This is a genomic window from Hoskinsella mucinilytica, assembly GCF_045223415.1.
GTDB classification, from domain to species: domain Bacteria; phylum Bacillota_I; class Bacilli_A; order Erysipelotrichales; family Erysipelotrichaceae; genus Hoskinsella; species Hoskinsella mucinilytica.
The window spans coordinates 1-57,671 of record NZ_JBEQZJ010000018.1 but is presented as its reverse complement, the minus strand read 5'-3'; the positions used below and the strand labels follow the sequence as shown (position 1 = coordinate 57,671).

At 34.7% G+C, this 57,671-nt stretch carries 58 protein-coding genes (1 of these 58 running past the window's edge); 13 read left to right on the top strand and 45 right to left on the bottom strand.

What is annotated here, in order from left to right:
* Both UGRO018_RS08180 and gdhA read right to left on the bottom strand, forming a co-directional pair.
* A protein-coding gene (locus tag UGRO018_RS08180; RefSeq protein WP_416325989.1) for a glutamine synthetase III family protein crosses the window boundary here: on the bottom strand, positions 1-1,318 show its 5' portion. 779 nt of this gene lie to the left of the window's left edge; only the first 1,318 of its 2,097 coding nucleotides appear in the window; the start codon lies at positions 1,316-1,318; its stop codon lies off the left edge, out of view.
* Positions 1,319-1,426: 108 nt separating this feature from the next.
* Complete coding sequence (gdhA, locus tag UGRO018_RS08175) at positions 1,427-2,761, bottom strand: NADP-specific glutamate dehydrogenase (RefSeq protein WP_416325988.1); 1,335 nt, start codon at positions 2,759-2,761, stop codon at positions 1,427-1,429.
* A gap of 303 nt (positions 2,762-3,064) precedes the next feature.
* On the opposite strand from gdhA, the gene UGRO018_RS08170 reads away from it, so the two are divergent.
* From UGRO018_RS08170 to UGRO018_RS08150, 5 genes are all read left to right on the top strand, one after another.
* Positions 3,065-4,162 carry a class II glutamine amidotransferase gene (locus tag UGRO018_RS08170; protein WP_416325987.1) on the top strand — a complete coding sequence of 366 codons (1,098 nt, stop codon included), beginning with the start codon at positions 3,065-3,067 and terminating at the stop codon, positions 4,160-4,162.
* Positions 4,159-5,664 carry a glutamate synthase-related protein gene (locus UGRO018_RS08165; protein WP_416325986.1) on the top strand — a complete coding sequence of 502 codons (1,506 nt, stop codon included), beginning with the start codon at positions 4,159-4,161 and terminating at the stop codon, positions 5,662-5,664. Before UGRO018_RS08170 ends, UGRO018_RS08165 begins: the two co-directional genes overlap by 4 nt.
* A gap of 97 nt (positions 5,665-5,761) precedes the next feature.
* A complete protein-coding gene (locus UGRO018_RS08160) occupies positions 5,762-6,484 on the top strand; it encodes a GltB/FmdC/FwdC-like GXGXG domain-containing protein (RefSeq protein ID WP_416325985.1) in 723 nt (240 codons plus the stop codon).
* A gap of 18 nt (positions 6,485-6,502) precedes the next feature.
* Positions 6,503-7,714, top strand: coding sequence for a glutamine synthetase family protein (locus UGRO018_RS08155; RefSeq protein WP_416325984.1), 1,212 nt, complete (start codon positions 6,503-6,505; stop codon positions 7,712-7,714).
* A 28-nt stretch (positions 7,715-7,742) separates the two neighbouring features.
* Positions 7,743-8,327: an ANTAR domain-containing response regulator gene (locus UGRO018_RS08150; protein WP_416325983.1), complete on the top strand. Its 585-nt coding sequence runs from the start codon at positions 7,743-7,745 to the stop codon at positions 8,325-8,327.
* Between the two features lie 54 nt (positions 8,328-8,381).
* On the opposite strand, the gene ispF is transcribed toward UGRO018_RS08150, so the two are convergent.
* Positions 8,382-8,864 (bottom strand): 2-C-methyl-D-erythritol 2,4-cyclodiphosphate synthase, encoded by a 483-nt coding sequence (gene ispF / locus UGRO018_RS08145; RefSeq protein WP_416325982.1) that lies wholly within the window; start codon positions 8,862-8,864, stop codon positions 8,382-8,384.
* Between the two features lie 187 nt (positions 8,865-9,051).
* On the opposite strand from ispF, the gene UGRO018_RS08140 reads away from it, so the two are divergent.
* Entirely contained in the window at positions 9,052-9,807 is a 756-nt protein-coding gene (locus UGRO018_RS08140; RefSeq protein ID WP_416325981.1) for a hypothetical protein, read from the top strand.
* Between the two features lie 30 nt (positions 9,808-9,837).
* Here the strand turns inward: UGRO018_RS08140 and UGRO018_RS08135 are convergent, their stop codons facing one another.
* From UGRO018_RS08135 to UGRO018_RS08095, 9 genes are read right to left on the bottom strand one after another with little or no spacing between them, the layout of a single operon-like run.
* A complete protein-coding gene (locus UGRO018_RS08135) occupies positions 9,838-10,560 on the bottom strand; it encodes an SDR family NAD(P)-dependent oxidoreductase (protein WP_416325980.1) in 723 nt (240 codons plus the stop codon).
* Positions 10,547-11,497, bottom strand: a complete 951-nt coding sequence (locus UGRO018_RS08130; RefSeq protein WP_416325979.1) for a nuclear transport factor 2 family protein — start codon at positions 11,495-11,497, stop codon at positions 10,547-10,549. Before UGRO018_RS08130 ends, UGRO018_RS08135 begins: the two co-directional genes overlap by 14 nt.
* A gap of 9 nt (positions 11,498-11,506) precedes the next feature.
* A complete protein-coding gene (locus UGRO018_RS08125; RefSeq protein ID WP_416325978.1) occupies positions 11,507-13,438 on the bottom strand; it encodes an oxidoreductase in 1,932 nt (643 codons plus the stop codon).
* Between the two features lie 12 nt (positions 13,439-13,450).
* Entirely contained in the window at positions 13,451-14,629 is a 1,179-nt protein-coding gene (locus tag UGRO018_RS08120; RefSeq protein ID WP_416325977.1) for an iron-containing alcohol dehydrogenase, read from the bottom strand.
* 46 nt (positions 14,630-14,675) lie between these two features.
* Entirely contained in the window at positions 14,676-14,987 is a 312-nt protein-coding gene (locus UGRO018_RS08115) for a PTS sugar transporter subunit IIB (RefSeq protein WP_416325976.1), read from the bottom strand.
* A 10-nt stretch (positions 14,988-14,997) separates the two neighbouring features.
* Positions 14,998-16,281, bottom strand: coding sequence for a PTS sugar transporter subunit IIC (locus UGRO018_RS08110; RefSeq protein WP_416325975.1), 1,284 nt, complete (start codon positions 16,279-16,281; stop codon positions 14,998-15,000).
* Positions 16,282-16,296: 15 nt separating this feature from the next.
* Complete coding sequence (locus tag UGRO018_RS08105; protein ID WP_416325974.1) at positions 16,297-16,620, bottom strand: PTS lactose/cellobiose transporter subunit IIA; 324 nt, start codon at positions 16,618-16,620, stop codon at positions 16,297-16,299.
* A gap of 12 nt (positions 16,621-16,632) precedes the next feature.
* A complete protein-coding gene (locus UGRO018_RS08100) occupies positions 16,633-17,595 on the bottom strand; it encodes a nuclear transport factor 2 family protein (RefSeq protein WP_416325973.1) in 963 nt (320 codons plus the stop codon).
* Positions 17,592-18,764, bottom strand: coding sequence for an iron-containing alcohol dehydrogenase (locus UGRO018_RS08095; protein ID WP_416325972.1), 1,173 nt, complete (start codon positions 18,762-18,764; stop codon positions 17,592-17,594). Before UGRO018_RS08095 ends, UGRO018_RS08100 begins: the two co-directional genes overlap by 4 nt.
* A 266-nt stretch (positions 18,765-19,030) precedes the next feature.
* On the opposite strand from UGRO018_RS08095, the gene UGRO018_RS08090 reads away from it, so the two are divergent.
* Together UGRO018_RS08090 and UGRO018_RS08085 are read left to right on the top strand one after the other, a co-directional pair.
* Positions 19,031-19,795: a DeoR/GlpR family DNA-binding transcription regulator gene (locus tag UGRO018_RS08090; RefSeq protein WP_416325971.1), complete on the top strand. Its 765-nt coding sequence runs from the start codon at positions 19,031-19,033 to the stop codon at positions 19,793-19,795.
* A 189-nt stretch (positions 19,796-19,984) separates the two neighbouring features.
* Positions 19,985-20,545: a manganese efflux pump MntP gene (locus tag UGRO018_RS08085; RefSeq protein WP_416325970.1), complete on the top strand. Its 561-nt coding sequence runs from the start codon at positions 19,985-19,987 to the stop codon at positions 20,543-20,545.
* Between the two features lie 49 nt (positions 20,546-20,594).
* On the opposite strand, the gene UGRO018_RS08080 is transcribed toward UGRO018_RS08085, so the two are convergent.
* The 4 genes from UGRO018_RS08080 to UGRO018_RS08065 all read right to left on the bottom strand — a co-directional run bounded on the left by UGRO018_RS08080 (position 20,595) and on the right by UGRO018_RS08065 (position 25,863).
* A complete protein-coding gene (locus UGRO018_RS08080) occupies positions 20,595-21,059 on the bottom strand; it encodes a pyridoxamine 5'-phosphate oxidase family protein (protein ID WP_416325969.1) in 465 nt (154 codons plus the stop codon).
* Positions 21,060-21,220: 161 nt separating this feature from the next.
* The gene (locus UGRO018_RS08075) at positions 21,221-23,713 is read right to left on the bottom strand and encodes an HD domain-containing phosphohydrolase (RefSeq protein WP_416325968.1); all 2,493 of its coding nucleotides are present in this window, start codon (positions 23,711-23,713) and stop codon (positions 21,221-21,223) included.
* Complete coding sequence (locus UGRO018_RS08070; protein WP_416325967.1) at positions 23,710-25,326, bottom strand: GH3 domain-containing protein; 1,617 nt, start codon at positions 25,324-25,326, stop codon at positions 23,710-23,712. Before UGRO018_RS08070 ends, UGRO018_RS08075 begins: the two co-directional genes overlap by 4 nt.
* 15 nt (positions 25,327-25,341) lie before the next feature.
* Positions 25,342-25,863 (bottom strand): hypothetical protein, encoded by a 522-nt coding sequence (locus tag UGRO018_RS08065; RefSeq protein WP_416325966.1) that lies wholly within the window; start codon positions 25,861-25,863, stop codon positions 25,342-25,344.
* Positions 25,864-26,292: 429 nt separating this feature from the next.
* On the opposite strand from UGRO018_RS08065, the gene UGRO018_RS08060 reads away from it, so the two are divergent.
* Entirely contained in the window at positions 26,293-27,555 is a 1,263-nt protein-coding gene (locus UGRO018_RS08060) for a replication-associated recombination protein A (RefSeq protein ID WP_416325965.1), read from the top strand.
* 118 nt (positions 27,556-27,673) lie between these two features.
* On the opposite strand, the gene UGRO018_RS08055 is transcribed toward UGRO018_RS08060, so the two are convergent.
* From UGRO018_RS08055 to UGRO018_RS08010, 10 genes are all read right to left on the bottom strand, one after another.
* Positions 27,674-27,832, bottom strand: coding sequence for a hypothetical protein (locus tag UGRO018_RS08055; protein ID WP_416325964.1), 159 nt, complete (start codon positions 27,830-27,832; stop codon positions 27,674-27,676).
* Positions 27,833-27,951: 119 nt separating this feature from the next.
* Entirely contained in the window at positions 27,952-28,104 is a 153-nt protein-coding gene (locus UGRO018_RS08050; RefSeq protein ID WP_416325963.1) for a hypothetical protein, read from the bottom strand.
* A 133-nt stretch (positions 28,105-28,237) separates the two neighbouring features.
* Positions 28,238-28,675, bottom strand: coding sequence for a GNAT family N-acetyltransferase (locus UGRO018_RS08045; RefSeq protein WP_416325962.1), 438 nt, complete (start codon positions 28,673-28,675; stop codon positions 28,238-28,240).
* A 137-nt stretch (positions 28,676-28,812) separates the two neighbouring features.
* Positions 28,813-30,387, bottom strand: coding sequence for a 2,3-bisphosphoglycerate-independent phosphoglycerate mutase (gene gpmI / locus UGRO018_RS08040; RefSeq protein WP_416325961.1), 1,575 nt, complete (start codon positions 30,385-30,387; stop codon positions 28,813-28,815).
* Between the two features lie 250 nt (positions 30,388-30,637).
* Positions 30,638-31,255: a manganese efflux pump gene (locus UGRO018_RS08035; RefSeq protein WP_416325960.1), complete on the bottom strand. Its 618-nt coding sequence runs from the start codon at positions 31,253-31,255 to the stop codon at positions 30,638-30,640.
* A 102-nt stretch (positions 31,256-31,357) separates the two neighbouring features.
* A complete protein-coding gene (locus tag UGRO018_RS08030; protein WP_416325959.1) occupies positions 31,358-32,176 on the bottom strand; it encodes an HAD-IIB family hydrolase in 819 nt (272 codons plus the stop codon).
* Positions 32,177-32,207: 31 nt separating this feature from the next.
* Positions 32,208-32,858: a hypothetical protein gene (locus tag UGRO018_RS08025; protein WP_416325958.1), complete on the bottom strand. Its 651-nt coding sequence runs from the start codon at positions 32,856-32,858 to the stop codon at positions 32,208-32,210.
* Between the two features lie 7 nt (positions 32,859-32,865).
* Positions 32,866-33,384: a hypothetical protein gene (locus UGRO018_RS08020; protein WP_416325957.1), complete on the bottom strand. Its 519-nt coding sequence runs from the start codon at positions 33,382-33,384 to the stop codon at positions 32,866-32,868.
* A gap of 6 nt (positions 33,385-33,390) precedes the next feature.
* Positions 33,391-33,759 carry a hypothetical protein gene (locus tag UGRO018_RS08015; protein WP_416325956.1) on the bottom strand — a complete coding sequence of 123 codons (369 nt, stop codon included), beginning with the start codon at positions 33,757-33,759 and terminating at the stop codon, positions 33,391-33,393.
* Positions 33,746-33,964 (bottom strand): hypothetical protein, encoded by a 219-nt coding sequence (locus UGRO018_RS08010; RefSeq protein WP_416325955.1) that lies wholly within the window; start codon positions 33,962-33,964, stop codon positions 33,746-33,748. The genes UGRO018_RS08015 and UGRO018_RS08010 overlap by 14 nt, the downstream gene beginning before the upstream one ends.
* A 165-nt stretch (positions 33,965-34,129) precedes the next feature.
* Between UGRO018_RS08010 and UGRO018_RS08005 the strand changes: the two genes are divergently transcribed.
* Positions 34,130-34,570, top strand: a complete 441-nt coding sequence (locus UGRO018_RS08005) for an AAA family ATPase (RefSeq protein WP_416325954.1) — start codon at positions 34,130-34,132, stop codon at positions 34,568-34,570.
* A gap of 309 nt (positions 34,571-34,879) precedes the next feature.
* Positions 34,880-36,475: a potassium/proton antiporter gene (locus UGRO018_RS08000; protein ID WP_416325953.1), complete on the top strand. Its 1,596-nt coding sequence runs from the start codon at positions 34,880-34,882 to the stop codon at positions 36,473-36,475.
* Positions 36,476-36,500: 25 nt separating this feature from the next.
* Here UGRO018_RS08000 and UGRO018_RS07995 read toward each other — a convergent pair whose 3' ends face one another.
* From UGRO018_RS07995 to UGRO018_RS07930, 14 genes are all read right to left on the bottom strand, one after another.
* Positions 36,501-37,553, bottom strand: a complete 1,053-nt coding sequence (locus UGRO018_RS07995) for a HAMP domain-containing sensor histidine kinase (RefSeq protein WP_416325952.1) — start codon at positions 37,551-37,553, stop codon at positions 36,501-36,503.
* Positions 37,550-38,221 (bottom strand): response regulator transcription factor, encoded by a 672-nt coding sequence (locus UGRO018_RS07990; RefSeq protein WP_416325951.1) that lies wholly within the window; start codon positions 38,219-38,221, stop codon positions 37,550-37,552. Before UGRO018_RS07990 ends, UGRO018_RS07995 begins: the two co-directional genes overlap by 4 nt.
* Positions 38,222-38,289: 68 nt before the next feature.
* Positions 38,290-39,576 (bottom strand): family 1 glycosylhydrolase, encoded by a 1,287-nt coding sequence (locus tag UGRO018_RS07985; RefSeq protein ID WP_416325950.1) that lies wholly within the window; start codon positions 39,574-39,576, stop codon positions 38,290-38,292.
* Entirely contained in the window at positions 39,573-40,901 is a 1,329-nt protein-coding gene (locus tag UGRO018_RS07980) for a PTS sugar transporter subunit IIC (RefSeq protein WP_416325949.1), read from the bottom strand. The genes UGRO018_RS07985 and UGRO018_RS07980 overlap by 4 nt, the downstream gene beginning before the upstream one ends.
* Complete coding sequence (locus UGRO018_RS07975; protein ID WP_416325948.1) at positions 40,894-42,285, bottom strand: glycoside hydrolase family 1 protein; 1,392 nt, start codon at positions 42,283-42,285, stop codon at positions 40,894-40,896. Before UGRO018_RS07975 ends, UGRO018_RS07980 begins: the two co-directional genes overlap by 8 nt.
* 121 nt (positions 42,286-42,406) lie before the next feature.
* A complete protein-coding gene (locus UGRO018_RS07970) occupies positions 42,407-43,213 on the bottom strand; it encodes a MurR/RpiR family transcriptional regulator (RefSeq protein ID WP_416325947.1) in 807 nt (268 codons plus the stop codon).
* A gap of 122 nt (positions 43,214-43,335) precedes the next feature.
* On the bottom strand, positions 43,336-44,415 hold the full coding sequence (locus UGRO018_RS07965; RefSeq protein WP_416325946.1) for an SIS domain-containing protein: 1,080 nt from the start codon (positions 44,413-44,415) through the stop codon (positions 43,336-43,338).
* Positions 44,412-45,080 (bottom strand): HAD family hydrolase, encoded by a 669-nt coding sequence (locus UGRO018_RS07960; protein WP_416325945.1) that lies wholly within the window; start codon positions 45,078-45,080, stop codon positions 44,412-44,414. Before UGRO018_RS07960 ends, UGRO018_RS07965 begins: the two co-directional genes overlap by 4 nt.
* 8 nt (positions 45,081-45,088) lie before the next feature.
* On the bottom strand, positions 45,089-46,084 hold the full coding sequence (locus UGRO018_RS07955) for an SIS domain-containing protein (RefSeq protein WP_416325944.1): 996 nt from the start codon (positions 46,082-46,084) through the stop codon (positions 45,089-45,091).
* A 21-nt stretch (positions 46,085-46,105) separates the two neighbouring features.
* Complete coding sequence (locus tag UGRO018_RS07950; protein ID WP_416325943.1) at positions 46,106-46,924, bottom strand: PTS system mannose/fructose/sorbose family transporter subunit IID; 819 nt, start codon at positions 46,922-46,924, stop codon at positions 46,106-46,108.
* Positions 46,905-47,684, bottom strand: a complete 780-nt coding sequence (locus tag UGRO018_RS07945; protein ID WP_416325942.1) for a PTS mannose/fructose/sorbose/N-acetylgalactosamine transporter subunit IIC — start codon at positions 47,682-47,684, stop codon at positions 46,905-46,907. The genes UGRO018_RS07950 and UGRO018_RS07945 overlap by 20 nt, the downstream gene beginning before the upstream one ends.
* 15 nt (positions 47,685-47,699) lie before the next feature.
* Positions 47,700-48,170: a PTS sugar transporter subunit IIB gene (locus tag UGRO018_RS07940; RefSeq protein WP_416325941.1), complete on the bottom strand. Its 471-nt coding sequence runs from the start codon at positions 48,168-48,170 to the stop codon at positions 47,700-47,702.
* A gap of 15 nt (positions 48,171-48,185) precedes the next feature.
* Positions 48,186-48,602: a PTS sugar transporter subunit IIA gene (locus tag UGRO018_RS07935; RefSeq protein ID WP_416325940.1), complete on the bottom strand. Its 417-nt coding sequence runs from the start codon at positions 48,600-48,602 to the stop codon at positions 48,186-48,188.
* A gap of 127 nt (positions 48,603-48,729) precedes the next feature.
* On the bottom strand, positions 48,730-51,447 hold the full coding sequence (locus UGRO018_RS07930) for a sigma 54-interacting transcriptional regulator (protein WP_416325939.1): 2,718 nt from the start codon (positions 51,445-51,447) through the stop codon (positions 48,730-48,732).
* Between the two features lie 111 nt (positions 51,448-51,558).
* Here UGRO018_RS07930 and UGRO018_RS07925 point away from each other — a divergent pair, with 111 nt between their 5' ends.
* Entirely contained in the window at positions 51,559-52,785 is a 1,227-nt protein-coding gene (locus UGRO018_RS07925; protein WP_416325938.1) for an RNA polymerase factor sigma-54, read from the top strand.
* 12 nt (positions 52,786-52,797) lie between these two features.
* Here UGRO018_RS07925 and UGRO018_RS07920 read toward each other — a convergent pair whose 3' ends face one another.
* From UGRO018_RS07920 to UGRO018_RS07900, 5 genes are all read right to left on the bottom strand, one after another.
* Complete coding sequence (locus UGRO018_RS07920; RefSeq protein WP_416325937.1) at positions 52,798-53,217, bottom strand: helix-turn-helix transcriptional regulator; 420 nt, start codon at positions 53,215-53,217, stop codon at positions 52,798-52,800.
* 206 nt (positions 53,218-53,423) lie between these two features.
* Entirely contained in the window at positions 53,424-53,834 is a 411-nt protein-coding gene (locus tag UGRO018_RS07915) for a DUF2000 domain-containing protein (RefSeq protein WP_416325936.1), read from the bottom strand.
* Positions 53,803-54,714: a DMT family transporter gene (locus tag UGRO018_RS07910; protein ID WP_416325935.1), complete on the bottom strand. Its 912-nt coding sequence runs from the start codon at positions 54,712-54,714 to the stop codon at positions 53,803-53,805. Before UGRO018_RS07910 ends, UGRO018_RS07915 begins: the two co-directional genes overlap by 32 nt.
* Positions 54,711-55,538 carry an AraC family transcriptional regulator gene (locus tag UGRO018_RS07905; RefSeq protein WP_416325934.1) on the bottom strand — a complete coding sequence of 276 codons (828 nt, stop codon included), beginning with the start codon at positions 55,536-55,538 and terminating at the stop codon, positions 54,711-54,713. Before UGRO018_RS07905 ends, UGRO018_RS07910 begins: the two co-directional genes overlap by 4 nt.
* 114 nt (positions 55,539-55,652) lie before the next feature.
* Entirely contained in the window at positions 55,653-56,339 is a 687-nt protein-coding gene (locus UGRO018_RS07900; protein ID WP_416325933.1) for an AT hook domain-containing protein, read from the bottom strand.
* 126 nt (positions 56,340-56,465) lie between these two features.
* Here UGRO018_RS07900 and UGRO018_RS07895 point away from each other — a divergent pair, with 126 nt between their 5' ends.
* Positions 56,466-57,506 carry an HNH endonuclease gene (locus tag UGRO018_RS07895; RefSeq protein WP_416325932.1) on the top strand — a complete coding sequence of 347 codons (1,041 nt, stop codon included), beginning with the start codon at positions 56,466-56,468 and terminating at the stop codon, positions 57,504-57,506.
* Positions 57,507-57,671: the final 165 nt, after the last annotated feature.

Here is a 57,671-nt window from a genome sequence, read left to right as displayed (position 1 = left end):
CAAATGGTGAGGTACGATTACGATCTGTCGTATCTTTTGTAAATCTAGGAAGTACACTCACTCCCAATTTCATCTTCGTTTTTCCTGCTGCTACATATGGTGAATCTGTTTCGATTGCTTCTAAGATTGCATTCAATTCATCACCCAAGAACATGGATACAACCGCAGGAGGAGCCTCATTTGCGCCCAATCTGTGATCATTTTCCGCTGTTGCGACAGAAATACGAAGGAGATCTTGATAATCATCGACTGCCTTGATCACCGCACATAGGAATAATAAGAATTGTGCATTTTCATATGGTGTTTCCCCCGGTGATAAAAGATTTACCCCTGTATCTGTGGCAAGAGACCAGTTATTATGCTTACCGGAACCATTTACACCTGCAAAGGGCTTTTCATGAAGTAAACAAACCAAACCATGTTTGCCGGCTACTTTTTGCATGATCTCCATAGTAAGTTGATTATGATCAGTCGCAATGTTTGTTGTAGTATAAATAGGCGCTAATTCATGTTGTGCCGGAGCAACTTCATTATGTTCGGTCTTGGCGAGAATTCCTAACTTCCATAATTCATCATTTAGCTCTTCCATGAAAGCCGCAACCTTTGGCTTAATGACACCGAAGTAATGGTCATCCATTTCTTGCCCTTTTGGAGGCTTTACACCGAAAAGTGTTCTTCCGGTATATTGTAGATCCGGGCGCTTATCAAACATTTCCTTGGTGATCAAGAAATATTCTTGTTCCGGTCCTACTGAAGTACGTACATATGTTACATCCTCATTTCCGAATAAACGTAAAATACGAAGTGCCTGTTTATTCAATGCTTCCATAGATCGAAGCAATGGGGTTTTCTTATCCAAGGCCTCACCACCATAAGAACAGAATGCCGTAGGAATGCATAACGTCTTACCTTTGATAAAGGCATAAGAGGTAGGATCCCATGCGGTATATCCTCTTGCTTCAAAAGTTGCACGAAGTCCTCCGGATGGAAACGATGATGCATCAGGTTCTCCTTTGATCATTTCTTTTCCTGAAAATTCCATGATCACTCCACCATCCGGTGATGGTGTAATAAAGCTATCATGCTTTTCTGCAGTAATTCCGGTAAGAGGTTGAAACCAATGCGTGTAATGAGTAGCTCCATTTGCCACTGCCCAATCCTTCATAGCATCAGCAACCGCATTTGCTACACTGATATCCAAACGTTCTCCTCTATCAATCGTTTTCTTCAATGATTGATATACTTCTGCAGATAACGTTGCTTTCATAACCCTATCATCAAACACCAGACTACCAAAATACGCTGAAACATTCTTCATAATGTTTTCCTCCTTTTCTACAATCCTTCTATTAAACTATTTATCATAAAAGAAAGGCGTCTTTATGCTTTATTTGCATGAAAGACGCCTTTGCCTTTACTTCTATCTTTATACAATTCCTTGTGCGCTCATTGCTTCTGCTACTCTTTCAAATCCGGCAATATTTGCGCCTAATACATAATTTCCCTTTGCTCCATATCTTTCGGCAGCATCTGACATATTATGACATATGGTTACCATGATATCTTTTAATTTAGCATCCACTTCTTCAAACGACCAGCTCATTCTCATGCTATTTTGAGACATTTCCAATGCAGAGGTTGCTACACCACCTGCATTTGCAGCTTTACCAGGAGCGAAAATAACACCATGTTTCTGTAAGTATTGTGTAGCTTCTAATGTCGTAGGCATATTTGCACCTTCACATACAGCCAAACACCCATTCGCTACCAACTGTTTTGCATCTTCTAATGTAAGTTCGTTTTGAGTTGCACACGGTAATGCCAGATCTACCTTCACAGACCATACACCACGACCTTCGTGATATTCTGAATTCGGACGATAATTCTTATATTCCGTTAATCTTGCTCTCTTAACTTCTTTGATTTCTTTAAGCGCTGTCACATCAATTCCTTCAACATCATAGATCCATCCGGTAGAATCGCTTACCGTCACGACCTTTGCGCCTAACTGCTGCGCTTTTTCTGTTGCATAAATTGCGACATTTCCTGAACCGGAAACCGCAACTGTTTTTCCCTTCAAAGAAATACCGTTTATCTTCAACAATTCCTCGGTTAAATATAATAAACCATAACCTGTAGCTTCACTTCTTGCCAAAGAGCCGCCATAACTTACCCCTTTACCAGTAAGAACTCCCTCATATACTCCACGAATTTTCTTATACTGGCCAAACAAATAACCGATTTCTCTTGCTCCGGTCCCGATATCTCCCGCCGGAACATCCGTATCTGCACCTATGTGTTTACAAAGTTCTGTCATAAAACTTTGACAAAATGCCATGATTTCTCGATCCGACTTGCCCTTAGGATCAAAATCAGATCCACCCTTTCCCCCACCAATCGGCAAACCTGTCAGTGAATTTTTAAAAATTTGTTCAAATCCCAAAAATTTGATGATACTTAGATTTACAGAACGATGCAATCTAAGACCTCCTTTATATGGTCCGATCGCACTATTAAACTGAACACGATAACCGGTATTTACCTGTACTTGTCCCTTATCATCTACCCAAGGTACTCTGAATATAATCTGTCTTTCCGGTTGAACCAATCGCTCAAGTAATGCATTCTTTCGATACTCTTCTTCATTTGCTTCAACCACTACTCTTAAAGACTCCAATACCTCTTTCACAGCCTGATGGAACTCCGGTTCAGCAGGATTCTTTTTTACAACTTGTTCAATCACTTCATCCACATATGCCATAAATGTTACTCCTCTCATAAACTACTTTATTTTCATAACATAAAAAAGGCGAAGAGTCTTCAAGGTATATTCCTCAAAGACGCCATCGCCTTTATGGTTAAAGACTATACACCCGTTTTTTTCATTTGTCAATCATATTTTTTTCATTCATTTTCTGAAAATAATTTTTTTATTGACAAAAATTGTAAATAGGTGTATATATTTTCATAGTGAGCAAAGGCGTTCATTTAATTGGCAGATAAGTTTCTGTTGATAATGAATGCCTTTGCTTTTTTATTTTATTTGAAGGAAGGATGTAGCTATATGAAGATAGAAGGTCAAATACGAATCCCTTCCGGATGTGCGATTGCTGCTGTTATATCTAAAGAAGGTAATAGAATGTCCGGGGAAATGATCATAAATGCTATGAAACCCATGCATGATCGGTCAAATGGGTTAGGAGGTGGGTTTACCGGATACGGTATTTATCCTCAGTATAAAGATTTTTATGCATTGCATATGTTTTATGATTCCAGAACTACGAGAAAGACTTGTGAATCTTTCCTAAAGGAACACTTTGAAATTATTCACTCTGAATTGATTCCTACACGTAAGATTCCTACCATTACTGATGAACCGATTCTTTGGCGATATTTTGTTGATCCTCTCACATCTGTTATGACAACCATGCAATTAGACGAAAAGGAATTCGTAGCCAAGACGGTTATGAAAATCAATACCGATATGATCGGTGCACATGTATTTTCCAGTGGTAAAAATATGGGAACATTTAAAGCTGTCGGCTTTCCCGAAGATGTGGGTGAGTTTTATAAATTAGAAGAATATAAAGGATATTCTTGGATTGCTCATGGACGTTATCCTACCAATACACCTGGATGGTGGGGAGGAGCGCACCCCTTTACTCTGCTTGATTATTCTATTGTCCATAATGGTGAAATTTCCTCTTATGATGCGAATAGACGTTTTATTGAAATGTTTGGATATCAATGTACTTTACAGACAGATACAGAAGTAATCACCTATATGATGGATTATCTTCTACGAGTACAAGGACTTACGTTAGAAGAAGTTGCCAATGTGATCGCAGCACCTTTTTGGAGCACCATTTCTGCCGAACTAAACTTAGAAACGCAAGAGAAATTAAAATACTTAAGAACCATTTTTTCCAGCCTCTTGATCACTGGTCCGTTTTCTATCGTTTTCGGATTTCAAGGGGGATTGATGGCTCTTAATGATCGTCTGAAACTACGCTCTATGGTCGTTGGTGAAAAAGACGATAAAGTTTTGATTGCCAGTGAAGAGGCGGCAATACGTATGATGGAACCTGATGCTGAAAACATCTGGGCACCAGTTGGTGGAGAACCGGTTATCGTTAAAGTGAAAGAAGGTGCATATGAATGAGCTTAGAATTTATATATCCTGAATTTGAAGTAATCAGAGATGGAAGCAAATGTATCAATTGTCGTATATGTGAACAGCAATGTGCTAATAAGGTGCACTATTTCGATGAAAAAAAAGGTATGATGAAATGTGATGACAGCAATTGCGTAAATTGCCAGCGCTGTGTTAGTTTCTGTCCTACAAGAGCTTTAAAAATAGTGAAAAGCAATTGTACTTTACGTGAAAATGCCAATTGGAATAATGATACGATAAAAGAGATATATAAACAAGCAAATAGTGGAGGTGTTCTTCTGTCTTCCATGGGTAATCCAAAACCATTACCTGTTTTTTGGGATAATATACTCATCAATGCTTCCCAAGTAACGAATCCTTCGATTGACCCCTTGCGAGAACCAATGGAAACACGGGTATATCTTGGTAAAAAGCCGGAAAAGATCAAACGTCTAACAGATGGTACGCTCTCTTGTGAATTACCACCGCAATTAGAACTTTCCATGCCATTCATGTTTTCCGCAATGAGTTATGGTTCAATCAGCTACAATGCACATCAATCACTTGCTCTTGCTGCTACAGAACTTGGTATTTTATATAATACCGGAGAAGGTGGCCTACATGAAGATTTCTATTGTTATGGCGAGCATACGATCGTTCAAGTAGCTTCCGGACGGTTTGGTGTACATGAAGAATATCTGAATACAGGAGCTGCCATCGAAATAAAAATGGGACAGGGTGCGAAACCGGGAATCGGCGGTCATTTACCCGGAACTAAAATTGTCGGTGATGTATCTCGTACTAGAATGATACCCGAAGGCTCCGATGCCATTTCTCCTGCTCCTCACCATGATATCTATTCAATTGAAGATTTACGACAACTTGTTTTTTCTCTAAAAGAAGCCACAGCGTATAAAAAACCCATTATCGTTAAAGTTGCAGCGGTGCATAACATTGCCGCAATTGCCAGTGGTATTGCCCGAAGTGGTGCAGACATCATTGCCATTGATGGGTTTCGTGGTGGTACCGGAGCAGCTCCAACCAGAATTCGTGACAATGTAGGTATTCCAATCGAACTGGCATTGGCCGCAGTTGATCAAAGGCTTAGAGATGAAGGCATTCGTAACCATGTATCTTTGATCGTAGGTGGTAGTATACGAAATGCCGCTGATGTAGTAAAAGCAATTGCACTAGGTGCCGATGCATGTTACATAGCCACAGCTGCTTTGCTTGCTCTAGGTTGCCATCTTTGCCGAACCTGTCAAAGTGGTAAATGTAATTGGGGAATCGCTACGCAAAACCCAGATCTAGTAAAAAGACTTGATCCTGAAATTGGAAGTAAACGATTGATAAATTTAATGAAAGCATGGCAACATGAAATCAAAGAGCTTATGGGTGGTATGGGAATCAATTCTATAGAAGCATTGCGTGGTAATCGGCTAATGCTACGAGGAATCGGTTTGAATGAAAAAGAATTGGAAATTCTCGGTATCTCTTATGCTGGTGAATAATTATCTCGTTTGGATAATCAAAGGATAGCGATAAATAGCATTGATTTCATTACACTTAAAAGAAATTCTATAAAAATATGAATGGAGGTATGATATAATGCAATTGATAGATGCTACAGATTTAGATTACAAAACAATAAATGAAATGATTCGTAAAACAAATGATACTTGTACGATAACAAAGTGTTGTGGACAACGCTTTATCGCAGCCGGTATGACAAATAAAAACATCACCATACAGGGGATTCCTGGAAATGCCCTCGGTGCATACTTAAATGACGCAATCATCACAGTAAAAGCAAATGCACAGGATGCAGTTGGTGATACAATGAATGATGGAAAGATACTCATTTATGGTAATATCGGTGATGCTGCCGGCTATGCTATGCGTGGTGGTAAAATCTATGTTCAAGGCGATGCAGGTTATCGTGCCGGAATTCATATGAAGGCATACAAGAGTAAGATTCCCGTCATGATCATTGGTGGTTCTGCCGGAAGTTTTTTAGGCGAGTATCAAGCAGGGGGAATCATGATTGTTTTAGGTTTAAATACCAAGTCCAAGCGAATTGTCGGTAATTTTCCCTGTACAGGAATGCATGGTGGAAAAATATACCTTCGAGGAAATTATGATAAAATGGACTTGCCAAAACAGGTTACAGCCAAAGTGGCAACTTTAGATGATATGAAAGAAATCAAAGAATATCTTTGTGAATATTGTTTCGATTTAGGACAAGATTTAGAAACAATATTACATGCCCCTTTCACTGTCATTACTCCTGACAGCAAAAATCCATATCAACAAATGTATGTAGCAAATTGAAAGAAAGTAGGTACGCTTATGAAATATTCAAAACAAGAAGTTTTACAGTATGTGAGCGAAGAAGATGTTAAGTTTATCCGACTTGCCTTTTGTGACGTATTTGGAAAACAAAAAAATATATCCATTATGCCGGAAGAACTTCCACGTGCTTTTGAGGATGGTATTGCCATTGATGCCTCTGCTATTGCCGGCTTCAGCGATGAAACACATTCTGATTTACTTCTTCATCCCGATACAGACACATTAATGCCACTTCCTTGGAGACCGGAACATGGACGAGTTGTTCGATTGTTTTGCAATATTTCGTATCCTGATGGAAGAACGTTTGAATGTGATACTCGTTCTATACTGAAAAAAGCTATTCAAGATGCAGAAAAAGTCGGCATTCATTTTTACTTTGGTGCAGAGCAAGAATTTTATCTATTTACACTAAATGAAAACGGAGAACCTACAAACATCCCATACGATCATGCCGGATATATGGACATTGCTCCAGATGATAAAGGAGAAAACATTCGACGTGAAATTTGTCTTACTTTGGAACAAATGGGCATTTATCCAGAACGTTCTCATCATGAACAAGGTCCGGGACAAAATGAAATTGATTTTCGCTACTCCGATCCACTTACAGCCGCAGATAATGCCATGACCTTTCAAACAGTTGTGAAAACAGTTGCCAGATGTAATGGACTGGTTGCTGATTTTAGCCCTAAACCACTTACTGATCAACCAGGCAATGGTTTTCATATTAACATTTCAGCTCAGGCAGATGATCATTCTGATTATTTACCTCTGATCATTGCCGGCATTCTTGAAAAAGTAAGTGACATGACGCTCTTTTTAAATCCATTAGATAACTCCTATCAAAGATTCGGTAACGATAAAGCACCACAATATATCTCTTGGTCTAGTGAAAATCGTTCACAACTGATTCGTATTCCCGCTGCAGTAGGTAAATATCGTCGTGCTGAACTTCGTTCTCCTGATCCAACAGCCAATGCTTATCTAGCATTTGCATTAATGATATATGCCGGACTTTATGGCATTGAGAATCATCTACAATTAGCAGAACCTACGGACATCAATTTTTATAAAGCAGAAGCAGATATACTTTCCAAATTCAAAAAGTTACCGGCTTCATTGAAAGATGCCTGTGAATCAGCCCTTAACAGTACATTCATCAAACAACATATTCCAAATGAAATATTAAAAATATACTGTAATAGATAATATCAATAAATGGAAGGAGGAATGCAACATGAGTCTAAAAGAGCGTTGCTATAGTATACTTATCGTATCAGCAACAGATAGTTTTACTTCTGCCATTGGCGGGTTGCTTCCTGAGTCCAGATATTCTCCCATACATACCGTAACCAGTATCAATGTGGCAAAAAGAATGATGGCTGAGCAATCTTATGATTTTGTTATTATCAATTCCCCATTGCCGGATGATATGGGAACACGTCTTGCCATTGACACATGCACCCTAAAACAAACCGCTGTATTGCTCTTAGTAAAAGCCGATCTACATGCCGCTATTCATGATAAAGTCGCTGAACATGGAGTATTTACATTACCGAAGCCAACCTCCAAATCGATTTTGACACAAGCACTTTATTGGATGGAAAGCATGCGTGAACGCCTAAGACAATTCGAGAAAAAATCAATCTCCATTGAGGAAAAAATGGCAGAAATCCGTATTGTCAATAAAGCAAAATGGTTATTGATCAGTGAACTGAAAATGAGCGAATCAGATGCTCATCGTTATATAGAAAAACAGGCAATGGATCAGTGTATAACAAAAAGAAGTATTGCAGAGGATATCATTAAAACCTATTCCTAAATCAAAAAAAGTCCAAGAGTATAGTTATTTTCTTACACTTGGGCTTTTTTTACTCTATTCTATTTTACACAACATCACGATACACTGCGCTTGGACCCCTTCTTCTCTACCTACAAACCCCATTTTCTCACCTCGTGTTGCCTTAATGCTGACTTGATCAACTTCACAATGTAAGGCATTTGCGATATTTTTTCTCATTGTTTCGATATGTGGAGCCATTTTTGGACGTTCAATCATGATCAAGGCATCTAGATTGTTAATCTGATATCCTTTTTCTATCATTTTTTCATATACTTGTCCTAGCATCCAAATACTGTTCATATCTTTATATTTTGGATCTGTATCCGGAAAATGTTTACCTAAATCGCCTAAAGCCAAAGCTCCCAATATACTTTCCGCAATCGCATGAGTAAGCACATCCGCATCCGAATGTCCTAGCAATCCTTTCAGATGTTCTATTTCAACACCACCCAGTATCAATTTTCTGCCTTCTACAAGTTGATGAATATCTGTAGATTGACCAATTCGATAATTCATTTTATCACCTCTATCGTAATAAGAGTAACGTAAACCTTTTACTTTTGCAAACAAAAATCAGAAATAAGATTGATATTTATTATGATTTTTATATTTTCAATTCATGACCTCTGATTTTTGTAAAAGAAATATCTTACTATGTAAAATTATGATATAGTAATGATTATGAAGGGATAAGGAGAAATATATGAAAAAGTTATTAACGTTTCTATGTTGTGTAGGATTATTGTTATCTATGTCAGCTTGTTCTTCAAGTAATAAGGTAGATGACAAAGCATTGGATGCATTAGAAAAAGGCATCAACAAAATCGTTGAAATGAAAACTGCAAGTTATACCATAACTATGGATGCTACTGCAGGTGAGAAAAGCTCAATTATGAAATTGTATGGTGGTTATCTTGCGGATACTGCAAAGCCTTCTTTTACTGCCACATTAGATTTAGAATCACAAGGTTCAAAATTAGATGGTTTCATGAAGGTCTTCTTGAAAGATGATGATGTATATCTCGAAATGCTGGGAAGCAAGCAAAAAATGCCTCTTGAAGATGATGAAACTACGGATATGCTCCCTATAGATTTAGATAAATTCCAAAATTATAAGGTAGATAAAAAAGAAATCAAACCGTTTTTGAAAAAAGCAAGTATAAGTAATGATACCTTAAATTTAGAACTTGATCCTGATGAAATGAATAAAGCTATTCAGAAACAGTCAACTGATGCGTTACCAAGAGATGATACTTATAAAAAATTCAACGTAGTCGCAACGATCAAAGATGACTTCTTAACAAAGATCGTATTAGACTTTGAAGGAACACAGAAAGATGCCACAACTTCTGAGGATCAAAAAGTAGTAGGAACAATTACGATAGAATTCACAGATATCAATACGAAAAAAGCATTAATCTTTCCAGATTTATCACAATTTACAGAGAGCGAATCATAAGAAAGCTGATAGCATAACTATCAGCTTTTTTTATCCCGCAGTAAAACCGCCATCTACAATAAGTTGCGCTCCGGTTATAAATTTTGCTCGCTCACTTGCAAGAAATAATACAGCATGTGCAACATCTTCTGGTTCTCCTATATAATCCAACGCCTGTCGCTTTAGAAATTGCTGTTCCTTTTCCTTTCTAGCATGTAGTGTCATATTTGTATTGATCCAGCCTGGACATACCACATTAGCTCGTATATGATCCTTACCATATTCCATCGCTACTCTTCTTGTCATTGCATATACAGCTCCTTTGCTAGCCGGATATACAGTACCTCCTCCGATGCCAACCAACCCACCTACACTTGTAATATTTACAATGGCTCCATATCTTTGCTTTTGCATATGAGGGATACAATATTTCATACCCAAGTAAGTTCCTAATGCATTGATACTCATTACTTGATTCCATTCCTCTACCGTTCCTTCTATTACATGATCTCTTGAGCTGATACCGGCACAGGAAATAAAAACATCAATTTTATGATATTTTCTAATAACTGCATCAATAACCCTTTTCCAATCCTGTTCTTGCTCTACATGCAGTATATGCGTTTGGAAGCGTGAATGCGGAAAAGATAAGATAGATTCATCTTGATCTGTTGCTATCACAATAGCCTGCTCGCTATCAAACAAGGATGCACAAGCTCTTCCTATTCCACTTGCTGCACCAGTAATTAAAACCACCTTATTATGAAACATCATAAGTAAAATATCCCTTTGGTAACTCATATCTGATGTTTGGTATAAAACTTACCTGTTCAAGATACCAACATCCTTGAATCTTTGTAACAACGATCTCATAGTCAAGAGTTCGCCAATCCATTTTCCAATTATGATCACCTATGACATTGCTAGCAATGCGATTAGGTTCTATACGAAACATTCGTATATATCCTTGATTAAAATCAACCTTTATAGATTCAATACGGTAGGTATGATGAAGACATGGCTCTTTTTGATTCAGTTTCTTCAAGACTGCAATCCAGTCATTAATTCCATGTATCACGTTTCCATGATAACCATCAGATATACAAAGATCAGAAACGGCAATGCGTTTTAATAAAGAATAGTCTTCAGTATCGATAACCCAACCATAACCAAAGGCAATATCTTGAATCTTTTGGACATCTGTTTGTTGTTCTATTATACTCCACGCATTGCTCACTGTAGGTATCAATTGGTGATGGCATTTCGGAATTTTATAGTCAATTAACTTCCATCCTTTTAACCAATAACTATTTCCTTCAACCCAACAAAGATCACAAACCATCTTTGAAATTCTCCAACCTTGTTTCGTTTTTTGATAATGTAAAACAAAACTCATACCGTATTGTAGATAATGAAACGCTTCTTGATGATGACAATAAAATAAAATCATATGGCAATTCTGAATCGCTTCCTCATTTTGTATGTGAAGAACGATATTTTCGATATTTTGTTTCACATGAATGGGATGTGGACATGAGAGTAGAAATAATTTTGCTAAATCATTTGGATTATGATGCCCATGTGCTATACTCATATAAATATCAGCAGCTTCTGTAAATAGATGATTCTTTTCTTTCCAATCATTCGTTCGTATTGCTTGATAGAGCTGTTGATTTAATTGATAAATGTCATATCGATCTTCTTGATTCATATGCTTTCCTCATAAAGTTATTGCTAGTTTAGCGGCATCAAATATCGCATATTTCGCATCCCGTACTTCAAAAGCATCTCCTAACACATAAGTTTCATAATTTGCTTGAACAAATTCTTGCAATGTAACATCAGGTTTTGAACCTAAAGCAATTACCACCGTATCATATCCATTTAAAACGATATCTTTTTCTCTTTGTTTTCCTATGATCCCATCCTTTGTAATTTGCATGACTTCAGTATCAGGATAGAATATACAACCATGATCATCTAATTCCTTCATTAAGATCATTCTAGGATATTTATTCATACCCTGAGCAAACTCAGAAAACTTCTCTACGATATCTACATGATTGTGATACTGTAATAGAAACTCAGCAGTTTCACAACCTACCAAACCACCTCCGATAACAAGTACTTTTTTGTCACATATTGCATATTTCCCTGATAATATATCATTTGCCTGTATCACATGTGCTTCATGGATACCTTCTATGTTTGGTAGTAGAGGTTTTGCTCCTGTAGATAAAATGATGATATCATGATGACACTCTCTTAATCTATCCTCATTCATTTCTGTTTTCATATGATAATGCACACCATATCGTTTTCCTAAAGCATGAAATGTAAAGATTGTTTGACCCAAATCTTGTTTCTTTTTAGGTACAGCGGCAAGGCAATATTGTCCGCCTAATTTATCCTTCTTTTCATAAACATGAACCTCATGACCTCGTTTTGCTAGTATCCATGCAGCTTCTAAACCTGCAACACCTCCACCGATAATACCAATACTTTTTTTCTCCATGGCTTCTGTTATTTTCCATCTTCCTTCTTTTCCGCTAAAGGGATTGATCATACAAGATATGCCTTTATCCTCTTGATCACAGCCCTTGGAATAATAGCAACGTTGCATGCAACCTGTACAGTGAAAGATTTCATCCAGTCTTCCTTCCATGATTTTATTAGGGAATTCGCTATCACAAATGGACTGTCTACCTAAGGATATAAAATCTGCTTTTCCTGATGCTATGATATCCTCAGCCAAAACAGGATCATTGATTCGTCCAACACAGATAACCGGTATAGACACGCTATTTTTTATTTGTGTAGCATGTCCAACATTAAAGCCTGGTGCTGTATGATAGGTTGTAACGATATTACCGCCTGCCGCAGATCCAGTTGATACATGAATTGCATCCGCACCAGCTGCTTCAGCCAGTTTAGCATAAATAATAGCATCTTGAATATCATTTCCGCCATCCATGAATTCATTTGCACTTAGACGAAAGATAATAGGATAATCACTACCACAACGTATTTTGATTCCTTTGATGATCTCACTTGCAAATCTTGCTCGATTTTCATAGGAACCACCAAATTCATCACATCGCTTATTTGTTGCTTTAGACATAAATTGAGCAATTAAATAACCATGTGCACCATGCACTTCAACGAAATCAAAACCTGCTTTTTTTGCTCTTTCTCCAGCATCAATAAATTTTTCTATCATTCGATAAACTTCTTCTGTTGTCATTTCTTTTACCGGTTCTTTATATTTTGTAGATGGTATAGAGGATACAGCGAAAGGAATCGCATTGGTTGTAGCACTACTAGTTTGGATACCTGCATGATGAATTTGAGCAGCACAAGTACCATTCTTCTCATGGATAGCCGTTGTTAGTTGTTTTAAATGATCAATGAAAGAATCATCATAGATTCCAACTTGATTAGGTGTCGCAAAACCGCTAGGATCCACACAAAGGAATTCTGCAATCACTAACGCAAAACCTCCTTTTGCTCTAGCAGATAGATAATCAATAGATTGTTGTGAGAATTTATGATCCGGTGTTGTTGTAGAACTATCCATAGCCGGCATAACGAATCTGTTTTTCAATAAGACATTTCCAATTTTCATTGGTGATAATACATGTTGCATAGACATATTCATCTCCTTTTAGGCATTAAGAGCCATACGACATACTTCAATGATTGCTTCTTTATGATTCATTCGCTGATTACTGGTACAACAGCTATTATCTGCACACTCTTGTGCAAAAGACTCCACTTCTGAAATACTTTTTATATAATCTTTCATACATGGAAAGTTCATTTGTTTCATCATATCTTTTACTTTATTCACTCCCATGAATGCAGCAGCTATCTGATCTTTTTTATCAATATCACACCCCAATGCTTCAGCAATATTCGCAAATCTTTCATAACATGTCTTTGCATTATACTCCATGCAATAAGGTAATGGAATACCTACAGAAACACCATGACAAACTCCATAATATTTACTTAACATAGAACCAATGGCATGTGATTCACCAGCTCCGATATTCAAGGCAATGCCCGCAAAAAGACTTGCCCACATCATTTGTTTTCTAGCATGTAAATCTTCTGGATGTTGATATGCTTGAACCAAATGTTTACCAATCAAAGAAATTGCTTTAATTGCACAGATATCTGATATCATTGCATCTTCTTCTATAGCAGTTTTATGGGTATAAGCATCAACTGCATGTGCCAAAGCATCCATACCTGTGTAAGCTGTTACCTCTGGAGGCATTCTTTTTGCGAAATCAGGAATAAGAATTGCGGTATCACTTAAGATATATGGTGTACATATCGTTGTTTTACGGTGCGTTTCTTCATTTGTAATAACCGCATATTGTGATACCTCGCTACCGGTACCACTTGTTGTAGGAATTGTGATGATCGGACAACCTCTTTTTTCAAACGTTTTATGGTTTACTGTACTTCTAGCATAATCAAGGATATCTCCTTTATGTTTTGACATAATAGATATACATTTTGCTGTATCCATGGAGCTTCCTCCTCCAATAGCAATGACTCCATCACAATGTTTTTCTTTATATAATATGACCCCTTTAGATACCATTGTATTTAGCGGATCAGATTTGACCTCTTTAAAAACTTCATATGGAATACCGTCATAGTAAAGTTGATCCTTCACTATTTTCAAAATACCTGCGTCAATCACGCCATGATCTGTGACCAATAAAGGTCTTGTAACCTTTAAATTTATTAATTCTTGTTTTAGCTCTTTCATTGCATCATCGCCAAACAATAGATGTATGCCAGCAAGCTGATAAGATAAAACACTCATTTACATAACTCCTTTCTATGAAAACAGATGGCACATAGCCATCTGTTTATGATTTTTCCTTTAATAAACGAATCGCCTGTTTTAAGATCGCCAATGCATTCATCCTTCCAAAATCTAATACACTGATGGATTCTACAGGAACTTTGCCATTAACTCTCTCCTTAATTTTTTGTTCTAAATAGGATATCTGTGGGCCAAGTAAGATACAATCCACTTGATTCAGTTCATCCTCAATAGAGGATTCCGATTTTGCATATACGAACACATCTATCTGTTTTTCTTTTGCTATCTCATTCATTTTCATTGTAATAAAACTTGTAGACATCCCCTCACTACAGACCAGTAATATGCGTTTCATACGCATCCCCTCATTCGCTTAGGGATAAGCTGTCATCCCCATCTAGATCTTCCTGATAAGAAACATCTTGTTTATTCATTAATTTCACAAATGGTAAATAAGTTAATACCGCAATACCAAGACATACGATCTGAAGGATCACATTTCTAAAATCTCCTCCACTGGCCATATAGCCTGATAGAAAAATCGGTGTTGACCAAGTAGTAAATACAACAAGCTTTGATACTAGACCCATTGCTGTCGCAACATAGGCAACTATGTAAATAATGGTCGTAGTGAAACAAAATGGAATAAAGAGGATAGGATTAAATACAATCGGTACCCCAAACAAAACAGGTTCGTTAATATTAAATAAACTTGTTGGAAGACTTACTTTAGCAATATCTTTTAGATCTTTACGTTTAGATGCTATAAAGATCGCAATCAATAATCCAAGCGTACAGGCAATACCTCCTAACGTACCATAGACATCACGGAATGGTAGACTAATAATATTAGGAATTTCTTTTCCTGCAATCCAAGCTGCATTATTTTCTTCAATTGCTACCATAAGCATTGGTTCAAAAATTGGATTAATGATCCCTGCCGGATGAATACCAAAGAAGTAAAGAAGACATTGACCAAATCCAAAATACAGTAGAAATGCAGGTAAACTAGTAGCGACACCAACCAAAGGTGCTTGAATCACTTGATTGATAAAATCATGTACTTCTAGACCACTCAAGGATACACAAACAAAGGAAATGATAGATACGACCAATTCAATGATTATGATGATAAACATAGAATTGAATGCTTCAATAATTGCCGGTGGTACATTCCCATTGATTTTTAGCTTTAACCATGATTGTTTATTCAAAAACATAAAGCCTTCCGTAACCAATAAAGCAGTCATCAAACATACGAACATACCAGAAGTACCCATTGTTCCATAACCAATCTCACTTGGCATTAGGATAAACAAGGCACCTAAACTCACCAAAGCCGGAGTCAATGGATTTTGATAGTTTTTATAACGAGCAAGATTATAGGAAACAAGAATTACCATCAACAAAGACAAGATATTTTGTCCTCCATTGATCGTTTTATTACAGATTGTTGTGATTCCTGTAACCACATTAGCAGGAAGCGCAGAAGCAAATGCTCCCCCTTCTGCAAATAATACATAACTGAAGAATACCATAAAACCTGATAATACGAGGAATGGAATCGTACTTAGAAACCCATCACGTATGGATTTTAAATGTACTTCTGTTCCAAGCTTTTCTGCAAATTTCAATACTTTCTCTTTCATATGATGTCCCTTTCTTTATGTTGTTTTTAATTCATTGATATCGGAATAAACTTCCATTAGTTGTTCACACATTTCTTTCATCATTGCGGTTGTCAATAATTGATCCTCAGCATGCATGAACAATATCGAATATGGAAGAGATATTCCGCTTGCTTCTTGTTGAATAAATGAAAAATGATGTTTATGTGCTTCATTTAAAATTTGATTCCCCTGTTGCATCATCTGCTTTGCTTCTTGAAGTTTTCCTTTTCTTGCTGCATCTACAGCTTGAAAGAAATAACCTTTCGCTTGACCAATCACTGCAATCATTTCAAATGCTGCTTGTTGTAATTCTTCCATCGTTCACCTCCTCTATATGTTATCTACAAAGTGCTTCTTCTCTTCATCAATTTCAAAGAATACACCTGGTTGATAATGAAGTTCATACATTTTCCATTTCCCATCAATTTTACGGAATAAATTTTTGTATTTGGCACTATAGAAACTTTGATGCATAGTATCACGATTCAAATTCTTAGAACCAAGTCGATGCGGTTCTACACGATATCCATATAAGATCGCTTCATCGCCATTTATCTGAATATCAACAATTTTAATTGCGTGTTCTAATGCATGTTCTTTATGTGCAGTGTTTTTAAAATTATTAATCAAATTTCTTGCACCAGATTCCATAATATTTTTACCAGCATAGAATATTACATCATCCGTATATGAGGAGTGATGCAAATGAAAGTCATTGTTATCTAATCCGAAAGAATAACGAAACATCGTTTCAATGATTTGTTCCTCATCGCTTAATTCTTCATCATTTTCTGGTATTGCTGCCCAAGGTGAATCAAATTCACTACAAATCATCGCTCTATGTCCAGCATATAGCTTATAATCCAGTAATTTCCAACCTTTCGCAAACGCTGTATTACCTTTTTCCCAATCAAGATCATACTTTATTGCGCTGATTTTCCATCCATCTTCACTATTCTGATAGGTCAAAACATATTTTCCACCATACTCAAATGAATACAAATAATTACCATCATCGATTCCTGTCAAAACCATCACATAGGCTGATTGTTGAGCAATATCCCCTTGTGTATGACATACGAAATTCATGATTCGCTGTCTAGAAACATTCATCTTAGGTCCTTGCCAAGCCAAAGCTTGTATCAAATCTTTTGCATTTTGATACGATCCAATCGTTGAGAAATCTGATGTTACATCATCAGTTACTAAGGATAAGATGCGTTTGGGATCATACAACTCTAATGCTGTAATAAATTCTTCAAATACTGCTTTAATTTCATCTCTTTTTCTCATAACATTTTCCTTTCCATCGCTTTTTTATAAATTTGATAAGCGTCTTCAATACTTACATTTTTTATATTGATTCTAGTACACTTATCCTTTACAGCTAAATTTGAAATTCGTCGTAATTCTTCATCATCCCCTACAAAATCTGATAATACTGGAAACTTCATCTTCTCTAACATTCCTTGAATATGATCTACGATAGTAACTTCTTTTGATTGATTCAGACACATCATATTTGCAATTTGATCATAACGATTTTTTCCAATGTCATAATTAAACTCAATTACATGTGGCAATAGCATTCCAACAGCAACTCCATGAGGTACATGCAATTCACCACCAAGAATATTACCTAATCCATGCGATGCACCAGAACCATATGGTAGAACAATACCTCCGATCAAACTACCCCACATCAAATCCTCCCTTGCTTCTCCATCCCCAGTTTCATAAGCCTTCACAATACTTCTACTTATCATTTCGATTCCCTTCAACGCCAATGCATCAATGATAGGATTAGGTTCATTGGAAGAACTTTTTGAAGCATAAGCCTCAATACAATGAGTGAATGCATCCATACCTGTTGATGCGATTACTTTAGGTGGGAGCTTTTGAAGAAATAATGGATCCAACAAAGCAACTCTGCTAATTAAAGAGGAAGAACCAATGGTAGCTTTTCTATGCTCTTTCTCATTGGTGATAACTGCATATGGGCTTACTTCCGAACCAGTTCCTGATGTAGTTGGAATACTAATCAATGGTAAACTTTGATTTATAAACTCTTTATAATCCTTATTCCCATGATCATAATCTAGAAGCCTTCCTTCATTTGTTGACATTGCCGCAATACATTTTGCACAATCCATAACACTTCCCCCACCTACACCTAGTACACCATTACAGCTCTCTTTGTTGAGAAGAATCACCGCTTCATCTACGGTATGACTAGCCGGGTCAGGCAACACATTATCATAGATCACAAACGAAACAGAATTCAGTTCTAAAATCTCTATAAGTGGTGCTAATAAGCCAATATCACGTAGAACTTTATCGGTGACAATAAATAGCTTTGAGATTTGAAGTCTTTCCAATTCTTTAGGGAGCGATGCTAATGCCTTACTGCCAAATAAGACTTTTGTCTGTGCATAGTTGAAAATTGATAAATTATTGCTCATTTTATCACCCTTTCTTTGAATACAGCCACATTATAACCGTAATTCAACCACATGTCAACGTACAAAGTGATTAAATTTTGATTTATTTGCCAATAATTGAGCATTATTTACAAATATTTCCTATTTTTAACTTATTTATTTGTTTGTTCTCTTTTTATTTACTACACATAATTATCATATAAGAATAATTAACCATTTTTTGCTCATTTTTCTTGCTTAATTTCTTGTTATTGCTTATAATAGAAACTGTAAGGGGGCGACCTACTATGAAAGTACAAAAGCGCTGGAAGCAAATTGAACAAATATTGAGCAATTCTGGTTCTCTATCTATAAAAGAGTTAGCTGATGAATTACATGTATCACAAACTACCATTAGAAGAGACCTAGTAAAAATGGAAGAAAATAACATGATTCAAAGATTATGGGGAGGAGCATCTCCATTAAAACAAGAACTAAATGACACGATCAATATGCAAGATGAATACATATTAAGATTTTCCAGAAACCTTAATATCAAAGAAAAAATCGCAAAAAAAGCAGCATCATTCATTAAAGATGGTGACTCGATTTTCATTGATGCAGGATCTACAACTTCTTTTATTATTGATTTCATTGAAGCTGAAGATATAACCATAGTTACAAATTCTATCAACAATTTCCCTAAACTTGCGAAAAAAAATATAAGAACCTATGTTCCTCATGGATTTATTAATTTTGGCGCAAGCGCAATTATGGAAAGAGATACAAATGAAAAATTGAATGAATTAAACTTTGACATCGCTTTTTTAGGTACCAATGGTATTGATGATAAAGCCGGTTATACTACAAGAAATGAATATGACGCAGACATAAAAAAAACTGTCATAAATCGAAGTGATCAAACATTTATCGTGGCCGATAGTTCAAAATTCGGTATTAAAAAATTTTATACCTTTGCGAATAAAAACGATGTTATTTTGATTACAGATGTAGCTCCTGATTTTAAGCTTGAACATATCATCCTTGTCAATGAGGAAGAAAGTCAAAATTGATCAGCCAATACTTGCTATTTTCATTTTTATTTGTTATGATAAACGGGCAAAAGGGAGTAGTTAGCTCACTAGAGTTGATAAGTCAACATAATGATTCATAGCGAATCTGGCTTATACAGTAAATAACGAGACTGATGCGTGGATTTTTCACGTAATGTCTCGTTTTCTTTTGTTATGGAGGATAAAATTATGAGTATTATTTCGATTTTTATGCTTAGTGTTGGTCTTAGTATGGATGCTTTCGCAGTCAGTATCGCCAAAGGAATGACAATGAAAAAACAAGAGGTTCTTAAATATGCCCTGGTTCTTGCATTATTCTTTGGTTTTTTTCAAGCAATGATGCCTGTCATAGGATGGTGGATCGGTAGTTATTTTCAAGAACTGATTTCCAGTGTTGATCATTGGACCGCTTTTGGCTTATTGGGAATCATAGGATTAAATATGATACGAGAAGCCATGCATGGTGATGAGGAAAAAGATAATGCTTCCTTAACCTTGTCTACCATTACGATTTTAGCGATTGCGACTTCTATTGATGCATTAGCAGTCGGTATTAGTTTTGCATTTCTTCAAGTTAATATCTTACTGGCAATATCAATCATAGGTATAACAACCTTCATCTTAAGTTTTATCGCCGTTTATACCGGTAATCGATTAGGTGGTATGTTGGAAAAATATGCTGGACTTTTAGGTGGTATCATATTGATAGGAATCGGAACTAAGATATTAATCGAACATTTATTTTTATAAGAATCAACTAAAAAGATATCACAAAGATATCTTTTTATATTAGTAAATTCTATAAATGAAACTTCCCGATTACATGATCTAATGCAATATCGATGACACAAGTAACTGATATTTCTTTATCAATCTCTGAATCTGCTTGTTCGTCATCTACTTCACAATATTTATGTATTAACATTCTTAAAGCTTTTCTTTTTTCATCCTCATTCATCAAAGAATGAGCGTTTCCATATGCCATTACACTTTCATAACTAGTAGAATATTCTTCAGGTTTTACCTCATCCTTGCATATAACACAAAAAGTAACTTCAGGATTTTTTTCTATCGCTTCTAACTTAAATCCAGTCTTTGCACAATGAAAATAAATATGATGATCCTCGTAAACAAAATTTAATGGTGTTAACGATGGATGTTTTTCAGTTGATACACCTAAAATACCCGTTTTTCCTTTTTTCAAAATTTCTATACAAGCATCTTCTGATAATTGTTGCTTCTTTCTTCTCATTTCCGGATACATCGCTACATCCTCCCTTTTTTCTTTCGATTATATTATTTTAGCATATCCCTTTCAAGATTACTTTTAAGCTTGTGCAAATTGTCTTAGTCAATGAGGAAGAAACCATTTCATCAACATTTGTTTTCTAAAAAGGGACCATCTAACAGTCCCTTTTCTTACGCTTAAAGAATCGTTATGCTTCCATTCTGTATTAACTCTACAAATAAATTTGCTAATTTAGGATCAAATTGAGTATTTGCTCCTTTTTTTATTTCCTCAACTGCAATCTCCAAAGGCAAAGGATCACGATAACTTCGCTTTGTTGTCATCGCATCAAAGGTATCTGCAATACAAATACATCTAGCCGCAATTGGATTTTCATCACGCTTTAATCCTCTAGGATAACCCTTTCCATCCCATCGTTCATGATGACCTAATACAGCAGGAATTACATAATCCAAACTTGGTAAATGACGAATAATGGATATTGATTTTTCGACATGTGTTTGTATCATACGATATTCATCGTCCGTCAATTTTCCTGGCTTATTTAAAATATCTTCCGGAATACCGATTTTTCCAATATCATGTAATAAGGCTGCTTCTCTTATCAATTCTACATGTTCTGCATTCAATCCATACGCTTGTGCTAATATCATCGCATATTGAGAAACATTTGCACTATGTTGAAAGGTATAACGATCTTTCATATCAATGGCTGCAGTTAATGCTGATATCGTAGGTGCATATTGTGCATATACTTGACGTGTATCTTCATTAACTTTTGTATTGTTTTGAACAATTTCTTCCATGGTATAAACTACCATACGATTTTTTCCATTTTGCTTTGCAGTAAATACGGCCATTTCTGTATTGCTGATCAACTCTTTTTCATTTTCAGCAGCATAGGGATAAATACAAATCCCTATACTAAATGTCAATACTCTTTTCCACTTCCCTTGATTCATATCAATTTGTTTTTGCATTTGATCGATTACCATTTGAAGCATTCGTTTCACTTTTATAATATCCATATTAGTACACAAGATGGCGAATTCTTTCCCACTATATCTTGCAAGGACACTATTTTCATCCTTCCAAGATGATTTTAAAACAGATGCAATTTGTTGAAGTGCGATATCTGCTTGATCTCTTCCATATAATTCATTATATAATGAAAAATCATCAATATTTAAGATGGCTAAGGCAATCGTTTCGTTTTCTTCTAGAAATTTCTTTTCTAATTCTTGAAAGAAAAATTCTCTATTCAAAAGTCCTGTTAAATGATCACTGCTTGCCTTTTCATATACACTTTGATATAAATATGCATTTTTAATTGCGATTGCACTGATACTTGCGACGCTATCTAAAAATATTAAATCATTTAACGTATATGGTTTTGGTTTTTGTGATAAAACGATCATACCAATCAATTCATTTTCCACAATCAAAGGAACAAAACAATCAATATGTAAATCATTGAAAACTCTTTTTTCTTTTTCCCACATTGATTTATACCATACACTACGTTGAAATGTCCTTAAAGATACACTTTTCTTCGTCTGTTTCAAAAACACAACACAAGGATTCTGTATAGATATATTTAAAACTTGACGATTTAGGGTATTGGAAGAGTACACCATTTCATAGGAATGTTCCTCTTCATTTAATAAACAAAGGTACACATTCACACCTTCAATGTCTTCTTTTACAACAGAGACCAATTCTTTACAAATTTCTTTTAAATCAAGATAACTAGCGATACAAGAACTATAACTTCTTAGAAGATTTGCTTTCTTCTGATCTTCTTTCACAAATAATAAGTCAATAAACCGCTTTATTGAAAAGAATACGACGCTTGTAATCAAAGAAAATAATAAAACAACTAAAGTTGTATTATATCCATTTAAGAAAGGAAATACATGATCTAGAAAGGATTCAATTGGTTGAATAAAGTTCATAGAAAACAATAATACTACTGCACATGTTAATACATAAGCTGTACCTCTTGAAATCACCAGTGTCATCTTGATCAAACGTTTATTGTATAAAATATAAAACAAACAAATCGCATTGATGATTCCACTACAAGTATCAATTGGATATTTTCCTATTGCCGGTATAGTAGATGCAAGTGTCCCTAATGTTAAAATACAGATACCTGCTATTAGTGGTAGAAAGTCTTGTAGCTGAGATCCTTTTTGAAAAATACTTTTTACGATCTTTTGTAATACAGTAATAGCAACAAATAATACATAGATGATAGGAATTGATATCCAAATAGTTGGTTCAAAACTAAAGGTCCTCATTCCATCGATTTCTACCAATTGTGGTTGCTGTATTAGTAAATCTGATAGCAATAACAATTCACAAATAATGAACAAGATCAAAAATATATATTTACGGAAATATCCTTTATCGTTTACAAAAGTACAGATAAACTCATAATACAACATCGGAATTCCAAACATACCGAAGATAGACACTTTACACCAAAAAATCACACTTGGAAACATATTGGAACGCATCATAACAGAACCGGCAGTCCATAAAATAAAGAAGAAAATCATTATTTGAAAGATATATATTAATTTATTTTTCTTAGCGGCTGTTAATGCCAAAAATAAAATCGTATAGAAAAACAAAGCAATCCCGGGAACCATAGTTAAAGTCATAATTGGTCTCCTCTTTTCTTAGGTGAACTCAATGCTAATAAATCTTGAATGCAATGTCTTGATGGATTCATTTTCACTAATTTCTTTTCGTATAATTGTTCATATAATTCAAATGTTTGACAACGGACAATGGTGATTTTCAGTGGGTCTATTCCCAACATTGTTTGTAAATCTTCATAATCATTATCAAAATAAGTAAAGTAGATTTGTAAATGTTCTTTTAATACTTTCTTATGTATTGCGTCTTTACAAATGCTTTCTTTCTCCATTTCAATGATCAAATGCAAATATGGTTTAAAATCATCATATTCTTTCACTGCCACCCATTGCTTAATAGCTAGTTTACTCATCTTAATAACATCTTCAATTGTTTTTTCACTGATTCTTGTGAAGCCGGCAATATCAATGATATCCAAAGAGCGATCAATATAGGTAAATCTAGGCAATTGTATGTGATCTTCACTATCTCTAGTGGCAATACATCGATAACGATCTTTGGTCATATAACGAGCAAAGGCTCCACCTTTAAACACCGTTACTACCAACTCATATTCTTCATGAGCAACCACTTCATCCATCAAGTATGTTTTTGGTTGATATAAAGGATTTTCTCTCATATGATTGGCTTCTTCAATTGGCATAAATTCATAAAAACAAGCATCCGGAAAAAAATACATTCCATTACGACTCCAATTTTCACTTGCAATACAGGTAGGTTCTGTCCCCGCAAAAATCTCATGCGGGCGTTTTCCCCATAACTTCTCTAATACTGGTTTGTACATATGACTATCTGTTCCTGCACATAGAAAGCATTTCATATGGAAAACATCTCTCGGTAATATGTCACGATTTTCTTTTTTTGCAGTATAATTTGCTTTCATTAGGCGATATGCCATTTTAGGTTTCATACTTCCTGATTTTGATTTTCCTGATGACATTCCTTGCACTTGAGAAAATGCCATACTTATGTAGTAAGCTACAGAACTTAAAGCAAAAAAGATATCGATTCCTTGTTTTACACCCATTTTAAATCCTAATACATTTCGTTCTTTGAAACTAAGCTTTTCAGCTTGTTCAACTGGTGGTAGGATATCCAATGTTAATTCTTCTTTGACCAAGATTGGTAATAATCCTGTTGCATAAGGCAAAGAAGCTACCCCATATAACGTTTTATCATGTGGACGTATGCTCACATCATATTTTGCTTGACTTCCTGCTAATATCAAACAGGATAACATGTTGCTTTTAAACACATCTAGCATTTCTCTTGTATAAGGTGCACATTTTATAGGATGTCTGCCTGCTTCCCATGTGGTTTCTATCCATGTCACCGGTTTTTCACATAGATCCTCTTCTCTTTTTGCTAGTAAAATATCTGCATAATCTTCATACGTTGTTAATGGCACTACTTGACGAAAGTCATCAAAGTCATGCAGAATTCTACCTTTCATAATGCTTTTTCCTAATGGAGACATCAACCACTGATCCATTTGTTCTTTCAATAAACGAAACTGAATCTTCATATATTCTTCCATACTCAAATCAAGAAACCCACAATATTCTTCCCAGATTTCTCTATACTTTTTCTTTCTCAAAAGCTCCTCAAATTGCATACGCTCTCCTTTCCTTCACTTTCTAAGGCATTGCTTGCATGATGTCAGTGTCGGGATTAAAAAAGGTACCGATTTCTGGTATTCATCATATCCTGCCAAAGTTCGTGGAAATATCAGTTTATCCTGAAGATATGCATATATAAAATTCATTAGCGAAAACATAACAGCAGCTGTCCTGAGTTCACTTGATGACAAAAATAGAGAAAGAAACCAATAAAAGAAGAACAACCATAATACTCCCGGATGGCGACATAATGCATATACACCTTTATCATAAACTTTTAATTGATCTTGTTCTATATAGGTTCCTTTAAAAGGTAATGCGAAAAATAAGGTATATATTAATAGTACAAAGGATCCTATGCTCATCATTAGTAAACACCATTGCAGAGCCCCGGTATTTTCAATAGAGAAATCGGCTTTTATTATCATCATAATAGTTACCATTCCTAATAAGATACACCCTATAGCAAATGCATATTTCCCTATCTTGTATTGATTAAAAATTTGATTGATATCATTCAACATCATAATCACAAACGATAAACATCCTATCATTACGAGCATTATTACCACTTCCTATTACGCATATCATCATTATAATATAAATTTTATCAAAAGTAACTTGAAATTGAGAATATAGTAATAATTAATTGCTGCGAATAAAACAGATATTTCAAGCTTTGTTTCATGTTATATTCGTGTGACTCTTTATTAAGATAAAGATGCTATCACATAAGGCTGAAAACTATCTAAAATAAGCTTCTAAAATGATGTTATATCAGAATAATAGAAGTAAAGAAACTCGTTGTTATATAAACCTTATTCACCAATTTTGTATTCTCTTTTGCTACATTATTAACAGCCAATCTAGCTTACTAAATAATCATAAGAATAAAGAAATTTGACTGTTAAGGGGTAGTTCTTACATAATTATGGTAAAATAAATAAACAAGGAGTGATGACATGAAACAACCATTGGCTTTTCGAATGCGACCAACGCATCTTGATGATATTATAGGACAACAGCATCTAATTGGAGAAGGTAAGGTTTTAAGAAAATGTTTAGACGCAAAACGCTTATTTTCAATGATTTTCTATGGTCCTCCCGGTACCGGTAAAACTACATTGGCAATGGTACTGGCAAATGAATTAGGAATGCCTTATCGTTTATTTAATGCGGTAACCGGTAATAAAAAAGATTTAGAAACCATATTTCAAGAAGCTAAGTTTTATGAAGGTCTGGTTGTTATCATAGATGAGGTTCATCGACTGAATAAAGATAAACAGGATCTTTTATTACCACATGTTGAAAATGGAAACATCACCTTAATCGGCGCAACTACAAGCAATCCACTTCATGCAATCAATCCTGCTATACGTTCCAGATGCCACCTATTTGAAATCAAACAGGCAAAACAAGAGGATATTGAACAAGCATTAAAAAAAGCAATCCAACATCCTGATGGTCTGAATAACAGTGTTACCATTGAAGATGATGCATTACATATCATCTCCAGACATAGCAATGGAGATATTCGTTATGCATTAAATATATTAGAAATCGTCACAATCGCAAGTGATGGCGTTATCACAAAAGATCTTGTTTCTCAATATTCTCAAATACCGAATATGAGCATGGATAGCGATGGAGATGGCTATTATGATGTGTTAAGCGGTTTTCAAAAATCCATTCGAGGCAGTGATGTGGATGCTGCATTATATTATCTAGGAATCATGATCGAAGCAAATGATATGGATAGCATTGAGCGAAGATTGTTAGTAACCGCTTATGAAGATGTCGGATTAGGTAATCCTGCTGCTGTAGCACGATGTGTACAGGCAATTGATGCAGCAAAAAGGGTAGGCTTTCCTGAAGGAAGAATTCCTCTTGCGATGGCTGTCATTGATGTTACACTATCCCCAAAATCAAAGAGTGCGGAACAGTCCATCGATCGGGTCATGCAAATTATCAAAAGAACCTCTTATAGCGTACCGGATTACTTGAAATTCACACCTGTGAATATGAAAGAACAAGATCAATATGATTATGATAGACCTGATATCTGGTCAAGAATTCAATATCTACCGGATCGTTTAAAAAATGAAAGATTCTATCAGCCACAAACCAATTCATCATATGAAAAAACTTTGGCACAAAACCTAGATAAGCTTCGAAGTGTCAAACGAACGAATCATCTTGCGGAATTAAAAAAGAAAGCTAACTGATATCAATAACTTAAAAAGAATTTATCAATATTCTTAAACCAATGTAGAGCACCTGCAACATTCGTAAAATTCTAATAAAAAGGATGAAATGATCTATAACGATCCTCTTTCATCCTTTTCATTCTTTTCCAGTATCCTCTAATACTTGTTTACGTTCTTCTTCTCTTAATATTGCTTTTTCTTTCTTTTTATTCATATACAGTTTAGCGCCCCCGAATACACCAACACATGTAGCGATTCCTCCAATGATTGCTTTTTTTACTTTTTTTCCTTCCATAAGAACTCCTCCGATCTATTCTTAGCATTGATACTGTTATTATACATCAAAGGTGTTCAAAAAGTGTCAAAGAATTATGTATAAATTATGAATTCTTTCTTAAGTTTTCTAGTTTTCTCTTATAATCCCATTGCGGACCAACGTTTTTCTCGTTCTCTCTCTTTCTCCTCTATTAGTTTTCTTCTTTCCTGAGCATAAAGACGCATCCCTGCAAAGAAGCCGATTAACGTTGCGATGCCAAGGATGGTTCTTTTTTTAATATTTTGTGCCATAAGATATCTCTCCTTTTGTTCATCTATCATCATTATAAGGGAAAGATATTGAGAATTTATTGTAGGAAAACGAAAGATTTTCTAAAGATTTCATGATAGAAAAAAAGATTGCCTTTTTGACAACCTTTTACATTTAAAAATATTTAATATAATGCTTTAGATCTCGCTTATTCTCAAAGCCATTTTCAAGCAAGAACCCATGTAACATATCACGCTCCACATCGGCAGTCAGACGAATTCCATGATAGCCATTTTTCTTCACTCTTTTTTCAAATTCAAAAAATAATTCTCTCATATACTTACTCTCTATATCATCATCTTTTGAAAATACGATAGCTACCATGTTAATTAAATTATCCGCATAAAGCGTATTATATGGAATACCATGAATATACCCTACCACCTTATTGTCAATTTCTAAAACACTGATGATATCGGTTCCTGTTTCCAATAGATTCAAGATACGTTCTTTTACCTTTTCTTCATCGTATTCATACCCTAATTGCCCGTTCAACGCATGAATCGAATGATAGTCATCTTCACTGACTCGCCTAATTTCATATTTCTCCATTTCATTTTCTCCTTTCACCGCTCTTCTTTTAGTTTATCATGAAACATATCCAGTTGCATATGTTTTTTATAAGATACCCCAATTCTTTTATAATATTCAAAAAAAGGCATTATCCTTAGATAACACCTTAGTTTTCCTTACTTTTTGATGATACTTTCGTTCCAGTGTTCATTAGGTGCAACTTCCAATAAATCAGCTACAGTTGCCGCAACATTAGATAAACCTAAGTTCTCATCTTGTTTTAATTCAACATCTGCACCATATACGATGAATGGAACTTTATTTAATGTATGAGAAGTTTTTGCTTTGATTGGCGCATCTTCTTTTTTCTTCTTTTCATACATTTCATCAGCATTACCATGGTCTGCAGTTACAAGCAAGATACCATTGACTGCATCTACCGCTTTCTTCACACGAGCTAACTGAAGATCAACTGATTCTACACCGATGACAGTAGCTTCAAAGTTACCTGTATGTCCTACCATATCACCATTTGGATAGTTGGTACGTAAGAAGTCATAGTTTCCGGATTCAATAGCTGCACATAATACATCTGTAATTTCTGCTGCTTTCATCCAAGGACGCTGTTCAAATGGAACAACATCTGATTTGATTTCTACATAGTCTTCTAAATCAGCATTTACTTTTTCACTACGATTTCCATTCCAGAAATAAGTTACATGTCCATACTTCTGAGTTTCACTGATTGCATATTCACGAATACCGTGTTTGCAAAGTTCTTCCGTCAATGTATATTTGATTTTAGGTGGTTGTGTTAAATAATTCTTAGGAATACATAAGTCTGCATCATACTGAAGCATACCGGCATACATAACATTTGGTACACGAACACGGTCAAATTTATCAAAGTTTTCATTATCGAAAGCCAAAGAAATTTCCTGTGCACGATCGCCTCTGAAGTTGAATAGAATAACACTATCACCATCTTCGATTGTTCCAACAGGCTTGCCATCCTTTGCGATAACGAAACCTGGAAGATCCTGATCAACTACACCTGTTTCATTACGATAGGTTTCAATTGCTTCTTTCGCACTTGAGAAAGCTCTTCCTTCACCAAGTACATGTACATGCCATCCTTGTTCTACCATAGCCCAGTTAGCTTCATAACGATCCATTGTGATTGTCATACGACCACCACCACTTGCAATACAAGCATGGAAGGTATCATCATTTAATTCCGCAATCGTTGCTTCAATATCATCAACATAAGTTAATGCACTTGTTTCAGGAACATCACGGCCATCTAATAACGCATGAATTCTAACTTCTTTTACGCCATCTTCTTTTGCATGTTTGATCAAAGCTTTTAAATGATTGATATGAGAGTGTACATTACCATCGGATAATAATCCAAGGAAATGCATCTTTCCATCTTTACAATTTGACACAAGATCTTTCCAAGTATCTGTATTGAAAATTTCTCCTGTTTCAATGTTTTCGTTTACCAGTTTTGCGCCCTGAGAATAGATTTGTCCACAACCTAATGCATTGTGTCCAACTTCACTATTTCCCATATCTCCATCTGTTGGTAACCCAACAGCCAATCCATGTGCTTTAATTTCTGTGTGTGGACAATTTGTCCATAATTCATCTAATGTAGGTTTGTATGCAGCCTTCACAGCATTGCCGAATTCATTTTCACTGATTCCGACACCGTCCATGACAACCAATACAACTGGTCTCTTACTCATAATATATACCTCCTGTTTTTCTATATAAATATACCACTATTTAGCGTTTTTAGAAACTGTTTTGTTCTTGATTTCTCATTTTTTGAGAACTTTTTCACAAAAACCATATCATCACTTCCCTCTTTTTTAATATTTCTCATTTCTCATCTTTTTCTATCGATAAAGAAAACAATGTTAGCATACACCTTTTAAGGCGAACGATAAAGAAAAAACGGCACCTCTTGGCCGTCTCTTTCATTTTCATCAACCTTTATAATATTCTGGTAAATGCCAATATCATGAATAAGATACCACTTACCCAAGACAAATCATAATTACATTGATGAAATACTTTTTTCCCTAAAAAGGACCCAAACAAAATGACAAATATTCCCATTAAAAAGCTGATGATCAACACAGGTAATGGATGCAGGATACTGATTCCCATCGCAAATCCACTGACCAAGGAATCAATGGATAAAGCTACCGCAAGATAAGCGGCTTCTTTTAATGAAAGATAATTGCTATGATCACTATCTGCTTTTGTTTCATCAAGATAAACATCTAATACAAAGGATATACCACTATATTCAAATTCCAACTGTTTCCGTTTATATTTCTTCAATATTCTTTTGACCGTACCTTGAAAAATCGAGCTTAGACCAATGAGAAAAAAGATGGAAAAGGAAATGCTACTACAAATCCATTGTGGTATAAAATGCTGTAATAGATTAGCAGCATATAACGACAAAGACAAAAACAAAACTCCAATAGATGAAATCAAAAGTGCACTTTGTATCGGAATACGAATATGTTTCGTGCCATAGGCTAAAGATGCCAGAAAACTATCCAGACTCAAAGCTGTAACCAATAAGAAGGAATGTAACATGGTATTCAACTCCTCTTTATTAGTCTATTATCATTTCTCATTTGTGTGAGGATTGTCTGAGGTGTTTAAAATATATATCTATTTTTTCCTGATGTTAACATTTTATTGATGTTCTTGGAAAAAATGATGTTCCATATAATCCGCCCAACCATCTTCATCACAAGGTTTCTCTGTAATTTCATTCGCAATCATTTTTGTATCAGCACTACCGTTTTTTAGACAGACGCCCCATCCACTTGCTTGTAACATATCATTATCATTCGAGGTATCACCAAATGCTAACACTTCACCCATTTTTATTTGATGAAATTCACAAAACTTCTGTAAGGTATATGCCTTTGAAACCCTGATATCAGAAAATTCCAACAATGTTGGTTGTGTTTTAAATGCTCGAAAATTAGGACTGGGATGTTCTTGAAAATAATGTTCGATGTCTTTCATATCTTCTTCATGAACTCGAAACATAATTTTTGCTTGATCCTCTTGATAGAAATCAGAAATATCCTTTACCCTTATAATATCCATTTTAGATGATTTCGCAGATAACATAGCAAGCTCATCTAACTCTGAACATAATAATTGATCATTTTTATACATTAAAGTATTTATAGTAGGATATCGTGACATAATATCGATGACCTCTTTGATCCATTCCTTCTTCATAATAAAATATCGATGTTCTTTTTTCTCAACACCATCCCATAAAACAGAACCATTCAGTGAAATCAGAACATCAAGATCTTCAAATCCCCATGATCGAACCATTCGTTTTACTTCTTCTAACGACCTTCCAGATGCAATGCCAAAATAGATCCCCTGCTCTCGAATCGTCTGAATCATAGTTTTTGCCCGTTCAGATAGCATTTCATGTTTTACGATCAAGGTATCATCAATATCACATATGACCAATTTCTTCTTCATTTAAGATTACCTCCATTAGAAATTCTTTTACCTATATTATATCTCTTTTCTTATGAATATGGATTTTATATTTTCTTTTCATATGATATCCTATCGCCATAAAGATAAGACTGATCGTCATACCTAAGATAGCACTACTGTTTATCGCATGATCAGAATGCTTCATAACTAAAATTGCACATTGTATGGTGACAATAGATACACAAGCATCCATGAAATGTATCATTTTCAACATAGATAATAGACTATTTTCCTGTTTTTTTACGATAACCATCCCATAGATGGCACTCCCTATCTTATAAAAAGCAAAGGCTGTTACGCCATATAATAAATAGCTAGGATACATCCTTTTTTCATTGAAAATAAGCATCCATATACATAAAACAAAATAAGAAAGACCTAGAAAAAAGATAAAGAAGCCAATATGATGATAATTTTGTATCTTTAATTCATTGTTATGTAATGATTTAGATAATATTAGTATGTAGCCTTTCGCAATACATAAAATGATGTCATATCCACTTAGAATCATAAACCAAATAGAAGAATCATAAATTCCATAAAACAATTTTACAATACCCACACTGAGATTCATAAAGAAAGATAAAGAGCTAAAGGCAATACTACGATCATAGAAGTTATTAAAATATTTCTTTTTGATTTTATAAATGTGTGTTTTCATTTTCAATCTATTTTATCAACAACAGATTGGCTTTTTCACAGATTGTATAAATATCATCATTTAGTTGTTCAATCAAAGGATTGATTTCTCTAGTTTGTTTCTCAGCAATGGATCGATATAATAGATAAGGAAGGATCCACCCTAAAAAAGCAGGTATCGCAAGTAATATCATCCAAAACACATGTCCTCCTAAGTAAGAAAAAGTAGCGCCTGCCATAAACGCAGTTCCTACAAGTCCCACTGTAAAAGAAACAATTTTTGCCTTCGTTGTTTTTGATGCTTCTAGCTCAATGATTTCCTTCACATATGCCTCAAACTGTCGCTGTAAACGTGTTAATTCTGATTTATTACATAGTTTTCGATCTCGTTTAAATCTTAAAATAATTGTTTCTTGTTTCCTCACTGATGGTATTGATGCATCCAATTGCCAGCCAAAGTAAGGAAGACAATCTCTATATATAGCCTCCATCCTATGATCTGTAATAATTTCTTTATATTCATATCCAATCACATTTTCTCTCATCATAATACCTCACTTTAATCCAATCATAAAAGGTATAAAACCTATCAACATCATAATCGAAAGCATGCCAATCACAATACCAAGTAACATTTGATGAAATACCATAGTGAAACACATGCCTATACCAAACCCCAGTAATCCCAATAGTATACCGATCACCTTTAGAATGGTTTTCTTTGAATAAACCAATGGCGCTTTGTGTTCCATCTTACGATAAACAATCACCATGAACCATAAAACAAATAGTCCTATCAGACCTAATATCGTTCCTTCTCTTTGTAAATTCCACTTTGGTATCGTACACATACACATACTCAGTCCAATCAACATGATGCCAAACACACCAATCACAAGACTGATATATTTACTTTTTTTCATGTTCTGCACCTCGCATATCCTTTTCTTTTTTCAATCTGATCTTAGCTTCTTCGATGGTTTCATGATCTCTTGTGAGGAATTGATCTACAAAGGTATCTTCTATTTGTTGATATTTTCCAACAACTGCCGATTCTATACGTGAATATCCATCCACTGCTTTTTCTTCAATTTTCTTATTCCATTTTACTAATTTTGATTTTGCCATGATAATGACCTCCTTTAAACAAGCTTAGTATACAAATCTTTTGTTTATGATTTACTTCAGAATTGTTTCAGAATTATGAATAAGAATTTTTTCAAGATAGACAATGTTCCATCAGTTTGTTAAAATTGAACTGTACTATTAAAAATCATATAAGGAGGTTTTATTATGGTGATTGGAATCATTGGAGAAAGTTGTACGGGAAAATCTACATTAGCAAAAGCTCTTGCTTCACGGATAAATGCTGAAGTCATATCCGGTAAAGACTATATAAGAATGTCTAAAAATGAATCTGAAGCAGCATCATTATTTCGACAAAAATTAGCAACGGCAGTTCATGGAAACAGCATCATCTATGTTATTACTGAAAAAGATCAATTAGCTTTTCTACCTGATCAATCTGTTCGTATTGTCATCACTGCGGATCTAGAAACCATTCAGGAGCGTTTTGCACAGCGTATGCATGGAAATCTTCCGGCTCCTGTCAAAATGATGTTGGAAAGAAAACATGGATGTTTTGATCATGAACCTTGTGATCTACATTTGAAAAGTGAAACATTGGATATCGATCAGGAATGTAATCAGATTCTTTCGTTATTAGGTCAATAACGAGCATCATAATAGTAAAAACTGTGACTTTTCAGATGATGAAAAAATCACAGTTTTTTATTTTTTTTCATCACTTTTAAAATTCTGACAAGAATCCGGGTATCTCTTACTTCAACGAATCTACTTTCTGATAGTTGCTTGATCTTTAATTCATATCAAATAGTAACAGGTTATTTTAATCTTACAAGGTTCTAACCCTTTAAGAAAACACATAAATTTTCAAATTCATTAAATTCTATCCTCAAGGATGCTTTTTTCTATCTGTTTGGAATATGGTATACTAAAGATAGAAAAGAGGTGGTGTGTTTTATGACAGAAATTTTATTCTTTATCGCTATTATTACCATTATTTGCACCTTATCATCCCGTATATCTCATCGTTTTGGCATTCCTTCTTTATTGATCTTCATTGCCTTGGGGATGATATTTGGAAGTGATGGTATTTTCCGTATTGATTTTGCCAATTATCAATTAACAGAGAAAATAAGTACCATTTCTTTAATTTTTATAATGTTTTATGGTGGATTTTGTATGAATTGGAAAATAGTGAAACCTGTCGCAGGCAAAGCATGTTTATTATCGTCGATTGGTATCATTACAACCTGTTTTTTGGTAGGCTTCTTTGCACATATCATTTTAGGTACAGGTATAGAAGGCTATTTGTTAGGAGCTGTCTTAGCATCTACGGACGCTGCTAGTGTTTTCTCTATTCTTCGTATGAAAAAACTAAACTTAAAACATGGTATAGCCCCTTTATTAGAGATGGAAAGTGGAAGTAATGACCCTTTTGCATATATGTTAACAGTTCTTATCTTACAGATCATGGCACCATCTGCAATATCACTACCAAAATTGATAATTGCACAAATCGGGTTTGGTCTAGGATGTGGGTTTCTTATTGGGTATCTAGGATCCTTCATCTTCAAGAATCTACGCTTTAAAGATACGGGAATGCAAATCATTTTATTGGCAGGCATCGCCTTACTTGCATATACGTTACCTACTCTTTTATCCGGAAATGGATTTTTAAGCGTCTATATTGCCGCAATCGTGATGGGAAATCATACTATGGATCATAAAGTAGAAGTTGTTGCTTTCTTCGATAGTATTTCATCTTTGATGCAGATATGTTTATTCTTCCTACTTGGTCTATTAGCCTTTCCATCGCAAATTCCAGAGATTATGTTTCCAGCCTTCCTAATTTTCATCATCTTGACCTGTATCGCCCGTCCTCTTAGTGTTGCATTACTTTTAACGCCCTTTGGCGTACCATGGAAAGAACAACTATTTATCTCCTGGTGTGGTCTAAGAGGAGCTGCTTCTATCGTGTTTGCTATTTTGACTGTTGTAAGTCCTGCCTATATGAATAATGATATCTTTCATATTGTCTTCTTTGTTTCCTTGTTATCTATTACCCTACAAGGCTCTTTTCTTCCCCATATTGCACACATCCTAGATATTGAGGATGAATCAAATAATACAATGCTCACTTTTAATGATTATCGTGATGAAAACAGTCCGATCTTAATTGAAACGCATATCACAAAAGAACATCCATGGATCAATAAACAGCTTAGCGAAGTTATCATGCCTACAGGAATGCTCGTCGTTATGATCAAGCGAAAAAATGAAAAAATACTTCCAGAAGGAAGTACTACTATATTGGCAGATGATATTCTTGTGATGTGTTCCCCTATTTATTATGATGATACTGAAATTCCCTTAGAAGAAATCATCATTGATGCACAACATATCTGGTTAAATAAGCAACTACATGAAATCAATAAAAAGAATGACTTTCTTATTATTATGATCAAACGAGATCAAAAAACCATGGTTCCTAAAGGAGATACACAAATCCTATTACATGATCGTTTACTTCTTTGTCAAAAAGATTTGTTATAAATAGAAAAGGCAGGAATGTCTTTTTTTACTCATCTTTGGGAATTCTCACAAAAAATGACGTTCCTTCCTTTACTTTGCTAGTGACACTGATCGTGCCTCCTGTTTTCTCCATAATACGATAGGCCAAGGCTAATCCTAGACCATTGCCCTCTTGAGAATGAGATGTATCACCTTGATAAAATTTATCAAAAATATGTTGTAAGGTTTCTTCTGTCATACCACAGCCTGTGTCTCTTACTTCAACTAAAATGCTGTCATCTTCTGATTGTTGCTTGATATAAATGCTACCACCAGGTTCCATAAATTTGATTGCATTGGAGAAAAGATTATTCCATACGATTTGCATTAAATCTTCTTCTGTTTTGACCATGGCCTTATCTTCGATATCCATATGTACCTCGATATGTTTTCTCTCTAATTCATATTCAAATGTTAGTAGGCAATCACTTAATTGTCTACATAAATCATAGGAAGATGAAGGTGATAGGATTTCTTGATTTTCTAATTTATTTAATTTTAATATATTACTAACTAAATTGGTTAATTTTTTTGTTGCGTTCATGATGATAGTAAGATACGCTTCACGCTCCTCTTGACACAGCGTATCTTTTTTCAATAATGCCGAGTAATTTTGAATAATGGATAATGGTGTTTTAATTTCATGTGATACATTAGATATAAAATCATTTTTTAAGGTTTCAATACTACCTAATTCTTTTACCATATGATTAAAATCCTCAAACATCGCATCCATATAATCTCTTTTATCTAAAGAATGAATTGGCTCTATGTATACAGAAAAATCTCCTGAGGCTACTGCCTTGCTGGCTGTTCTTAATTTGGTCAGTGGCTTAGAAAATGTCTTTTTCTTTTGCCATGCAGTGATCAAACAAATGATACATGTAACGATCAACCAATATAAGATATACCATAAAACATAATCATTTTGAAGAAGTTGCTTGAACGGTGTTCCATACATCATCGCTGGAAGTGAAGAAAGTATCATAAGGGTACAAAATATACTTAAAAATTCTATAAATGAAAAATATTTAATTTTAGGTTCTATTGTCTTTTTCATAGTAATACGACCTTATATCCTATCCCACGTACAGTGGTGATTTGGAAGCCTACACAGGATGATAACTTATCTCTTAGCTTGGTGATATAAACATCTACCGCACGTAAACTTGTTTCACTTTCCAGACCCCAAAACTCATCCATAAGTTGAGATCTAGAAAAAGTTTTATTAGGATAAGAAAGCAATTTATAAAGAATATGAAACTCCCTGGTTGTGAATGGTTTTTCTTCTTCATTAATTGTTATGGTCATTGCATCTGCATCCATGATCAAATTCCCTATGATGATTTTTTTCTCATTTGCGATATGAGCTCGTCTCAACAATGCTTGAATGCGTAGACTAAGTTCTTCTAAATCAATTGGTTTTACCATATAATCGTCAATTCCTATACGAAATCCTTTTTGTTTAGAGGATATATCATCTCTTGCACTCATAAATAAAATCGGTATTGTTTGATCCATGGTTCGTATTGTTTCCGCAAATTCAAAACCATCGATTCCAGGCATCATGATATCGGAAATGATCATATCAAAAGATTGCATATACATAAGATCATATGCTTTCTCCGGATGAAAACATCCCTTTGCCTCATAACAACAGTCAGTTAAATATTTACATACACTATGGTTTAACCCAGGATCATCTTCTACTACTAAAATCTGTATCATAAACAACACCTCCATGTTATCTACATCATAACATAGAATTGTTTGAATCATGTTAATCTTTGAATATCTTATTTTAAATTTATGATAGATGGTAATTCTTTCAAAAAGGATCTGATCATGGTTTGATTCCATCCGTTTTCCTGTGCGATCCTTCCATAAAGTTTGCCACTTTCCTTTAGCGTTCTATCTTTTGAAATCGGATCAACACTAGCTAGTCCAAACGTTGGATGATAAGTACCCCATTCCCAGTTATCTAATAAAGACCAATGAAGATATCCGATTACATTTGCGCCTAAGTCCATCGCTTGTCGCATTGCTTGTAGCATAGCACTAAGGTATACCATACGAATTCTATCATCTTCAACTGCAATACCATTTTCCGTAATCATGACCGGTTTATCTTTAAATCTCATCAACATTTCAATCATGATATCAGGATTGATTTCTTCTGTGAAAAAGGGTTTTGACAAAGCTTTAAAATGTGTTGCTTGATAGGTATCAAAGCGAAATTCACGTTTTCTGCTATTGATAAATTGACGAATATACGTATTCAAAGCCCAAAAGTCACAAGTATCTTTTACCTCAGGTAAATAAACGGCATCATGAAAAGGCATCACGATTTCGCCTGTTCGAATGGCATGAATAAAGAATTCATTTTCAACATAATCAATGTAATCTGCCATCACTGTATCCGCATGATCATATTTACCTCGAAAGGGTTCTTTCATAGAGTAAGATAATGTAGAACTGATTGGTTTATCACTATATTTTTTTATGATATGATAACCTCTTGCATGATATTGAAGCATATGAATACGCTCCTCTTCACTATATTCAAAAGCCAGATTCATTTCATTTATGACAATCCAATAATCTACAAAGGCGTGATAAGTTTTTGCGACCTTATGAATATAGCGTTCCCAAACATCCATATTCTCTAAGGTATGAAATGCGCCTTCTTCATGAAACCATGTTGGATGTGATACGTGATGTAATGTTAAACATACTTGAATTCCTTCTTCTTTTAACCGTTGTAGCTGATGAAGATAATGTTCTATAGCAACTTCATCAAAACATCCCTTTCGAGGTTCTATACGACACCATTCGATTGACATACGATACACTCCCATATGCATCTGTTTCAATAGCTGAATGTCATCTTCGTATCGGTTATAACTATCACAAGCATTTCCTGCCATTTCATAAGGTACTCCACCATAAGCAAAGGGTGGTGCACAGTGAGGATCATCAAGATAGGAACAATTGTTTCCTTCAATCTGTTGTCCTGCGGTAGTTGCGCCCCATAGAAACCCTTTAGGAAATGTGATATCGGGATATTGAAAGATATCTATCATAAGTCCTCCTTTTCAAAAGACAGATCATCTTCAGATGAGATTTCGTCTTTTTCCGCAACTTGTTCTTCAACACATGCTTGTTTATCTAGAATTTTGAAGAATGGGAAGTAAAGGATCATGGATAGAACTGTAGCAAACAGTTCATAGATACCAAATGATAGAGAACCTTGTACGATACCATGAACAAGTGGTGGTAAGGAACCGGCACCTAACACACCGATGGTAGGTGTAATCACATGAAGTTGAATAAGAAGATAACCGATTGTGACGATAATGATCGGTGTTAATAAGAAAGGAATCAGCATCATGACATTCAACATCAATGGCATGCCAAATACGACTGGTTCATTTACTCCGAATAAGCCACAAGGTAATACAAGCTTAGAAAAGGCTTTGTATCGTTTGCTTTTTGAGAAAAAGAACATGACGATAACCAAACCTATGGTTGCGCCACAACCGCCAAGACAAGCCAGATCATATAAACCGAAATTGATTACATTTGGTGCTATCTTTCCGGCTTCTACTGCTGCTGTATTTTCTGCAAGATAACCAAGGAAGATAGGGAAAAGGATCGGTAATACCGTCATAGAACCATGAACGCCAAAGAACCATAATAATTGAGATACCAGTATCAATAAAAGAAAGGCCGGTAAGCTACCTGTTAATGATTGAATCGGAGTTTGTAGTATCGTATAAATGAAGTTGTTCGCTGTTTCATAAGACGTCTGCGCAAACCCAAACTTTATCAACGCAAATAATACAACAATAACCGTAGCGGGAATCAAAGCTGAGAAGGATTCCATAACCATGGATGGTACCCCATTTGGCATTTTGATCGTAAAATTACGTTTTACAAAGAAGGCAAGGATCTTCACTGTGATAATACCGGTTATCAAAGCGACAAAAACACCTTTAGCGCCTAGATAGCTGATATCTAAAAAGGTAGAGCCTTCCATTGCGGTCGTGTTGATTGGTGTTAACAACAAGAAACAAACAAGTGAAATCGCTCCTGCATTGAATGCTTTATCTTTGATTTCAAATATTTTTGCGCCTTGATACCCAATGGAAAATGCCATATATAATGCCAATAGATCAATTGTGAAATCCGGTACATAGCCTAGTAACGTGCCCAATCCTGAACTTGTCAAAAAAGTTTGATAAGGTTCCCAAGTAATACTGGATATCACAGTAAACAAGGAACCTAGCATAATGATGCCAAGCAAAGCCATAGAACCATTACTGATTGTCTTTAAGTAGCGGTTTGCGGAAATCTTGTTTGCTAATGGAACGAGATAATGTTCCATCATTGTCATAAATTTATTCATATCGTTCATCCTTCCTATTTTGTTTGATTAAATTTTGATACCATGCAAAGCTTTTTTTAGGTATCCTAGCACACTCTTTTTCATCTTCATCTGTTCTATCAATATAAATTAAACCATAGCGTTTAGAAAAACCTTGATGAGAGCTTAGTACATCAATCAATGACCAAGGACAATAACCAATCAGCGGATATCCTTCTTCAATGAGCTTTTGACACTCTAGAATATGCATTTGTAAATATTCGATACGATCATCATCGTTTACCTCATGATCAACAAGTTCATCACAACAAGCCAATCCGTTTTCTGTAATCATGATCGGTAGATGATAACGTTCATACAATTGGCGAATCCCTATAGATAAACCACATGGATCAATGCCATATTCCATCCATTTTGTTCTAGGCAAATGATGATTGATTGCCATAGAAAATAAATCATTACGATAAAACGGTGGTAGTTTTTGCTCGTCTTCCTCTGCGTTTTTTGCCTTCACACAGTTGCTTGCGTAATAATTGATACCGATAAAATCAGGACCATAACCTAGCAATGCTTCATCTTCTTTTTCTGTATTAGGATAAAGCTGTTTCTTTTTCAGGTAATGTATCACACGTTGTGGATATCTCCCATAAACACTCATATCAAGATACATATGTTGTAGGAAATCTTGTGCATCACTTGCGGCTTGTATATCCATAGGATGAGATGTTTCAGGGTAAATGACCTGCATGGAACATACAACGCCAATTTTTGCGTCAGCATCTAGTTCTTTTAATAACTGAAATGCTTTTTTCTCTGCAATGGACATATGATAACTCATTTGATACATATCTTTTAATTTTTGTTTAGGATCTGTTTCATGATTTCCATTTAAATCAGATGCAGCACAAGCAATCAATTGCTCATTGATGGTTGCCCAATAACGTATCTTTCCTTTCCAACGATGGAAACAAATATTCGCATATTTGATATAAGCATCGATACATTTTCTTGATTTCCATCCGCCAAATTCATCAACCAATGCTTGTGGCATTTCAAAGTGATAAAGCGTAGGAAAAGGTTGTATGCCATAGTTTAAACATTCCTCTATGATTTGATCATAGAACTGTAACCCTTGTTCATTGACATTCCAGCCATCCGGCATAATTCTAGCCCAACTAAAGGAAAAGCGATAAATGCCAATACCAAGCTCTTTCATATAAGCGATGTCCTCTTTCCAATGATGATAATGATCACTTGCGACAAAGCTATTGGCAATCCCCTTTAAAACGTTTCTACAGTCTGTGGTAGAAAGTCCTTTGCCACCTTCTAAATACCCTCCTTCGATTTGAAAAGCACTTGTGCTGGCACCCCAGAGAAACGTATTCGAAAATCTTTGATTTTCCATATATAACCTCCTCATATCTTACAGTTACACTTTATCATGGAACTACTTTTTTTCTGTCATCAAAAAAGACCCGGTAATTTCATAATCACCAAGTCAGTTTCAAATATTGAAATTCATCATGCTATTCCATATGGTACATTTGATAATTCACAAAATAATACATCAACAAGATTTCTATCATATACAATAATGTTATTCTTCCCTCTGTATTACTGTTAACTTTATTACATATCAAAATTTCATCGATATCTTTTGTCATTTTCGTATTTTCATTCATCGTCATTGCGACAATGGTTACATGCTTTTGTTGAAAGATATTCATAACCTCATCATTTCGATAAAAATATCCACCTTCTAAAGAAGCCACAAATACAAGCGCATGCTCAGGAAGCTGTTGAGCAATCTCTTTTTGTTCCTCATAAGTCAAACCCAATCGTACCAGTTTATTCATACTTGCCATTTTAACTTGAAAATGTTGTCCTAATAACATCGCAAATTCTAATCCGAAAAAGGCAATTTCTTTTGCTTCAAACATCATTTTACAAATGCGTTCCAATTGAGAAAAATCCATTTGTTGATAGGTATAATCAATATTATGCTTGATACTTTCCGTATATCGTTCTATGATAGGTCGCATATCATCAATACTGGCCTTGGATACATCCTTGGAATAGTCTACCTCGATTCCGATTTCTTTACGACAAGCTTCTTTGAAATCTGTATAATGATCAAAGCCAATTGTTCGAATAAAACGAGATAATGATGCAGAAGATATATAACATTCATCAGCCATCTCATGAATGGTTCGATTCGGTATCTCATGATAATGATCTAACAAAGCTTTCGCTATATCATAAGAACTTCCTTTTTTATTTGTGACATTGATTTCTCTCAATAACATCGTTAATACCGGCATAACCATTGGCATACACAACATCTCCTTTATCTATTCCTATCTTACAGGGCATATATCAAAAATGCAATGTAAAATCAACTTGAGAGTAAAAAAACTCTGTGCCTACAGCGATTCACTGTAAGACAGAGTGTTTCTTATTCATCATCGTCATAGTTCACAAAACTTTCTGTTTTAGCGCTGGCGATCTTTTTAAACTCCTTTAATAATGGATGTTGTTTGACACTATTTAAATCACTGCTGATGACATAGCTTAACAATTGTACAAATGGAAGATATGCTAATGGTGCACATTCACTCATGACCTGATCTGATAAAGAAAGCACATGGGAATCTTGTTTCAAGTCTGGATGATTGCTGATCATATATACACGATCACTCACCTTACGTGTCGCTAGATATACTTGTTTCACTCGTTCACTTGCGACATCCCCACCATCAAAGAAGATAACATTGTATTCCGGTGTCAGCTGTAAATTAGGTCCATGAATATATTCTTCCACTTCATAACAACAGCTAGGGATATGAATGGTCTCTCCTGCTTTTAACGTACCTTCTAATGCAGTTCCATAATTACTTCCTGCACCACAGAAATAAATATGCCGCATAGAAGTTAAATTCTTATAATGTAGTGGGATAAACGCTAATGTTTTATCTATCATTTCTTCATTTAGATCAATGGCTTTTTCCAGCTCTCCAAAATACTCCTGATGATTGCTTGCTTCGATTGCAAATAACATCAGGAATAAACATAATGTGGTAACTCCTTTTGTTACATAGCCGACGAGTTCTTCTTTTACACCATAATCAATCACAAGATCTGCATATTCCTTGATATCACTATTAGGATTACCTGTTAATGCTATGGTAGTATGGTTCATTGCTTTTAGTTTTTTCAATGCTTCGATTGCATTGGTACTCAAACCACTTTGTGAGATAACACAAACAAGGTCTTCTTCTTTGATGTCATGTTCATAATAAGTAAACGTAAATGGTGTGATAATTTTGATTTCACATTTTAGACATAAACGCATCATTGCTCTTGCACAATGACAACTATTAAAGCTTGATCCTGACGCAATCAACCATATAGCTTTGATATCTTTTCCCTTCATTTGATCTAATAAAGGTCGAACCAACGTTTTCGCATGTTGGATATTATTTCTACAAACGATAGGAGTTTCTTTTATATAATCCTGCATTGTCATTTTTTTCATTGGATATCACTCCTTTCCAATTTATTGATGATAGAAAACAGCTCATGGTGATGAGATATGATATCATCTGCTTCGCTTTGATCTACTTTGATCGTATCCTCTTTTTTTGCGACTACATATAGACCTGCGGCTTTTGCTGCACGTATTCCATAAGTACTGTCTTCTACAACGATACAATCTTGTGTCTGAATATCTAACGCCTTTAAGGTATCCAAATAGATTTGTGGATCCGGCTTTGTCTTAACGCATTGTTCTCCACTTAATATCGAAGTAAAATACGATGTTAACTGACATTCTTCTAAAGCAGAGTGTATTTCATATAAAGTAGAGGAAGAAGCCAATGCTAAGCGATAACCCTGCTTCTTTAGAGTAGATATGGTATCTATTACTCCATCAAAGAGAAGTGATCGATAAGAGAACGGCTCATTTCGATAATATTCATCATATCGCTTAAAGAACTGTTCTCTACTCAGACGTCCTTCATACATGGTATCAAAGACGTTCCATTTCTCTTGATCACCAGATCCTAATAGCTTCCTTTGTATATCCATGGAAAGTTGTTTTCCATCTTGATTCATAAAACGATTCAAACGATCCATATAAGCTCTTTCTGAATCAAAGAGTACCCCATCCATATCGAAGATGATTGCTTTCAACTTCCTCATTGAATCTTTTAATATTCCAGTTTACGATAATATCTACGAATTTCCATAGGATGACATGTTTCTTTTTCCATATAAGCATCAATACGATTATTTACCGCATGCATGACTAAGTGAGAAATATGTCCTCTATATGCTTCTTTGATTCCTTTTAATTCATAATCTTTGGTATCGATCACTGTATAATTAGCGCAAATTCTAGGAATAAAGTTTACTACACGTTCAGAAAGGGAACGCTGTGCATCTTCTCCGACATAAACGGTCACTGGTGTTTCTTTTGTGACAATTTCAAACATACCATGGAAGAATTCAGGAGCTGTTATGGATTTTGTTTTGATCCATAGCTGTTCTTCCCAATAACACATCGCATAAGAATACGTTGCACCCCATTGATTTCCTGCGCCTACAAAGTAGTGTAGTTCATCATTCCAGTGTTGTTTTGCGAAAGCTTGTCCAAAATCGTCTGCTTTCTTTTCTACTTCAACCAAAGCTTCTGGCAAATACGTTTCAAAATTCTGATACATATCTTCATAGAAGTCCATTTCATGATTGTTCACCATAAAACGATCCGCAACCATAAAGAATTTCAATTGTTCATTTTGTCCATAAGAAATACAATAATCTACCATTTTAGCCAAATCTGCTGTTTCAATATCAATGAACCCAATGACTTTAGCACCAGCTTCTTGACATTTTTTTACTGCTTTGACTACTTCGATGGTATTTCCTGTTACGGAAGAAGTAATGACGATGGTTCCCTTCCCAATACGTTTATTTCCGGTAGTTAGATATTCAGCAGCATTTTCAGCCCATGTTTCAATGGCGGAATATTCTTTCATATGAACCGTTGCCTGCATACTACTTGCCCAAGTTCCTCCGATTCCTAACCAACAAATATTTTTATAACCTTCTTTACAAATACCATCTACGATTTCATTAATGGCTCCTCTTAATGCCAATGCTCCTCTTACACTATCGATTTGTTTTTGTTCATTCAATTTTAACATGTTCTTTTTTCCTCTCTTTCGTTAACCTAAAATTCCAAAGAATGATCCAGCTAGGCCGATGATTGCACATAACACAAGCAGGGTTGTTGTTTTGATGTTCTTTCTCAATAAGAAATAAATAAATAACGTGAATCCCAATGGCAATAAGCCTGGCATGATATTATTACATATATCTCCGATAGTTGTGGCCTCATCACCTGAACCGATTGCTAAGGGTATACTGATGGAAACATTTTCTGCGGTCATGGCACCGATCACTGTCAAACCAAGAATGGATGCACCATAAGTCAAGGTTTCCATCAAACCACTTTGTTGAATTTTTTCTAAGAAAGATGATCCTAGCTTATAACCTGCATTCATCAAATATAGACGTAAGCCCTGTGCAGGGATATTGAAAATCAATAAGAATAAAATCGGTCCTAAAATATTTCCTTTGGTTGCCAAAGATAATCCTACTCCGGTAGCGATAATTCTTAAGGTACCCCAAATAAAGGAATCTCCGATTCCGGCCAAAGGTCCCATCAAGGAAATCTTAACGTTGTTGATACTTTCGGTATCAAAGTCAGGATCATTGGCATTACTTTCTTCCATTGCGGCAGTAATTCCCAGAATCAAAGTAGATAAATGCGGTGTTGTATTGAAGAATTCCAGATGTCTTTGCATTGCGGCAATCTGATCTTCTTTTTTATCATAAAGTTTTTCAATGACCGGTAGTAATGCATAACAATAAGCCATGTTCATTTGTCGCTCATAGTTCCAGTCCCATTCCATCCCAAAGGATCTCCAGAATACCTTATTGATCTCTTTTTTTGTTAATTTATTAGAAGTCGTCATCTTCATCTATTCCTCCTTCTGTACTTACTGCTTGAAGTTTTGTGTTTTTATCTAATTGTGTTACAACGATTGCAATAATTGCACCGAAGATTGCGATACCGGTTACCGGAATACCAAGATAAGATGATAGTGCAAATCCTAGCATAAAGAAGCATGCAACCTTTTTGTTGACAGTCATTTGTAGTAATAAACCAAATCCAATTGCCGGTAATAATCCCATTGTGATTTCTAATCCTTTAGATACCCATTCCGGAATGACATCCAGTAATGATTGTACAGCAGGTCCTCCTGCATAGAATCCGATTGCCACAATGACACCGATGATCAAATTGACACCAAACAAACCACCAAGATAATGCATTCTTGCGACACCTTTCATATTGCCCTGTGCAGCATACTTATCTGCTTTGTGAACAAATGGTGGTAGTATGAATACCATTCCGACATTTTTCGCAATCAAAACAAGAGATGCAACCGGTAATCCTACCGTTAATGCAGTTTCAGCACCTGATCCTGTTGTAATCGCAAATGCAGTACCCAATACCGTACCGGAAATCATTTCCGGAGGAATACTGGCACCGATAGAGAATGCTCCCATAAAAGCCAGCTCCAATGTTGCCCCCAAAGTTACATCGGTTGGAATATCCCCTAATACCAATCCTGTTAATGTTCCCATAATGATCGGTCTTGATAATAAACTTGTTCCTAACAGATATTCTGCATTACCAAGCATTGCTACCAAACCTAATAAAATTGCCTGTACCATACCTTCTCCTCCTTCTTACAATACTTTCTCAACAAGTACCTTATTATCATCCGGTACCATTCTGATTTCAACTTCATAGCCATCTTGAATCAATTCTTTCAACAATGTTTCTTCTTCAGGTAAGACATTGATGGCTTTAGATAAATTTCTTGTGCCATCTTTTGCCTTGGTTCCACCCAAATTGATACTTTTTACCTGCTCACAACCTTTTGCTAATGCATAAGCATCTTGAATGGATTCTACAACGATCAATAATTTATATTTATCTGTAACGCCACTGTTGATTGCTTCAATAGAATCTTTGATGGTTTTCATAACCAACTTAGTACCATTTGGTTTTGCCAACTTCATGGTTGTTTTTCTTAAGCTATCATTTAATACTTCATCATTTGCAATCAAGATACAATCTGCTGAAAGATGAGATGTCCATGAGAATGCTACCTGTCCATGTAATAATCTGTGATCTACTCTCAATAACTTGATCATTTTGAATTTCCTCCTTTAGAAATCTTCATCATCGCATTCTGCGATCGTTTTGCTTAATAGGGTAATACCTTCTTTCGCATTTTGAATCAAGCCTTCAAACGCTGACTCTGTTAATCCGTTTTGATGGCTCAATATGAGATCCAATACCATATTCATGTTCATTCCGGATATGACAACAACATTAGGATAGACAATAAGCTTAGATAATGTTGTATGAACACTACCTCCTTTGATATCACACAAAATCAGATATTGTTCTTCTTCATTGTTTCTGACATCCGCTTCTATCTGATGCAAGATATCATTCGGACTTTGACCTGGATACAAGCTAAATGTTTCTACATCTTTTGCAAGATCTCCTACGATCATTGATACTGAATTTAATAGTCCCTTTGATAGTTCTCCATGGGATGCTAATATGATCTTACTCAATCTTCCACTCCTCTCTTCATTTTTATACAAGCAAATACTGTGCCACGGCCATTCTTTTTTCGAAAACACACAGGTTTTTAACTCACTTGTATACAAGCAAAAAGTGTGCTACAGAGGACACACTTGATTAAAAATCGTGATCATTTTTTATATAATCGTAAATATATCCGATTTCGGCAATCGGTATATCTACACCATAGAAGTCTTCCACTTCCTTAAAGGTCTGTTTCACAAGAGATATAAATTTTTCCTCCTGCCTTACAAAACGTTCCATATCCTGATAAGTTTCGATTCCCTTATTCATAACTAAACGTTCAATCAAACAACTAATATGTACATATAGACCAAAACAGGTAGCATTAGAAAATTTCATATCCATTGCATTTTGTAATCGATCAATTGCATCTGCAACATGTTCCAGCAATTTATTTGGATTAAGAATCGTTAAATTACTCATGATATTAGATAAAGAAAAGTTTTTTACAATGTTTTTACGAAACTCGCTTAACTCTTTTGCATCTAAACTATCCTTCATATATTGATCTAACTCTCTTAGATTATCTGAGATGATCAAATCTTCTATCGGCACAAAATGCAATCCCTCAATATTAGGATTTAAGGTACCTATGACGCATAATACATGATAACTATCAAAGAAGGTATTATTGCTTCCTTTTTCAATTAATTCATTGTATTGATAGGTTTTCACAATGATTCCACTATCTTGAGGTAGAGAATCTTGAATAATCGTTCTTAACTTTTCTGCCGTTCCGATTCCACTGGCACAAGAACATAAAATAACCTTTTCTTGATCTCGATGCTTTTCAATATGATACATCGTATTGCTGTAGGAAATGACATTTTGGAAGATATCTTCCATCTCTTGGTTTTGTATGATACCATTACCTATTTCCAATGCTGCCTTGGTAGAAATATTATTGATGATACCGATATTAGCATGCTCTACATGAATACCTTTGTAGATATCCTCAAGACTTCCCATATCTACCAATAAATATAATTCCTCAAAATTTCCGGTACGACTTAGAAAGAGATTCAGCTTTTCTATGATGGTATTGGTATCCACATTCAATGGCATATCAATGGCATCAAAAACATAGTTACCCAAAAATTTATTTGTCGCATCCGCAATTGAAGAAGCAGTAGAGAAACCATGTGCCAAGATAATCGCAACCACATGACGAGTTTCCTTATTGTTAGATAGATTACGAATCAATTGAACCAATATGATTGATACCATACCTAATATTTCCATATCCATATAGGAATGAAGATAATGACATATTTCCATCGCTACATGATATTCATGATAAAATTCATTTTTCATAAAAGCCTGAAATCTTGCACAGGCTTCCTTATTTTGTATCATCCAATTATGATAACTATGGAAGTTCTTATGATAATCATGGAGATAAAGACTGATACTCAACAAATCATTGTTACTTATTTTTAATCCATAACGACTTGATATAAGATCAAAAATACTTTCTACTCCATTTTGATAAAAATCCTTTTCTTTGGCATCAAAATTTTTAAAGAAGACGTGGTCAAAGTAATCATGTATATGAGTTTGTAATTTATGAAAACATTCTTCTACGCCAATCGTATGTTGTTCATAATTCAAAAAGGTAGTCAATAATTCTTCATTTAAACAAATAATCGGTGTTTCTTTATGTATAAATTTCGCAAGCTCATCAGCTTCGATATATTCTACATCTACACTTGAAGTAACGCTTTGATGTTTATTAGCATAATCATTTAACATGGCACTTGGAAGACTATGTAAACGTACCAATAATTCTCCTTGTTCGTTGGTATCAAATAAGGACTTCACGCAACAAGATTGTACACAACTTTTCAATCCTCCTATGTTTCCAGGAAAGGTATGTGTCAATAAAATATTATAAACTTTAGAGCTGATTTTGATTTTTTTCTGTAGACGCTGTTTTTCTGCCTGAAACATTGCATATAAAAGTTGAACACGTTCTTCCATACCTCTTTCATCCAAAGTAGGTACATTGAATATCATAGGTATCCTTCTTTGTAATGTCTTCAACAATACCTTTTCAGGATCTTCCGTTGTCGCAAAAATGATACGAACATCTGATTGATACCATTTTTCATTATCACCTACTCGATGATAAATTGCTTGGTCCATGAATAAGAACAATTTTTCCTGACATTCTGCTTTTAAATTATGGACCTCATCAAGAAATAAGACACCGCCATCTGCCAATGCGATCAAACCCGGATTATCCTTATCAGCACCGGTAAACGCACCCTTTACATGACCAAATAAATTGGCAGTTAAAAGTTCTGGATTATTCGCATACTCACTACAGTTAACAGAGATAAATTTACCACCGTTTTTCAATAAATGATGATTTTTCGCATATTCATAGGTCAATTTTGCGATCATACTTTTACCGGTGCCGGTAGCTCCATATAACATCATCGGTAATCCCTTAGGTGGATAAGAAATGGTGGCTTTGCATTGTTTCACAAGTTCACTCAAACTTCCTTGATATCCAATCAGCTTTTCAAAATCCTGAGCGTTTTTTTCCGCTTCTAAAAAACTATCTAAATCAGGATATGTCTTTTGTTCAATTGCATATCCTTTTTGTTTCATTGTTTCACTGTCTAGATACAACATCGGTTTACTTTCGATCTTTATCAACAGTCCTTTTGAATAAAGCTCTCGTAAAGCCAAAGCAACTTCATTACGAGCAATCTGTAAACGTTCGCTCAATGCTTTGGCATGATTTTCTTGATATGCTTCTTGTTCACAATTTTGTTTGATTATGTTCATTAATTGATCTTTCATATGCTCTCACCATCATCAATGGTACAAACATTAATTTTACTTGTCAAGAGAATAATCTGTACAACTTCTATGGCATGATTCTTGCTATAATAAAAGTGAAAGAGGGATGTTATGAAACAGAAATTAGAATATACGCAAAAACTGAATCAGACACTGCAACTGTCATTGACTATGAAAAAATCACTGGATGTTTTAAAGATGAATCAGAGTGATCTTTTAGAATGTATTCAAGAAATTGTAGACCATAATCCTATCATTTCTTATACTCCATCTACAGATATCCATCAATATTTAATGGAAACCGCAACTGTAAAAACCACCTTGAAAGATGATTTATATTTACAATTACACACTGCAAAACAAAAGTATGATATAAAAGCAGCTGAATTTATTATTGAATCATTAGATGAACATGGTTTTTTTACCATAGACTTATCAACTGCAGCTCAACTTTCCTCATGTACCATCAAACAATTACAAACAACGCTTTCTTTGATTCAATCCTTTGATCCCGCAGGTGTGGCAACAGCAGATTCAATTCAAGCGATTGCAAATCAACTACATCGACAATACTTATTTGATGCAGAACATATTCTATTACACGAACAAGAAGCAATGCTTAAGAAAGACTATCGCTCAATAGCAAAACATATGCAATTATCCTTAGAAGAAGTTATGGGTTATCTAGATGATATCAAAGAATGCACTCCCTTTCCTTGTAGTAATTATGCTGAATCACAAGAAGCACTCATCCTTCCTGATTTTGAAATCAAAGTTTCACAAGGTGAAATTGAAATCATACCAAAGCAAGTCGGACATATTTATATTGAAGATGAATTGGAAGTTCTTAAAACAAATCAAAGTCTAAAACCATATTTTGAAGATGCCTATTATTTTATAGATTCTATTAGTAAACGTAACAAAACCATGCTTCTTATGGCCAATGAATTGATTCATATTCAAAAAAACTATTTTCTCTTTCATGATGAACTGAAACCATGTACCTTAATGGATATTGCCAAAGCTTGTGGCTTTCATGAATCTACAGTGTCCAGAACACTATCCAATAAATATTATCTATTCCAAGGTGAAATATATCCTTTAAAACAGTTATTTGTCTCCGCAACAAAAGAAGGTAGCAGTAAAGATTCTATACAAAAAGCAATTTTATCATTGATCAAAGAAGAAGATAAAACAAAACCCTATGCAGATTATGAGCTTGTAGAAAAATTAGAAGAAATGGAACTCTATGTTTCCCGTAGAGCAATCGCAAAGTATCGCACACAACTTCATATTCCTAGCTCAAAGGAAAGAAAAGTAAAATCTCAACAATCATAATATTTCTATAATTTAATGATCTGATGTTTGTCGATTTGCACAAATGATCGCAACCCCAACACCCAATAATACATAGGGTGTCGAAGAAGCAATAAAGTCAAAAGATGACTGTTTCAATAACAAATTTGATATCGATACTAGGAAAGCCAATAACATCACGCTCCATCCGATCATCATCATTCTGCGATTGCTTTTTACAACGTTCACATCTTTATCTATTTTCTTTAACATATCTTCATCTCCTTTCAATAAGTCATCAAGACTCATATCATAAATTTCACTTAGCTTGATAACGCTGATGATATCAGGAATTGCTTTTTCATTTTCCCAATTTGATATTGTTTGTCTGGATACATGAAGCAACTCTGCAGTCATTTCCTGAGTAAATTTCATTTTCATTCTTGCTTCTTTTAATTTTCTTCCTATGTTCATACTTACTTCGCTCCTTATATCACTATGATTTCATATGAAAAGGAAAATGTCTATCAAAGATGTTTGACATTTCATATATTTCTTTAAAAAAATCAAATTTTCAGAAATCTATAATGTACAACAGTACTTTAGAAAACAAAGATACGCTTATTTGTATATCATAAATATCTTATGAATATAAAAAGCACAGACTCTACTTATCTGTGCTATCGATATAATGGTAAACTTCCTGTTAACTTGTTTACTTTTTTCTTATTTCCAAACAATGCAATTCCATAATAGGTAAACTCTTCTGTCTTATGTTGTGCACTTCGTTCTATATATTCATCATATACCTTACATCCTTGTGCAATATCAGTAAAATCAAGCATTGTTAATTCTTCATCATTCTTTACCTGATGAACCAGCTCTTTCAACTCTTCTCCACTCATTTTCAGAATAGGTACCGGTATTTGAATGGTACCAGCATGTGCGATTCCATCTTGATCCATCACATCTACACCAACACATTCCGGTATCTTTTTCCCTAACGATATACCTAATACTCCTGCAGTATTCATCGCTATTCCAAGTGGAAGCGACTCATCAATTACCATGACACACTTTACATTCTCCATAATCATTTCCTTTCTTTAATTGTGACAACATCAACCCAACCAAAGTCAAAGCAATTCCAATCCATGTATAAACACTAACCTCTTCTTTTAATACGATCATCGATGTTACAACAGTAATCACCGGTACAAGATAAATATATACAGAACAGGTAATGGATCCTAATATTTTCAATGCACTATTCCATGTCACAAAGCATAACGCACTTGCGCCAAGACCAAGGAATAATAAATTTAATAACACATCAAACTGCATAAAATCATTTACTTCCGGATGAAAATCAAATATAAATAATGCAGGAATCATAAACAATAACCCATAAAAGAAAATTCTTCTCGTCAAAGGTATTGTATCATAATGAAACTCACTGATTTTATTTGTTAGATTAGAGTATAATGCCCATACAAACGCCGCTAAAAGTGCAAGTAAATCACCAATCGGATGGATTTCAAAAACAGATTGTCCATTGGTACTTATTAAATAAACACCGATCATCGCCAATATAAAGCCTAAAAAGAAACATGCATTCAGCTTTGTTTCACGATGAATAAGCCAAGCGCAAATTGCAGTAAAGAATGGTGATACCGCAACGATCACACCAACATTACTGGCAAGAGTATACGTCAATGCGATATTTTCTAATAAGAAATATAAAGTAACACCACATATACCGGCAAAAACAAAATACCTTTCTTGTCCTGATTTTGTAGATAGCTTTTTAGGAAAAGCAATCCACAATGCCAAATATCCAATCACAAATCGAATAAAAAGTATTTCTACAGGTGCAAATGTCTTCAACAATATCTTTGTTGCGATAAAGGTCGTACCCCAAATAAATATTGTAAATAATGCCGCAAGATGTCCTTGATGTTCTTTTCTCATACCGTTTTATCCTCCTCAAATATACGTTGATATTGCTTTGGTGTAATACCAATAAAATTTTTAAAATAATTTGAAAAATGACTCTGATCTGTGAATCCACAAAGCTGTGCAATATCAATGATCGGCATTTGTTCTTCTAAATAATGTTTTGCTTTATCAATACGTATACTTTGTAAGTAGCGATACGGAGAAATACCATATTGCTTCGTAAAACTTTTTAATAAATACGATCGTGAACAATTAGCCATATCCGCCAATTCATCTAAAGATAAATTTTCCATAAAATGTTCTTTCATAAACTCACATAAATGATCCAATGGTTTAATTGCCTGTAATACAGAATCTGTACATTGGGCATATTCATTTAATACATTTTCTAATAGAAAATAAAAATCTTCTTGTTTTTCCATATAACAGGCATGATCTATGATAGCATCGTATAAGGTTCCTACACTTTTGGCTATATCACTTTGATAAACAAGATTACAGGTAAATTGAGGTAAAAATTCTTTTCCGGTAAGATCATAAACCGCTTTTTTCATACTATCGATTGGTATATTCACTGCACGATAATCTAGTAGCTCACCATTTACAGGAGCACAATAATGATTGTCATATGGATTAAATAATATCAAATCACCAGTGCTAGTATCATATTCTTTTCCTTTACACCAAAGATGACGTTTACCACCTTCCATAAATCCTATCACATAAAATTCATGAAAGTGGTTTGGAAATTTTTGTACGATTCCCGTTAATTGATATGCCTCAATCCCAAGTTCATCATCAAACATCATATGGCGTTGCTCTTGTTTTTCTATCATAAACTACCTTCCTTTGCGTTTGATTATATCATGCTTTCTCATTAAGTTCTTGTAAAATAAGATACAAAATACTCATGATATATCATGAAAAAAAGGAACCATCACATGATTCCTTTATAACTCTACGATATTACCTTTTTTATCCGCTAGGATCACACTCATATTCAAAGAATTCTTTACAACTTCCGGAATTTCATTCCATTGTCTTCGATACGCAAGTGAGTCATTAAATGCAATACTGTAATGCGTATTGGTATCATCAATATGCTTGATGACTTCACTTAATTTTACCGGCAATGTTTGCTTTCTTCCACGTTTGATTCCTTGAACATTGATAACCCAACGTTTATTTTCCGTATGTGCTTCAATAAATTCTTTATTTTCAATATATTCCCAACCATGCTCAGATAACCAGCCTTTTACAAGATTGCATAAATCTTCTGTATTGCGTTTCATTTTTGCTTTTTTAGCAGCCAGTTTTTCTTCTTCACTCTTTGCTGGTCTGCCTCTTTTTTTATTAGGGAACATTCTCTCTCTTGTTTCAAGATCATGCAAATAAAATCTAACCGTCAAATGGGATCCAAATCCTGTATTGCCCTTTGGACGTTGTAAAATCTCATCACCTTGAAGCATAAGCTTATAAATCGCCTGACAGCAAGTTGGCATCGTTGCATGCTGTGGTGATACAGATGCATGTAACTCCTTACTATTAACTTCGATAAAATCTTTATTTTCCTTACAAGCATCTTCTTTCAATTTTGTTAATACATTCAAGTAATCTTTAATTCCTGGACCTTTCATTGTTAACACTCTCCTTTTATTGGTTACATTGTAAATGTTTTGTTTTGTCGAATACCCGCACATTATGGGTAAACTCGAAAAAAATTTAATTTTTCATGTATAATAGAGGTAGAAAGTGGTGATTCTATGAGAAAATCAGTTTTTAAAAAAGTTTTGGCTATCATTGATGCCATTGAATTACAGGGAATTTCCTTTGAGAGTTCCCCTATTAAAGTATATGAAGAAATCGCTAATGATTATTACAATCTAAAGCTATCAGAATTGAAACATGTGATGGAATATCTAAAAGAGAAACATTTTATCAAAGATGATAAGAATGGTATTGATTTAACGCCGGCTGCAACCATTTATTCAAAAAGCAATCAGAACTCCGCTGTGGAGGCCTTAGGGTTATTTGAAAGCTATATGCTTGATGATCGCATTCATGAATTTTTTTCTAAACAAATCCGTAGCAATGAATTCCTAACAAAAAATGAAGTCTTAGAGTATGTGGATCGTGAAAGTCTAGAGTATATGTTTCAAACAACACTGTTTGAAGTAGAACAAGAAAAATTAAGATTTCATCCAAAATTATTAAAAGGAATCAGCGATATTTTACGAGAATATAAAGAAAAACAAAAGCCTTTGATTTCTTGCTTTTTAACCGCATTATATACTTCAAGCATCGTCGCTCATGAAGACCTTAGAATTGATTATAAGAATACAATGGAAATCATGAATGATTATAAACATAAAGAAGTCATTTTAAGTATCATACCCAGAAGAGGTATTCCTCATGATCGTGACGAAACTAAAGCATTACAGGTTTTTTACAAGGATACGCTATTTCATGAATTTGCGCATGAATGTCCTATTTGTAATATTAATATTCCTCATATGCTAATCGCAAGTCATATTAAACCGTTTCGTGATTGTGCACATATATATGAAGCAATAGACCATAATAACGGCCTATTGTTGTGTCGTAATCATGATTATCTTTTCGATCAAGGATTTATCACCTTTGATGATCACGGTTATATCATTCTGTCTAGAAAACTTATGGATATCGAAGATTGGGAACATAAATTTTCACTAAGAAAAAACTATCAGCTTCCAGAGAAATTAATGACAGAGGATAGAGTTAAGTTTTTAACATATCACAGAAAACATATTTTTATAAAATAATCTATTTATCAAAAAATCTCTTTATGAGATTTTTTTATTGCAAGTAATTAGATGTAATCACTTGAATTATTTTCTTCATCTAGTAATTCCAGTATCTGAGGCCTTAAGCTTCCCTCTACTTCTAGTAAATCTAGAGCATCATCAACACTCATAGGCTTCATCTTT

What these genes read in the sequence shown, in the direction of transcription:
- UGRO018_RS08085 (WP_416325970.1), top strand. Translation starts at nt 19,985, where the DNA reads ATGAGTATTATTTCGATTTTTATGCTTAGTGTTGGTCTTAGTATGGAT.
- UGRO018_RS08090 (WP_416325971.1), top strand. Translation starts at nt 19,031, where the DNA reads ATGAAAGTACAAAAGCGCTGGAAGCAAATTGAACAAATATTGAGCAAT.
- UGRO018_RS07945 (WP_416325942.1), bottom strand. Translation starts at nt 47,684, where the DNA reads ATGGTACAGGCAATTTTATTAGGTTTGGTAGCAATGCTTGGTAATGCA.
- UGRO018_RS07910 (WP_416325935.1), bottom strand. Translation starts at nt 54,714, where the DNA reads ATGAGAAAAGAACATCAAGGACATCTTGCGGCATTATTTACAATATTT.
- UGRO018_RS07930 (WP_416325939.1), bottom strand. Translation starts at nt 51,447, where the DNA reads ATGAAAGATCAATTAATGAACATAATCAAACAAAATTGTGAACAAGAA.
- gpmI (WP_416325961.1), bottom strand. Translation starts at nt 30,387, where the DNA reads ATGAGTAAGAGACCAGTTGTATTGGTTGTCATGGACGGTGTCGGAATC.
- UGRO018_RS08140 (WP_416325981.1), top strand. Translation starts at nt 9,052, where the DNA reads ATGAAAAAGTTATTAACGTTTCTATGTTGTGTAGGATTATTGTTATCT.
- UGRO018_RS08075 (WP_416325968.1), bottom strand. Translation starts at nt 23,713, where the DNA reads ATGACTTTAACTATGGTTCCCGGGATTGCTTTGTTTTTCTATACGATT.
- UGRO018_RS08055 (WP_416325964.1), bottom strand. Translation starts at nt 27,832, where the DNA reads ATGGAAGGAAAAAAAGTAAAAAAAGCAATCATTGGAGGAATCGCTACA.
- UGRO018_RS07920 (WP_416325937.1), bottom strand. Translation starts at nt 53,217, where the DNA reads ATGAACATAGGAAGAAAATTAAAAGAAGCAAGAATGAAAATGAAATTT.
- UGRO018_RS08170 (WP_416325987.1), top strand. Translation starts at nt 3,065, where the DNA reads ATGAAGATAGAAGGTCAAATACGAATCCCTTCCGGATGTGCGATTGCT.
- UGRO018_RS08030 (WP_416325959.1), bottom strand. Translation starts at nt 32,176, where the DNA reads ATGAAGAAGAAATTGGTCATATGTGATATTGATGATACCTTGATCGTA.
- UGRO018_RS07985 (WP_416325950.1), bottom strand. Translation starts at nt 39,576, where the DNA reads ATGATAGATATCTTTCAATATCCCGATATCACATTTCCTAAAGGGTTT.
- UGRO018_RS08120 (WP_416325977.1), bottom strand. Translation starts at nt 14,629, where the DNA reads ATGAGTGTTTTATCTTATCAGCTTGCTGGCATACATCTATTGTTTGGC.
- UGRO018_RS08025 (WP_416325958.1), bottom strand. Translation starts at nt 32,858, where the DNA reads ATGAAAACACACATTTATAAAATCAAAAAGAAATATTTTAATAACTTC.
- UGRO018_RS07895 (WP_416325932.1), top strand. Translation starts at nt 56,466, where the DNA reads ATGAGAAAATCAGTTTTTAAAAAAGTTTTGGCTATCATTGATGCCATT.
- UGRO018_RS08050 (WP_416325963.1), bottom strand. Translation starts at nt 28,104, where the DNA reads ATGGCACAAAATATTAAAAAAAGAACCATCCTTGGCATCGCAACGTTA.
- UGRO018_RS08015 (WP_416325956.1), bottom strand. Translation starts at nt 33,759, where the DNA reads ATGAAAAAAAGTAAATATATCAGTCTTGTGATTGGTGTGTTTGGCATC.
- UGRO018_RS07980 (WP_416325949.1), bottom strand. Translation starts at nt 40,901, where the DNA reads ATGAATAAATTTATGACAATGATGGAACATTATCTCGTTCCATTAGCA.
- UGRO018_RS08165 (WP_416325986.1), top strand. Translation starts at nt 4,159, where the DNA reads ATGAGCTTAGAATTTATATATCCTGAATTTGAAGTAATCAGAGATGGA.
- UGRO018_RS07940 (WP_416325941.1), bottom strand. Translation starts at nt 48,170, where the DNA reads ATGATCAAGTTATTGAGAGTAGATCACAGATTATTACATGGACAGGTA.
- UGRO018_RS07905 (WP_416325934.1), bottom strand. Translation starts at nt 55,538, where the DNA reads ATGATAGAAAAACAAGAGCAACGCCATATGATGTTTGATGATGAACTT.
- UGRO018_RS07970 (WP_416325947.1), bottom strand. Translation starts at nt 43,213, where the DNA reads ATGCCAATGGTTATGCCGGTATTAACGATGTTATTGAGAGAAATCAAT.
- UGRO018_RS08045 (WP_416325962.1), bottom strand. Translation starts at nt 28,675, where the DNA reads ATGGAGAAATATGAAATTAGGCGAGTCAGTGAAGATGACTATCATTCG.
- UGRO018_RS07960 (WP_416325945.1), bottom strand. Translation starts at nt 45,080, where the DNA reads ATGAGGAAGTTGAAAGCAATCATCTTCGATATGGATGGGGTACTCTTT.
- UGRO018_RS07900 (WP_416325933.1), bottom strand. Translation starts at nt 56,339, where the DNA reads ATGAAAGGTCCAGGAATTAAAGATTACTTGAATGTATTAACAAAATTG.
- UGRO018_RS08095 (WP_416325972.1), bottom strand. Translation starts at nt 18,764, where the DNA reads ATGAGCAATAATTTATCAATTTTCAACTATGCACAGACAAAAGTCTTA.
- UGRO018_RS07965 (WP_416325946.1), bottom strand. Translation starts at nt 44,415, where the DNA reads ATGAAAAAAATGACAATGCAGGATTATATAAAAGAAACTCCTATCGTT.
- UGRO018_RS08000 (WP_416325953.1), top strand. Translation starts at nt 34,880, where the DNA reads ATGACAGAAATTTTATTCTTTATCGCTATTATTACCATTATTTGCACC.
- UGRO018_RS07995 (WP_416325952.1), bottom strand. Translation starts at nt 37,553, where the DNA reads ATGAAAAAGACAATAGAACCTAAAATTAAATATTTTTCATTTATAGAA.
- UGRO018_RS08010 (WP_416325955.1), bottom strand. Translation starts at nt 33,964, where the DNA reads ATGGCAAAATCAAAATTAGTAAAATGGAATAAGAAAATTGAAGAAAAA.
- UGRO018_RS08130 (WP_416325979.1), bottom strand. Translation starts at nt 11,497, where the DNA reads ATGAATCAAGAAGATCGATATGACATTTATCAATTAAATCAACAGCTC.
- gdhA (WP_416325988.1), bottom strand. Translation starts at nt 2,761, where the DNA reads ATGGCATATGTGGATGAAGTGATTGAACAAGTTGTAAAAAAGAATCCT.
- UGRO018_RS08110 (WP_416325975.1), bottom strand. Translation starts at nt 16,281, where the DNA reads ATGAAAGAGAAAGTATTGAAATTTGCAGAAAAGCTTGGAACAGAAGTA.
- UGRO018_RS08100 (WP_416325973.1), bottom strand. Translation starts at nt 17,595, where the DNA reads ATGAGAAAAAGAGATGAAATTAAAGCAGTATTTGAAGAATTTATTACA.
- UGRO018_RS07975 (WP_416325948.1), bottom strand. Translation starts at nt 42,285, where the DNA reads ATGGAAAATCAAAGATTTTCGAATACGTTTCTCTGGGGTGCCAGCACA.
- UGRO018_RS07990 (WP_416325951.1), bottom strand. Translation starts at nt 38,221, where the DNA reads ATGATACAGATTTTAGTAGTAGAAGATGATCCTGGGTTAAACCATAGT.
- UGRO018_RS08020 (WP_416325957.1), bottom strand. Translation starts at nt 33,384, where the DNA reads ATGATGAGAGAAAATGTGATTGGATATGAATATAAAGAAATTATTACA.
- UGRO018_RS07915 (WP_416325936.1), bottom strand. Translation starts at nt 53,834, where the DNA reads ATGGAGAATGTAAAGTGTGTCATGGTAATTGATGAGTCGCTTCCACTT.
- UGRO018_RS07925 (WP_416325938.1), top strand. Translation starts at nt 51,559, where the DNA reads ATGAAACAGAAATTAGAATATACGCAAAAACTGAATCAGACACTGCAA.
- UGRO018_RS08105 (WP_416325974.1), bottom strand. Translation starts at nt 16,620, where the DNA reads ATGGAAGAATTACAACAAGCAGCATTTGAAATGATTGCAGTGATTGGT.
- UGRO018_RS08070 (WP_416325967.1), bottom strand. Translation starts at nt 25,326, where the DNA reads ATGCAATTTGAGGAGCTTTTGAGAAAGAAAAAGTATAGAGAAATCTGG.
- UGRO018_RS08005 (WP_416325954.1), top strand. Translation starts at nt 34,130, where the DNA reads ATGGTGATTGGAATCATTGGAGAAAGTTGTACGGGAAAATCTACATTA.
- UGRO018_RS08135 (WP_416325980.1), bottom strand. Translation starts at nt 10,560, where the DNA reads ATGATGTTTCATAATAAGGTGGTTTTAATTACTGGTGCAGCAAGTGGA.
- UGRO018_RS07955 (WP_416325944.1), bottom strand. Translation starts at nt 46,084, where the DNA reads ATGTTAAAATTGAATGAACAAAAACAAATCGATAGTGTAAGAGGAGCA.
- UGRO018_RS08150 (WP_416325983.1), top strand. Translation starts at nt 7,743, where the DNA reads ATGAGTCTAAAAGAGCGTTGCTATAGTATACTTATCGTATCAGCAACA.
- UGRO018_RS08155 (WP_416325984.1), top strand. Translation starts at nt 6,503, where the DNA reads ATGAAATATTCAAAACAAGAAGTTTTACAGTATGTGAGCGAAGAAGAT.
- UGRO018_RS08060 (WP_416325965.1), top strand. Translation starts at nt 26,293, where the DNA reads ATGAAACAACCATTGGCTTTTCGAATGCGACCAACGCATCTTGATGAT.
- UGRO018_RS08160 (WP_416325985.1), top strand. Translation starts at nt 5,762, where the DNA reads ATGCAATTGATAGATGCTACAGATTTAGATTACAAAACAATAAATGAA.
- UGRO018_RS08080 (WP_416325969.1), bottom strand. Translation starts at nt 21,059, where the DNA reads ATGTATCCGGAAATGAGAAGAAAGAAGCAACAATTATCAGAAGATGCT.
- UGRO018_RS08125 (WP_416325978.1), bottom strand. Translation starts at nt 13,438, where the DNA reads ATGTCTATGCAACATGTATTATCACCAATGAAAATTGGAAATGTCTTA.
- UGRO018_RS08035 (WP_416325960.1), bottom strand. Translation starts at nt 31,255, where the DNA reads ATGTTACATTCCTTCTTATTGGTTACAGCTTTGAGTCTGGATAGTTTT.
- UGRO018_RS07950 (WP_416325943.1), bottom strand. Translation starts at nt 46,924, where the DNA reads ATGAAGATGACGACTTCTAATAAATTAACAAAAAAAGAGATCAATAAG.
- ispF (WP_416325982.1), bottom strand. Translation starts at nt 8,864, where the DNA reads ATGAATTATCGAATTGGTCAATCTACAGATATTCATCAACTTGTAGAA.
- UGRO018_RS08115 (WP_416325976.1), bottom strand. Translation starts at nt 14,987, where the DNA reads ATGAAACGCATATTACTGGTCTGTAGTGAGGGGATGTCTACAAGTTTT.